The following is a 57,671-nucleotide window of genomic DNA, read 5'->3' as shown; positions in this document are numbered from 1 at the left end:
GCCGAGACAGCGAGCAGGCCGGCATCATCCGCAGCGGCGCCAAGCTCGTCAACGCCATGAGCAACTGCGTGGTGCCCAAGATCGTCCTCATCACCGGAAGCAGCTACGGCGCCGGCAACTATGCCATGTGCGGCCGCGCCTTCGAGCCCTTCCTCACCCTCGCGTGGCCCGCCGCCAAGTGCGCCGTCATGGGGGCCGCCCAGTCCACCGGCGTGCTGGCCACCATCGAAGAACGCAGCCGCGAGCGCAAGGGCGAGACCATCGACGAGGAAACCCACAAGCAGATCCTCGAGGCCGTCCGCGCCAGCTATAACGAGCAGCAAGACATCCACTACGGCGCCGCCCGGGGCTGGGTCGACCGCCTCATCCAGCCCCACAACACCCGGGCCGAGCTCACCGACGCCCTCGCGAGCGCGAACCAGGGCTGGGACTACAAGCGGGAGTTCAAGACCGGGGTGCTGCAGACCTGAGGCTTAGCGCTCGCTTGCCGCGTTCACGTGTTCGGCCAGCCGTGCTACCTGGAGCTCGACGCGCTTCAGTTCCCGCGTCGTCGCCACCCGGCTCAGCTCCATCCAGTAGCCGATCTTCATGAGCATCACGCCCAGGAAGCCCACGAAGAACGCGCCCATCCACGGCATCCGCGACATCGCGTCGTCGGCCAGGAAGAACCGGACAGCCGAGAATACCGCGATGCCCATGAACACGATCGAGATCGTGAACGACATCACCAGGTAGGTCTTCGACAGCGAGGTAAAGCTGTCGACGACCTGCGCGATGGGCGACTGCTCGCCCAGCGAGTCGAACCACGCCCGATCCTCCTCGCTCAGCGCCGAGCGGATCGTTTCATCTACGTTCTTCATCGTCGTTCCTTTCGATGATCAGCTTGAGCTCTGCCCGTGCGTGGAACAGTCGGCTCTTGATGGTGCCCGTCGGGACGGCGAACACCTCGGCGAGCTGGCCCACGCTGAGGCCCTCCAGGTAATGCAGCGCCAGCAGCACGCGGCGCTCGGCCGGCATTACCGCCAGCGACCGCCGCAGCTCCGTGCTCGCGCCGTCGTCTTCCGCGTCGACCGAGCAGTTCCGGCCCCCGGCCATGGCCGCCCGCCGCTGCGCCGCCTCCGACCGCACGTAGTCGGCACACTTGTTGGTGGCGATGCGGTACGCCCAGGGCCCGAACCGCGCCGGGTCGTCCAGCCGCCGCATGCCGCGAGCGATCGCGATCCACGCCTCCTGCACCACGTCCTCGGCGGCCGCCGCATCGCGCAGGTACCGCGCCGCGTGCCGCAGCAGTCGCGCGTGCCACCGATCGGTCAGCTTCGAGAACGACCGCACGCACCCGCCCGCGGCCCGCATCACCAGCAGCTCTTCGGCGATGTCGACGCTGCCGCGTGCCATGGACGATCCCTCCGCTGGTATACAGTCGCACCGCGGCCCCGATCGGTTCAACGATCCGCACGCTCCCCGGGCCTCCATCGACGAGGGACGACCATGAAGATGATCCTCCGCACCTCCCTGCTGGCCCTCTTGCCGGCCCTCCTGCTCGCACTGGCCGCCTGCGCAGCCCAGCAAGATGGTCCGGCCGGCCCCGGGGACGCAGCGGATGCCGCATCTCCCATCGGCTCGTGGAGCCTGACCAAGATCGAGGACGAGCGCTACGACCTGCCGAGCAGTGCCCGCACGCCCACGCTCGTCATCAGCGAACGCGGCGGCCTCTCGGGCCAGGCCGGCGTCAATCGATTCACCGGCAAGGCTGACTCGGACGCTCTCAAGGGCGGAAGCTGGGAGCCCGGCGGCATCGCCATGACCCGCATGGGCGGCGAGCCCGACGCCATGCGCTTCGAGCAGCGGTACGTTGCTTTCATCCAGCGTGCCGACACGATCGCCGTCGGCCCGCAATGGCTCGAGCTGCGCGTCGGCAACCGCCCGCTGCTCCGCTTCGCCCGCGCCGGCCGATGACGGTCGCACCCAGCACCAGCCAGCGGCCCGCGCCCCGGATCGCGCTGCTGACCTGTCGACACCACGACCACATCGACCACGCCTCCGAGGGCAAGTTGATGCAGGAACTGGTCCGCCAAGGCGGGGTCGTCACGCTGATCGCGTGGACGGACCTGATCGATCTTGTCGCCAGAGAATCTGGTGAAGAGGTCCAGTACATCGACGCTACCCAGAGCCGGTTCGACGTTCTGGTGCTGCGGACAACATGGGACTATTGGGATCGACTTGAAGAATTCCGCGCTCTTCTTGAGGGATGCGTCGTCGAAGACGAGGCACAGCTGTTCAACAAGGCGAAGTCAGTCCTCGCCAACCTTGACAAGAGCTACCTCCTGGAACTCCAATCCGTCGGCGTCCCCATCGTCCCAACGATCATCGTGGAGGAGGGCCGCGAAGAAGCCGCCATCAACGACGCCGTCGCGAAAGGCTGGTCGGCCCTCGTCATCAAGCCAACGGTCGCCGCCGCCGCCGTCGGGCTGAAGAAGTTTGAGGCGCCCGATGGCGAGGCTCTCGCGTACCTGCGCGAACTCACCGAGGCCGGCGGCGCGCTCGTGCAGCCCTTCCTGCCGCGCGTCGTGAGCGAGGGCGAGACGTCGCTCGTCTACTTCAACAACGTCTTCTCTCACGCCGTCACCAAGGTGCCCGCCGCGGGCGACTTCCGCTCCCAGGTCGACTTCGGCGGCGCCTACACGCTCGTCGAGCCAACCGCGGCCCAGCAAGACGCCGCTCAGCGTGTCTTGGCCGCTTGGGAGCGGCGCTACGGCGAGCAACCGCTCTACGCCCGCGTCGACCTCGTCCCCGGCAACGACGGAACGCCCCTGCTCGGCGAGCTCGAACTCATCGAGCCCGAGCTCTTCCTCGACATGGCAGAGGATGCGGCGGCTACGTTCGCCAGCGCCATCCTCGCCCGCGTCGTCGACCACGAGCAACCGCCCGACCCGTGGTGGAAGACCGCGCTCGCCGGCATCGGCTGCCTGGTCGCGTCGGTTGCGGCGGCGATCATCGTCGTCACGGGCGTCATCACGCTGCTCGGCTGGCTCTTCGGCGGACCATGACCGACTGATCTCTGGCTCCAACACACCATCTTCGCGCATCGCTCACGCGGCCGAAACACCCGGTTTCAGCTCGATTCTTACCTTTGGTCACTGATCCTCTCATGGGCCGCTCGGCCCGTCGCACCACGAGATCAAAGGGACGGAAACCAGATGACCAAGCGATTCGCCTCCGCGTCGATGCTCCTGGCCGTGGCCGCCGGCACCGCGACCGCCCAGACCGACTTCTACCTCCACCTGCTCCACCACAACGACGGCGAGAGCCAGCTCATCGACGCCGGCAGCGGCCTCGAAGACTTCGGCGGCGTCGCCCGCTTCGCCACCGTCGTCAGCGACCTGCGCGCCGAGGCCACGACCTTCCCCGCCGGCAGCTTCGCTCGCGGCAGCCTGCTCATCACCAGCGGCGACAACTTCCTGCCCGGCCCCGAGTTCTCCGTCAGCCTCGACCGCGGCGTGCCCTTCTTCGACACCGTCGCGCTCGACCTGATCGGCTACGACGCGTTCATCATCGGCAACCATGAGTTCGACTTTGGCCCCGACATCCTCGAAGACTTCATCGCCGGCTTCAGCACCAACCCCGCCCCTTTCCTCTCGGCCAACCTCGACTTCAGCGCCGAGCCCGGCCTGCAGGCGTTGGTCGACGGCGGCCGCATCGCCCCGAGCACCGTCGTCGACGTCATGACCGACGCCGGCGTCCGTCGCGTGGGCATCGTCGGCGCCACCACGCCCAGCCTGCCGTTCATCTCCAGCCCGCGCGGCGTTACCGTCAGCGACGACCTGGTGAACATCATCCAGGCCGAGGTCGACGCCCTGACCTCGGGCGGCGTGGACATCATCGTCCTCTCCAGCCACCTCCAGGGCCTCACCGAAGAGCTCGACCTGATCCAGAACCTGCGAAACGTCGACGCCATCGTCGGCGGCGGCGGCGGCGAGCTCCTGGCCAACCCCTCCGACCTGCTCGTCCCCGGCGACACGCCCGACGAGGTCGCCGGCCAGAGCGGCTACCCCATCTTCGGCACCGACGCCGACGGCAACGACGTCCCGATCGTCACCACCAGCGGCGACTACCGCTACGTCGGCCGCCTCATCCTGGGCTTCGACGCCGACGGCAACCTGACCGAGATCCTCGACGCGTCCGGCCCCGTCCGCGTCTCGGGCATTAGCCCCGACGCCGTCGCCGCCGACCCGGTCATCCAGGCCGAGGTCGTCGACCCCGTGGCCGCGGGCGTTGCGGCGCTCGCCGCCAACGTCATCGGCTTCAGCGAGGTCGACCTCGACGGCCGCCGCTCGAGCGTGCGCAACGTCGAGACCAACCTGGGCAACCTGATCGCCGACTCGTTCCTGCAGACCGGCCTCGACCTGGCCGCCACCTTCGGCGTCGATGCGCCCGACGTGGCGCTGGCCAACGGCGGCGGCATCCGCAACGACAGCATCATCGCCTCGGGCGAGATCACCGAGCTGGACAGCTTCGACATCCTGCCCTTCAGCAACTTCATCACCATGGTGCCCGACGTGCCCGCCGAGCAGTTCAAGGAGATCCTGGAGAACGCCGTCAGCCGCCAGGGGCAGTCCAGCGGGCGCTTCGCCCAGATCGCCGGCTTCACGCTCGAGTTCGACTGGCGCCAGCAGGCCCAGGTCATCGACGGCGACGTCATCACCACGCCCGGCGAGCGCGTCCGCAGCGTCACCCTCAGCGACGGCACCATCATCGTTGAGAATGGCATGGTCCTTCCGGGCGCGCAAGACATCGACGTCGCCATCGTCGACTTCCTCGCCCGCGGCGGCGACCAGTATCCGTTCCGCGGCCTGCCCTTCACCACGCTGGGCGTCAGCTACCAGCAGAGCCTCGCCAGCATGATCGAGGACACCCTCATGGGCACCATCAGCATGACGGACTACCCCGAGGGCGGCACGGACCGCATCATCCAAAGCTGCTACGCCGACTTCGACCTCGACGGCGAGCTGACGCTGTTCGACTTCCTCGCCTTCCAGAACGCCTTCGACGCCGGCGAGACCAGTGCCGACTGCAACCGCGACGGCACGCTCGACCTCTTCGACTTCCTCTGCTTCCAGAACGGCTTCGCCGCCGGCTGCGACTGATTGGTCGCTTCGCCAGCGGGGCCGGATTCGTCTTGACGCCTCGCCGGCGGGGCCGTGCGCGGGCTGCGCCCGACGCGGGGCGGCGGCTGGCGGGGCACCCGCGGGCAGCCAATACCCAGGCGGCCCGGGCTCGCACCCTTCGTTCGCTCGAGCCCGGGCACGCCTGCTTTGCAAATCACCTTCCCATTGCGCGACGCCGGCCGGTCAACCTCCGAAGACCGGCCGGCGTTCTACTTTTGCTCGCGGATTCGCTTTCGGGCTTTGCACCCGATTGGCCGCGGGCCGCTCCAAAGCGAAGCGCAACTCCGTCCCGCTTCGCCTTCTCCGACGCCTGTTTGCCTTGCGATGGGGCCAGCCTCCCAGTACCCTTTTCGCAGAGAGGAGCCTCAAGATGTCCGTGACCCGCATCGTGCACCAACGAACGGTGGCTGTGCTCGCCGCCATCATGCCCCTGGTTGCGGTGGCCCAGCCGTGCGACCCGACTGCGATCTTCGAGCCAGAGCGACGCTCGGGTGCCGGTCTGGCCCCGAGCACCGTGGCGCTCGCGGACCTGGATGGCGACGGCGATCAGGACATGGTCATCACGAACAGCTTTACCAACGAAGTGGGCGTGTGGCCCAACAACGGCGATGGCACGTTCGCTCCCCGAGTCGGTCTTTCCGTCGGGGGATTCCCGCTTTACGTGGCGCTCGGCGATCTGAGCGGCGATGGCGTCATGGACATCGCCACAGCGAATCTCAACACCAATGACATCAGCGTGTTGCTCGGCCGGGGCGATGGTTCATTCGAGCCGCAGCAACGTTTTGGCGCCTGGATCCGCCCCAGCAGCCTCGCGCTGGGCGATCTGGACGGCGATGGCAATGCCGACGTCGTTGTTGCGAACGAGAACGGCAACAACGTCAGCGTGCTGCTCGGCCGCGGCGGCGGCACCTTCGATCCGCAGCAGCGCTTCGACGTCGGCCAGCGGCCCCTGAACGTCGCCGTGGGCGACCTGGATGGCGATGGCGTGCCGGACGTCATCGTCGCCAATGCGACGGACGACAACGTCAGCGTCTTGCTCGGCGTTGGTGACGGATCGCTCGCGAACCAGCAGCGCTTCGCGGCCGGCGACGGCCCCATTGGGCTTGCCGTGGGCGACCTCGACAACGACGGTAACGCCGATGTGGCCGTGGCCAACGAGCGCAGCGAGGACGTGAGCGTGCTCCTGGGGCGGGGCGATGGAACGTTCGAGCCCCAGCAACACTTGCATGTCGGTCCCGGACCGCTCCGCGTTGCCATGGCCGATCTTGATGGCGACGGCAACCACGACCTGGTCGTGCCCAACAACCTGACCGACGACGTGAGCCTGCTGTTGGGACGGGGTGATGGAACGTTTGCACCGGAGATCCGCTTCGGTGTGGGCGACGGGCCGCGTTTCGCGGCGCTGGGTGATCTCGATGGCGACGGCGACACGGACGCCGCGGTGGTGAACTTCAACCGCGACACCCTGAGCGTCCTCATCAATCGCTGCGGCCCGAGCACCTGCGCCGCCGACCTCGACGGCGACGATGTGCTCACCATCTTCGACTTCCTCGCCTTCGGCAACCTCTTCGACCTCATGGACCCCCGCGCCGATTTCGACGGCGACGGCGAGTTCACGATCTTCGACTTCCTCGCCTTCCAGAACGCCTTCGACGCCGGCTGCCCGTAGCGATTCGTCCTATCGTGGCGGATGAACGCGTGCCGCCTCCTCCCTCTCCTCTTCTCCCTCCTCCTGGCAGCCTGCGCCGGCCGCCCCCAGGACTACCTCACGCCCCCCGGCGACCGCGTCGACATGCCCGCACCGCCCGCGCTCGAGTCCGCCGCGACCCAGCTCGGCGCCAGCCGCCAGGGCCGCCCGATCTTCGTGCGCACCCACGGCGCCGGGCCAACGGGCGTGCTCGTCATCGGGCTGATCCACGGCGACGAACCCGAGGTCTACCAGCGCTTCGACGACCTGTGGCTGCGCCTGCGCACCGCCGGCTACGAGGGCCGCCTCACGCTCCACGCGATCGCGAACATGAACCCAGACGGCCTGGAGCGCCAGCGCCGCGGCAACGCGCGCGGCGTCGACCTCAACCGCAACTGGCCCGCACGAAACTTCCGCCCCTCGACCGCCCACGGCCCGAACCCCCTCAGCGAGCCCGAGGCCGCCGCCGTGCACCGCTTCATCCAGCAGGCACGGCCCGCGGTCATCGTCGTCTTCCACTCGACCGGCGGCGGCCCCTTCGTCGATCCCGACGGCCCGATGGAAACCGCCGGCCCGCTCGCCGAGGCCTTCGTCCGCGCCGCGGCGCGCGTCGATCCGTCGTGGCGCATGAACGCCGACTTCACCAATCCCGCTGGCTCGCTCGGTTCGTGGTACGGGCTCGACGAGCAGCAGGTCGTGCTCACGGTCGAGCTGCGCCCCGGCACGCCGCCCGAGGATGCGCTCGCCGCCGCGACCGCCGGCACCCTCGCCGTGCTGCGCACGCTGTCGGGCCCGTAAGGCCTAGACGCGCTGGCCCTCGCCGCCCTGGTCCCCCGGACTCCCGCCTTCGGGCGCCGGCGGCTGGTCGTCGTCGTCGAAGGATCGTTCGAGCATGACGCCGCATCGCGCGTGCACGCGCACGCGCTCCAGCCGCTCGATGCCCGGCGCCTGCGCGCCCGCCAGCGCCCGCAGCTCGCCCTCGAGCGCGCCCAGCCGCGGGTCCTCGCGCGGGTCGTGGTGGCCGCTGGGCAACGCGAGGAGCACCGTCATCACCCCGCCTGGCGACAGCAACCGCCAGCACTCACGGAGCTGCGCGTCGCGTTGCGGCCCATCGCCCGGCAGCCGCCGGTGCACGATGCCATCGAACGCGCCGTCCAGTTCGCCGGCGAGCGCGGGCGGCGCATTCGTCGGGGAATGCAGGTCGCAGACCTCCAGCGACGTATTGGCCGGGTGATACCGGTGCCGCGCATAGCGCACGCTCGTCGCATCGGGCTCGAGGGCCACGAGCGCGCCGGTCGGCCCCAGCCGCTCGCTCAGCCACGCCGCCCCGTGCCCCGTGCCCGCGTGCAACAGCAGGACGCGATCGCCCGGCCGCATCAGCGGATCGATCAGCGTGAACTCGCCCAGGTCGGTCTCGCCCAGCAGGTCGGCGATCGGCCGCGCGCCGCTCACCTCCAGAACCATCTTCGCGCGATCGGGGAACCGCACGCGGTACCGCTTGCCCATGCCCCGGGCCAGCGCCCGGCGCAGCGGCACGGCATCGAGCTCCTCGTACCGGACGCCCTCGACCGTGACGACCTTTCTCGTCCTCAGCAGCCCGCCGAACCAACGCGCCAGCCGCGACGCACCGACCTCCGCCGCCGAGCCCTCTCGGCCGCCCACGCGCTGCCCGCTCGTGTTGCGATACCCCAGCGCCGGATCGCCCGACCTCGGCTCGCTCACCGCATCGGCCCGAACAGCGTCATGGGCGCCGCCGGAACGACCGGAGCCGGCGCCGCGCGCCCGCCCGAGATCGGCACCCACCGCGTCGGCGCCTCGGCCGACGCGATCGTGCGCGCATAGTCCGCGCCCTCGTGCAACTCGCCGACGATCTCCGGCCGGTTGCACTCCCTCGAGAGATGCAGGAACACCGCGTGCTCGCGCGGCCCGATGGCCTCGGTTGCCCCGAGGCACTGCTCGTTGCTCAGGTGCCCCGCGCCGCCCATGATCCGCCGCTTGAGGAAGTCCGGCCGCTCCGAACGTGCCTGGAGGCGCGGGCAGTAGTTGCTCTCGATCGCCAGCACGCCCACGTCGGCATGGAACTCGACCAGCCGATCCGTCACCTCGCCCAGGTCGGTCAGGAAGCCCAGCTCGCCCTGCGGCGTCTCGATCCGGAACGTCGCCACGCCCTCGGCGTCGTGGCTCGCCAGCCGACTCGTGAACGTCGCCGATCGCATCGGCTCGAACGCGTCGCGCTCGAACGTCCGCAGGCGCCCGGCGTCGTGAAGCGGGTCCAGCCGCCGCTCTCGGGCGTGCGACGCGTGCACCCACACGCACGCGCCCCTTCCGAGCTTTCGCGGCGCCACGCTCGCCCACGACGAGTAGAAGTGATCGCTGTCCAGGTGCGTCAGCACGATCGCGTCGACGTCCTCGAGCCCGTGCCCGAGCTCGCCCAGCGCCGCCGCCGTACGCCGGGGGCTCAGCCCCGCGTCGATCAAGACCAGCCGCCCGTCGGCGCTCCGCAGCACCGAGCAGTTGCCGCTCGAGCCGCTGGCCAGCACGCACAGCGCCGGCCAATCGTCGGGTGATGTGTTCGTCCGCCGCACCATCCGCCCCTCCCTGGGCCCGAAGGTCGCTCAGCCAGACCGCCGCGTGTTCCGCCCCGCGCCGCGTCCGACGCCCCGCTTGCTCGTTGCGATGAAGTCGGCCATCTCCTGTACGTACGGATCATCGCCGCCGAGCTCACGTAGCGTCGCCAGCGCTTCCTCTCGCGGGAGGCTCTTGGAAATCACCGTGCGGAACGCGAAACGCAAGGCGTCGATCGACGGTTTGGGTACGCCCGCGCGTCGCAGCCCCACCAAGTTGAGCCCGTTCGTTGCGTTGATCTGATCGCACAGGCAGAAGGGCGGCACGTCCATGGCCGTCGCAACGCCGCCCGAGATGAACGCCATCCGGCCCACCCGGCAGTGCTGGTGCACGGCCGTGTTCCCGCTCATCGTCGCGTTGTCGTACACCGTGACGTGGCCGGCCAGCAACGCATTGTTCACGAGGATCACGCCGTTGCCGACCATGCAGTCGTGCCCAACGTGGCTGGCCGCCATCAAGTAGCACTTGTTGCCAACGCTGGTGGGGTGTGCATCGGTCGTCGCCGCGTGCACCGTCACGTGCTCGCGGATCACGCACCCAGAGCCGATGACGACTCCCGGCGTCGGATCGCCCGGCGAGAACTTGAAGTCCTGCCCGGGCATGCCGATCACCGCGAACGGATAGATCGTCGTGCCCGTGCCGATCGTCGCGGGCCCTTCCAGGTGCACCGACGCGATGAGTCGCACGCCCGCATCGAGCCGCACGCCGGCGCCCACGTGGCACCGCGGCCCGACGACCACCCCCTCGCCGAGATGCGCCTCGGGGTCGACATACGCGGAAGCGTGAATCTCGGCAGTCTCGTGATGGCTCGAAGAGGCGGTGGACATCGACCCATCGTAGAGCCTCCGGAGCTACCGTCGAGCGTGGCAGACTCGCATCCGGGCCTCGACATCATCGACCTGGGCCGCATGGGCTACGCCCAGGCCCTGGAGATCCAGCGGGCGCGACAGGCCGAGCTCATCGACGCGCGGGGCGTCCCCGGCGGCCCCATCGGCACGATCTACCTCGTCGAGCACGAACCGGTCATCACCGTCACCAGCCGCCCGGGTGCCGCCGAACACGTGCTCGCCTCGATCGACCACCTCGCGTCGCTCGGCGTGGAGCTCCACCAGACCGATCGGGGCGGCGACGTCACCTACCACGGCCCGGGCCAGATCGTCGCCTACCCCATCCTCGATCTCGAGCGCCTTTCCGCACCCAGCGGCAAGCCCCTCGGGTTGCACGGCTACATGCGCCTGCTCGAACAGGCCGTCATCGACACCCTCGCGACGTACGACATCTCGGGCGAGCGCGACGAAACCGCCACCGGCGTCTGGGTATCGCCGGGCATGGGGCCACCAGCCAAGATCGCCGCCATGGGCGTCCGCGTCCGCAAGTGGGTCACCATGCACGGCCTGGCCCTCAACGTCTCGCCCGACCTTGCCCACTTCAACCTCATCGTCCCGTGCGGCCTCGCGGGCCGCCCGGTGACGAGCATGCACGCGATCCTGGGCGAGTCGTGCCCCGGCTTCAGCGCCGCACGCACCACCCTGGCCGGCCATCTGGCCCGCCTCGTGACCGAGCACGCGGCCAGCCCGATTTCCCGTTGATCGGTCCCGCCGTTTCGGGTATAAGGGAACGGTCGCCACCCGCACGAAACTCGATTGGGGGTATCGAAATGCAGGCTCGAATCACCATCGTCCCGGCCGCCTCGCTCCTCGCCTTCACCCACGCTGCCCACGCTCAGGACTGGGAACGCTTCACCTTCGGCCCGGTCGGCGACCTCATCATCATCAGCATCTTCATCACCGACGACAACCCGCAACTCCAAGTCACCGACGCGTTCGCGTCGGGTGACCGGTTCTCCGTCCGCCTGGTCGATCGTGCCGGCACCGTTGATGAGTTCGTGTGCTCCGAGCCGACCACCATCGGCGACGAGATCGGCGCCGACTACGACGCCGCCTTTGCCGACGACCGCTGGTCGAGCGGCGAGGTCTACCTCTCGCACCGCGGCCCGCTCTCGATGGAGATCAGCGTCACCGCGAGTCCCTTCGGCGTTGGCGGCGCCGCCTATCGCCTCACGTTCGGCGAGCCACCGTGCCGCGCCGACCTCGACGGCGACGGACAGCTCACCATCTTCGCCTTCCTTGCGTTCCAGAACCTGTTCGACGCCGGCGACCCGCTCGCCGACTTCGACGGCGACGGCGAGCTCACCATCTTCGACTTCCTCGCCTTTCAGAACGAGTTCGACGCGGGCTGCGAGTAGCGATTATCGAAGCGGCTCCAGCCACGCCGATTCGACGCCCGCGAACGCACGTGCCGAGCCATCGAACCGCACGGCGTGGCACCGCGCACTGGCGCGGCCTCCGTGCCACAGGCCGAGCCGCTGCGCCACGTGCGAATCCTGCCGGAAGTCGATGACGCTGGCTGTTCGCGTGCGCGGCGGCTGCCCGGGCCCCGGCGGCGTCGGCGCCGCGTCGACGAGTAAGGGCGTCTCGGCCGGCCGCGACACCAGGTTGAACCGGATCGACGTCGGCCGCGCGTCGTAGTCGCCCGCGTCCCCCGGCTGGCCCGCCAGCCCCGTCGCGTTCATGGCGTACGTCCGCGTCATCCGCTCGCCAGTCTGCGCCTGGCACGCCGGACACACGAGGATGCCCGATTCCTCGAACACCTCGCCCGGCCCCGTCCCCGCGCGCCCTGCCCCGCCCTTGGCCTCGGTCTGCACGACCAACGCCCAGTTCGGCAGCGCCGCATACGGCTGCCCGATCGCCGGTCCGAACCCGTCGTATTCGTCTGCATACTGGGCACAGATCAGGTGCGCCTGCCGCAGGTTCGAGAGGCACACCGCAGCCCGGCCAGCGTCCCGCGCGCCGGCGAGCACCGGCAACAACACGCCGAGCAGCACCGCGATGATCGCGATGACGACGAGAATCTCGATCAGCGTGAACCCGCGGCGCATCGCGTAGCGTACGGCACCGAGTCGACCGATCCCGGTCGGCCACGCACTCCGGGGGTTTCCAACATGATCCGCATCCAGCGCCTCGCCCTGCTCGCCCTGACGCTCGCAGCCTGCGTGGCCGGCGCAGCCCGCGCTCAACAGGCCCCCGGCCCGGGCGACGCCGCTCCGCCCATCACCCTCGATGCCCTGACCAACGCCCCCGAGGGCGCCAACGCGAGCTGGGAAGCCTGGTCGAACGGCACCACCGTCATCGAGTTCTGGGGCACCTGGTGCGGCCCGTGCGTGGCAGCCATCCCGCACATCAACGAGCTCCACGACGAATTCGCTCCCAAGGGCGTCAACTTCCTCAGCGTCACCTACGAAGAGCCCGCCATCACCGACAGCTTCCAGGAGCGCATGAAGCTCCACACCTGGATCGGCCACGACATGGATCGATCTATGGTCAAGGACTACGCCGTCCGCGGCTGGCCAACGACCTTCATCGTCCGCGACGGAACCATCGTCTCGCGAACGCATCCCACCGCGCTTACGAAGGAACGACTCGCCACGATCGTCGAAGGCAAGCCAGACCCGTACGCCGCACGCGAACACCAAGACATCAAGGCTCCCGGCCAGGTCGGCCCCGACGGCCGCCCCGTCCTCTCCGGCGGAATGACCGCTGGAATCGATCCCTATTCGCCCATCGAAGACCAGCCGGCCATCCAGGTCATTGTCCGCCCCGCGGGCAACTACAGCATGACCTCCGCCAGCGGCACCGCCCTCACCGCGCTCGGCCGCACGGCCGGCAGTGTCGTTACTTCGCTCTACAACCTGCGTGGCTACGCCGTCGAGGTCGACCCCGCCGTCACCGACCAAAAGTTCGACGTCATCTACCGCGTTCCGCGTGATCAGTACAACACGCTCATGCCCGCCGTCCGCGAACTCATCACGGCCGGCCTGGGCGTCCGCCTCGAAACCGAGATGCGCGAGGTCGACGCCTACAAGCTGCGCATCGCCGACACCGGCCTCAAGCTCAAAGATTCCGGCGTTGATCGCCACCTGGGTACCAGCTCGATGATGAATGGCCGCACCATCACCCTGACCAGTGCGAGCGCGTCCATGGCCACGATCGTCGGCAACGTGGCCGGCATCATGAGCGCCCCCGTCCTCGACCGCACCGATCACGAGGGTTACCTGTTCCTCGATCTCGATCTCACGGCCGACAAGACCACGCTCCCCGCAGAACTGCTGGAACAGGCAGGCCTCGTCCTCGTGCCCACCAGACACGAGATCGAGTTCACCATCATCAAGCCCGCAAACTAACCTCTCGAAAGAGCTACGACCGCCGTTTGCGCCGCAACGCCCGGATCTCCGCCAGCCGCGCCGCCATCGCGGCCTCCTCCCCGGCGTCGCCGGGCTCGTAGTACCGCTTCGGTACGCCCAGGTAGTCCTGCCCCGTCACGCCGCCTTCGGCCGCATGGCTGTACTCGTACTTTTCGCCGCCGGCCTCCTTGGTGCGCACGCCGGTCGCGTCCTCGGTCGTCAACGGCGATGAATTGGGATCGCGCAGGTATACCGGCACCGGCACGGTCCGCCCCTCCTTCACGTCTGCGATCGCCGCATCAATCGCCCGGTACGCCGCGTTGCTCTTGGGCGCGAGCGCGAGGTAGCACGCGCAATGCCCCAGCGTGATCCGCGCCTCGGGCAGCCCAATCCGCTCGACGAGCTCCCACGTTGCCGCGGCCACCATCACAGCCCGCGGGTCGGCGTTGCCGACGTCCTCGCTGGCCAGGATCGCCAGCCGCCGGGCGATGAATCGCGGATCCTCGCCGCCCTCGAGCATCCGCGCGATCCAGTAGCACGCCGCGTCCGGGTCGCTCCCGCGGATGCTCTTGATCATCGCCGACGCCGAGTCGTAGTGCTCGTCGTCACCGTATACCGCCGCCTTCTGCTGGATCGAATCCTCGGCGACTTGCCTGTCGATGACGATCCGCGCGCCGTCCCTGCCCGAACTCAGAACCGCAACTTCGAGCGCCGTGAGCGCGCGTCGCGCATCGCCATCGCTCTTGATCGCCCAGACGCGCAGCGCCTCATCGTGCGCCTCGATGTTCAGCGTGCCGTAGCCGCGCTGTTCATTCACGAGCGCACGCCGCAGCACCTCGACGATCTCGTCTTCGGTGAGCGGCTCCAGCCGGAACAGCGTGCTCCGGCTCACGAGCGCCGCGTTGCACGCGAACAGCGGATTCTCCGTGGTCGCGCCGATCAGCGTCAGCACCCCCTGCTCCACGTCCTCGAGCAGCACGTCCTGCTGGCTGCGGCTGAACCGGTGCACTTCGTCCAGGAACAGCACCGTCCGCGGTCCTCCGTCCTCCAGCCGCGCCCGCGCGACCTCCGAGATCTCGCGCACCCGCTTCACCCCGATCGACGCCGCGTTGGCCGCCTCGAAGTGCCGCCCCGAGTGCTCGGCGATCAGCCCCGCCAGCGTCGTCTTGCCCGTCCCCGGCGGCCCGTGGAGGATGAGGCTGGTGAGCGCGTCGGCCTCCAGCATTCGTCGAAGGAGCTTCCCCGGGCCCAGGATGTGCTGCTGCCCGACGACCTCGTCGATGGAACGCGGCCGCATCCTCGCCGCCAACGGCTCGGCCTTCCGCCGTCGCTTGGCCCGTTCTGCTCCGAAGAGATCGCTCACGGGCCATGGTACTGCGTTCGATCTGACCTCCCACATGACTGGCTCGCAACCGAACCTAACGGGTGCTAACCTGTTGCCCTCATGCCCGATTGGCTCTTCTGGTTCATCCCGGCGGTGGTGCTTTGGCTGCTTGCCGTGGTGGTGGCCGGGCGGGTGCTGGAGGGGCCCCGGGGCGACGAGGTCATCGGGAACGCGGCGTACCAGGTCATCCGGCTGTACGTCCGGCTTCGGCACCCCCCGAATGTGGAAGGCCGCGAGCGCGTCGAGGGCCTCGTCGGCGGTGAAGGCGACGTCGGGCCGCTGATCGTGGTGGCCAACCACGCGTCTGGGGTCGACCCGCTCTTGATTCAGTCGGTGCTGCCGTTCGAGCCGCGGTGGATGATGGCCGCCGACATGCGCCACCCGACCGGCGAGTGGCTGTGGCGGTTCGGTCGCATCATCTTCGTCGACCGCGCCAGCAGCGATCCGACCGGCGTCCGCGAGGCGCTGCGTCACCTCTCGGACGGCGGCGTGCTGGGCCTGTTCCCCGAGGGTGGCATCGAGCGGCAGCCCCAGACGCTGCGGCCCTTCCAGCCGGGCGTTGGGCTCTTGATCCGGCGGAGCGGCGCCCGCGTCCTGCCGATCGTGATCGAGGGCGCAGCGATGGCTCCGACGGCCTGGGGCGCGTTGGTCCGGACAAGCCGGCCGACCATCCGAATCATGGAGCCGATCGACTACGGGCGAGAGACGAGCCCCGCGGAGGTCGCAGCCGACCTGCAGTCCCGCTTCGAAGCGTGGACCGGCTGGGGCGTCGGAATCTGAATGGCTGCAGTTCCTTGAATCCGCGCGGCCCGACCTATGCGTCTGCGGTGCGTGGATGGCTGCCGGCCACGCGCTGGTACACCTTTGCGGCGCTCTGGTGGAAGCCGCCGGGCTGTCCGGCGGACTCGAACGTCGAGGCGATCTCGAGCATCTCGCCGACGTAGCGCCAGGCCTTGGGCACGACGGCGCCGCTGGTACGCTCGTACCGCGCGGCGAGGTCGGGGACCGAGTGCTCCCATTCGGACGTCAGGGCGTCGAGCACGCCGAGGCTCTCGGCGGTGCTGGCCGTTGCCAGCAGCATGGCGGCGCTCCCCTTGGTCCACGCGGCGTAGACCATCTTCAGCGCACTCGCGGCGAACTCGCCCATGCCCTCGAGAACGGGCGCTTCGAAGGTCGAGCCCTCGAAGAGTGCGGCGACGTCGCGGGCACGCTCGCCCGCAAGGTACAGCCGGCTGCCCGCGGGTTCGGTGGGGGGTGGGCCGATGATGCCGCCATCGACGTAGGTTGCGCCCGACTGCTCCACGGCGGCTCGCACGGTCGCGGCGGTCGCGGGGCTGATGGCGTTGGCGTCGACATAGGTGCCGCGGAAGCCAACGCCCGCGGCGTCTCGCGCCGTTTCGATGGCGGCGTGTGGCGGAACGACGCTGAAGATGGTGGTGGCCCACGTGCACAGGTCGAGCAGCGTCGAGAACTCGCGCAGGCCCGAGGCACGGTGTGCGGTCTCGTCGCTGCGCCCCTCGCGGCACCAGCCGACCTCATGGCCGTTGGATGCGAGCGCGCGGGCAACGGCGGCGCCCATCGCGCCAGGATGGAGCACGCCGATCGTGGACTTGCGTGTGTCGGTCATGACAGCAGCCTAGAGGGGCGCCGGCGCAAGGCAAGAGCCCGGCCGCTCGTGCACACCGGGCTCGTCCAAGGTGAGAATTTTCTTATCCGCCGTTGGGTGGCTGACCCCGTTTATTGAGGCAGCATCTGCTTGACGACGTTCTCCACCCGGTTGCGGATGAGCGGCATGGCCTCGTTCTCGCGCATGTTCATCTGGTTGGCCCAGGCGCTAAGACGCACGCCGTGGGGGAAGTAGTTGCTGGTGCGCGTCATGGTCGCGGTCGAGCCGGTTCGCTGGCTGGTGGCGCCGCCGTCGGCGGCCCGTCCCGAACCGACGCCTGCAGTGGTCGTGCCGGAGCTGTCGCTATCAGCAAGAAGCTCGAACTCGATGGGGTTGGGGCTGTACTCCTCGAGCACGAAGTCGGTGATGAGCGCCCACTCGCGGACCTTCGAAGCGTTCGAGATGCCGAGTCCGACCAGCCCGCCTGCGGCGGCGCCGGACGCCGCGCCGGCGGCCCAGCTATCGGTCGCGCTCTCGACGAGCGCATAGGTGCCCACGCCGACGGCGGCACCGCTGATCCAGCCCATGGCGCGGGCGGCGCTGGCCCCGCCCGACTCGGGCTCGACCTCGCCGAAGAACCGCGTCCGGGCGCGGAGGCGGTACGTGGCCTCCTGGGGGTTGGCCACGAGCTGCCAGCCCTGGGCCGAGGCGGCGTCTCGCAGGAGCTGGGTCAGGTCGACGTCGGCGTCGGAGATGTTCTGGTACGAGACGTAGACGGTCTTGTCTTCGGGTGCGGGGGGTTCGAGTTGCGGCGGGGGGACGACCCACACCGTGCCCGACTGGGGGTTGGCGTACTTGTTCGCGGTCGCCTTGCCGAGCAGGCGGGCGCTGGCGGTGCAGCCAGACGTGGCGCTGATCGCCAGCAGCCCGGCGATCGTGGCCGCGGCGAGCAGCGTGGTGCGGAAGGTGCGTTGCATCTCGAACTCCTTAGCAGCGAAAATGATCCCGTACCCCAACGAGACGGGGACGCGTGGACCGTTGCAGGGTACCCCTATCGGCCGGGCCGGCCCGTCTCCCTCGGCGGGCCGGCATGCCTCTGTGTGCGCAGGGCGGGGCCGCCGCACGCAGGAGTGGCCCAACGGATGTCGGCTACGCTGGGTCGTGATCGGGGCGGTGACCAACGCGGTGTACCTTGGCGTGGCGGCAGCCACGGCGCCGTGGTGGGCCCGAAAGGCCCGGGGCGGCTGGCGAGAGCGGTTCGGCAGGGTCGAACCGCTGCCAGCAAAGGCCGAGGACGGGCGACCTCGGGTGATGCTGCACACGGTGTCGGTGGGCGAGACCAACGCGGTCCGGGCGCTCGTGCCGCTGCTGACGCCCCATGCGCGGGTGATCGTGACGGCGACGACGGACACGGGGCTGGCGCGGGCGGAGGAGCTCTACGGCGGGACCTGCGACGTGCGGCGGTACCCGCTGGACGCGACCTTCTCGGTGCGGCGGTTCCTCGATGCGGTGCGGCCGGACGTGGTGGGGCTGGCCGAGCTCGAGCTGTGGCCCAACTTCGTGGCGGCGTGCCGGAAGCGGGGCGTGCCGGTGGCGGTGATCAACGGCCGGATCAGCGAACGGTCGTTCGCGGGGTATCGCAAGCTGCGGCCGGTACTGCGCGGGGCGTTCGGGTCTCTGGCGGCGGTCGGGGCGCAGGATGCGGCGTATGCACGGCGGTTCGTGGCAATGGGGGTGCCCGAGGACCGGGTGCAGGTCGCGGGGAGCCTGAAGTGGGACTCCGCCCCGGATCCTCCTGCACAGGGCGTGTCGGACCGAGCGGAGGCGCTGGCGGGGTCGATGGGCATCGACCGCGACCGGCCGGTGCTGGTCGCGGGCAGCACGGGCCCGGGCGAGGAGGCGTTGCTCCATGTGGCGTGCCCGGCCGGCGTGCAACTGGTGTGCGCGCCGCGCAAGCCCGAGCGGTTCGAGGAGGCTGCCCTCGCGATGCCGGGGTGTGTTCGGCGGTCGGCCGGGGTAGCCGGGCCGGGAGACCGATTCCTGCTTGACACGCTGGGCGAACTCGGGGCGGCGTACGAACTGGCCGACGTCGTGGTGGTGGGGCGGAGCTTCGGGCCCGTCGAGGGGCCCGTGCAGGGAAGCGATCCGATGGAGCCGGCGGCGCTGGGCAAGCCGGTGGTGACCGGCCCGGCGCACGCGAACTTCGCGACGGTGGTGAGAACCCTCGCGGAGGCCGGCGCGTTGCGGGTGGTCCAGTCGGCGGCGCTCGCCGGGGCGATTGAGGGTTTGTTCGGTGATGCGCCGACGCGGGCGGCACTGTCGGTCGCGGCGCGGCGGTGCGTCGAAGCGCAGCGGGGCGCGAGCGGTCGGCAGGCGGAGATGCTGCTCGGGCTGGCCGGCGTGCGGCCCGGGGATTGATGGCAACCGGGTTGGCGTTGGCGGCTACACTAGCGGCGGATTGAGCAACAGCGCGACCCGGAAGGTCGTATGCCTGTGTGGGAGTGGCGCTTGGCGACGATGCCGGCGCGGTCTTCGGCCGGGCAGCCCCGTCCGGCGGAGCGCTCCGTGCGGCTGCTGGACGAGCGTCCGGCGGGCCGCACACCGTGGGTCGGCGCCGCCGATCCCTGCCCACCGACCCACCCGCATGTCCCGGCCGACCCCGGCGGGACGGGCCCGCACCGAAGCGTCCATCCCGCGAATCCGTCACGCCCCCGAGCGTCGCCGTTGGAGATTCCGATGTCTACGAGCACATCCGTCCGCCGTCGCCTGACCGACCTGTTCCGCCTGGCCGGGGCCGCTGCGCCGGGACGCGTGGACGCCCCGACACGCGTCGAGGCCCTGGAACCGCGCGTGCTGCTTTCGTCGGCTGTTGAGCTGCCGGCTGGCGTTGAGATGCGGCCCTGGGGCGACGGTGAGGTCGCGGCGATCGAAGACTCGTGGATCGCGACCTTCGATCGCTCGGTGAACAAGGAAACGCTGACGGCCGAGTTCAGCAAGCTCGTGCACGAGCTGGGCATCGCGATCGATGGCTACATGCACCGAGGCAGCCGGTACGTCGAGTTCCTGACGCCCGACCCGCTGCACGAGGGCGCGATCGAGGTGATCCGCGATCGCATCGGCAACCTGATCAACATCGAGCCCAACGTCGCGTATGCGCCGCAGCGCGTGGCCAACGACCCGCTGAACGGCGAGGCGTGGTGGATCGACAACGTGGGCCAGCCCATCCCGGGCCAGCCCGCCGGCACGCCAGGCGCCGACATCAAGCTCGAAGAGGCGTGGGAGATTACAACCGGCTCGAGCGGCGTGGTCATCGCCGTGGTGGACACCGGCGTGGAGTGGTACCACGAGGACCTGGCCGACAACATCTGGGCCAACGCGGGCGAGGTGCCGGGCAACGGCATCGACGACGACGGCAACGGCTTCATCGACGACGTGCGCGGGTGGGACTTCGGCACCGCGACGTTCGGCCCGGGCGGCACGGGCCAGTTCGGCGGCGACAACGACCCGGACGATACGGCGATCGGTGGCGGCCACGGCACGGCGGTGGCGGGCACGATCGGCGCCGTCGGCAACAACGGCATCGGCATCGCGGGCGTGAACTGGGACGTGTCGATCCTGCCGATCAAGATCGCCAACGAGCAGGGCGCCCTGGTCGGTGGTGCGATCATCGCGGCGCACGACTACCTGACGGGCCTGATCAATGCCGGCACGAACATCGTGGCGAGCAACAACAGCTACGGCGCATTCGCCCCGAGCTTCTTCGAGGAGTTCGAGGAGTTCGACTTCGAGCGCCAGGCCATCGAGGACTTCATCGCGGCGGGCGCAACGTTCGTCGCCTCGGCGGGCAACGACAGCAACGACAACGACGACGCGTTCACGGCCTTCCCGGCGGCGTACAACCTGCCGGGGATCGTGGCGGTGGCGGCGACGAACAACCGCGACGAGCTGGCGGGCTTCTCGAACTTCGGCGAGACGACCGTGGACGTCGCGGCGCCGGGCGAGGCCATCCTGACCACGGCGGTGAACGGCGCGTACACGTTCATCGACGGCACGAGCTTCTCGGGCCCGATCGTGGCGGGCGTGGTCGGCCTGATGAAGACCGTGCGGCCCGACCTGACGCCCGAGCAGGTCACCGACGCGCTCATCGACTCGTCGGATCCGATCGCGGCGCTGCAGGACCGCGTGGTGGCCGACGGCCGGATCAACGCGGCGCGTGCACTGCAGATCATCACGACCGACGGTCCGCTGGTGCTGCAGGTCAGCCCGGGCGAGATCGCCGGCTCGCCGGTGAACCAGGTGCAGGTGTCCTTCAGCGAGCCCGTGCAGGCGCTGCCGGTCGACATCCTGAGCCGCATCTCGCTCATCCGCGCCAACGGCGACGGCAGCTTCTTCGACGGCAACGAGATCGCGGTGAACCTGTCGACGGCCGCGCTCGACGCGTCGCGCACGGTGCTCACCATTACGCCGGTCGGCTCGCTGAGCGCCATCGACGACTACCGGCTGACCCTCGACAACACGGCCATCCGCGACGACGAGGGCAACTTCCTCAACGGCGACTCGTCGAGCGGCGAGGACGAAGTCTACGAGTTCGAGCTCATCCTCGCCCCTGGCATCGGCGAACCCAACGACCGGCTCGCGACGGCGACGCCCGCCATTATCCCGGGCGGCGGCGACGGCACGGTCACCTTCGCCGGCCGGACGATCGGCGACGGCGTGCAGGGCGGCCTGGACGTGGACATCTACCGCCTGGATCTGCCGCGTGGCGGCCTGATCTCGGCTCGCGTGTTTGCGCAGCAGCTGCCCACGCCGAGCACGCTGGACGGCGTGCTGCGGCTGTTCGACGCGGCGGGCCAGGAACTGGCGATCAACGACCAGTTCTTCGGCAACGATCCGTTCATCGACTTCTTCGTGCCCAGCGCGGGCGTGTACTACGTGGGCGTGAGCGGCTTCGGCAACGAGCAGTACCTGCCGCTGGTGCCCGCGAGCGGCCAGACCCAGTCGCTCGGAAACTACGACCTACGGCTCGACGTGGCGCTGATCGGTGATTCGGAGCTGAACATCGGCAACAGCTTCGCGGCCCCGGGCGTGACGATTCCCGACCAGAGCGTGCTGATCGATTCGATCTTCATCAGCGACTCGCGCCAGGTGCGCGACGTCAACGTGTCGCTGGACATCAACCACGACTTCATCAGCGACCTGACAGTGAGCCTGGTGGGTCCGCAGGGACAAGAGATCCGCCTGTTCGGCGGCATCGGCGCCGACGCGGACGACATCCTGGGGGCGGTGTTCGACAGCGACGCGACCGAGAGCATTACGAGCGTGACGGCCGCCGACGCGCCCTTCACCGGCACCTGGCGCCCGCAGGAGTCGCTGGACGTCTACGACAACAACTCGGCCCAGGGCGTGTGGCAGCTCGTGATCCGCGACACGAAGGGCAACGACGTGGGCAGCCTGCTGGGCTGGTCGCTCGACTTCGTGCTGGAGAACGACATCTTCGGGCCGTTCGAGCTGAACGACACGCTGACCACGGCCCGGTTGATCGAGCCGTCGCAGGGCACGGTGAGCTTCAACGCCTTCCTGGGCGACGGCGGGTTCGGCGTCCGCGACGTGGACCTCTACCAGTTCGAGGCGGCGGCGGGCAGCACGTTCACGGTCGACGCGACCTCGGGCGGCGTGGCCGACCTGGCCATCCGCCTGTTCGACGCGGCGGGCAACGAGTTGCAATCCTCGAACCCCGCGAGCGAGCGGGACGCGGCGATCGACGGCTTCGTGTTCGTCGACGGCGGCACCTACTTCATCGGCATTAGCGACGCGAGCCGCGCGGTAGCGCCGGGCGCCTACGACCCGACGGTGGTCGGCTCGGGCGAGGACGGCGCGTCGGTCGGCTCGTACGACCTCGTGGTGCGTCTCAACTCGGGCGTGAGCGATCCGGGCGTGATCCTCGATGGCGACCGCTTGTCCGTCGGCCTGTCGCCCAGCGGCGCCTGGGGCCTGGACGGGCAGGGCATCGTGTTCGGCGGGGCCGAGTTCCTGGCGGGCGCCTTCGATGGCCGACCCGCGTTCTTCGGGCTGGGCACCGACATGGGCGCGTTCGTCAACGACGGCGCGGGCAGCAGCCAGGACGTGCCGTTCAACGTCACGAGCCAGTCGACGGCCACCGTCAACCGCGTGGCGGTCAGCGGCGTGTCGAACGGCTTCCTGGTAAACCGGGCCATCAGCTACGGCTCGGGCGACAACTTCATCGCCATCGACGTGACGCTGACCAACACGACCGAGCGCCGCATCAGCGACGTGCTGTGGACCGAGGGCTTCAATCCCGACCAGAACCTGGGCACGACCGGAAGCCAGTTCACCATCAACGACGTGATCGACGGCCAGGCAGTGGCGGTGGCGACCGGCAGCAACGGCCTGGCGATCGGCCTGGCCGCCGACCCGAGCGACACGCGTGCGAGTGCGCTCTTTGCCTCGCTCTCGGCCGACGTTCGCAACCCGCAGAGCGTGCTCGACCGCATGGTCGCCGATCCGGACGGTCTCTCGAGCGACCTGACGATGGCGCTCAGCTACGACATCGGCGCGGTCGACCCTGGCCAGACGGCAACGCTGCGGTACTTCGTGTTCCTCAGCGAGCAGGGCCAGGAAGGCATCGCGGGCGCCAACGGCCTGCAGGCGACGGCGACGAACACCCGGGCCGACATGCAGCGGCTCGATCGCGGCCTGCTGACCTACGACCCGACAGCTCCGGCCGACGACACCGAGGGCCTGGCCGATCTCGCGTACCGCCAGTACTACCCCGAGGGCTTCGCGAACGATCGCTCGAGCACGTTCGTGCCGCTGACAAACTTCACCAACACCGACGCCCGCGTCGTGGTGATCGTGCGGTACGAAGACCCGAGCATCCCGATCCGCGACCAGGTCATCTTCGACGGCACGGTGGAAGCCAACACCCGCAGCCCCGATGCGTTGACGGTGACGACGCCCGACCTGTACGCCATGGGCAGCGAGACCAACGTGTTCAACCCGGTGTCGGGTTCGGCCGACGGCGTCTTCAAGGACACGCCCTACGCGCTCGAGGTTCGCTCGTCGGTGCCCATCGCGGCGACGATGAGCCACTTCGACTTCGGTTCGTCCACGGGCGAGGCGTTCAGCGGCGTCACCAGCGAGACGTGGAGCTTCGCGAGCGTGTCGATCGGCGAGGGCCAGAGCGACTTCGTGACGTTCCTGAACACCACCGGCAACACGACCAAGGTCAGCCTGTTCCTCTTCCCGCTCAGCGGAGAGGGCGGGCAGGCCGTCGAGCTGGTGTACACGCTGGAGGGCTACCGCCGCGGCGGCTGGAACTTCAACAACGAGCTGGCCAACGGGCAGCTGGCCGGACGGATCACGCCGGGCGAGTACGGCGTGTCAATCATCGCCAGCGAGCCGATCGTCGCGGCGGCGAGCAGCTTCGGCGGCGGCGCCGGCTCGGCCCAGCTCGGTACGGCAAACCTGGGCGCGACCCAGGGCGCGATCGCCGAGGGCCAGGTCGGCCAGTCGAGCGAGAGCGAGACGATCAGCGTCTTCAACCCCTCGTCGTCCGAGGCGACCGTGACGCTGCAGTTCATCTTCCAGGACGGCGGCGCGATCCGCCAGACGGTGGAAGTTGCCCCGGGCCGCGTGAGCCTCGTGAGCGTCGAAGACATCGCGCTGTTCCCGACGGGCACGCCCTACGGCGTGTTCTACGAGAGCGACCAGGCGGTCGTCGTCGCGAGCAGCACACGCGGGCTGGGCGAGGCGTTGTCGACCTCGACCGCCAACGAGGCCCACACGCTGTGGGGCTTCAGCGAGGGCTTCGCGCCGCTGCAGGGCGGCCAGGTACGCGAGTACCTGCGGGTGTATAACCCCGGCCTGAACGACAGCCTGCTCGAAATCACCTTCCGCTTTACCGACGGCAGCACCGAGACGTTCCGCCGTGTGGCGGGCGCGTCGACGGTCAGCGAGTTCAACCTCCGCACCTTCCTCAGCCAGTCGCGATTCGACGCGGCGGCCGCCGACGGGGCGGCGGGCATCTTCTACGGCTTCACCGTCAAGAGCTCGACGGGCATCGTGGCCTATCAGGGCCGCACCGACAGCTTCTTCGATGGCTCCTTCGGTACGCTGGGCGTGCCGCTGGGCATCGAGAGCGCCATCGCGTAAGACACACCGCTTCGCCATCGTCCTGCCACGCCCGCGGCCCCTCGGTCGCGGGCGTTTTTCTTTCAGGGGCGCGTTAGAGGTTGCCGTGCGGGCGAGCGCGGCGTTGGATGGAGCATGAAGGCACTGGTTTACAGCACGCGGGCGTTCGATCGTCGGGCCCTCGAAGAGTCCAACGGCGGGCGGCACGAGCTGGCGTACGTCGAGGCGTCGCTCCGGGAGGTCACGGCCGAGCTGGCCCGCGGCTATGAGGCGGCGGTCATCTTCAGCCAGGACGACGCGTCGGCGCCGGTGCTCGAGAAACTGGCCGAGTGCGGCGTCCGGCTTGTCGCGCTACGGGCGGCGGGGTTCAACCAAGTCGATCTCGAAGCGGCCGAACGGCTAGGCATCGTGATCGCCCGCGTGCCGGCATACTCGCCCGAGGCAGTGGCCGAACACGCGATCGGGCTGATGCTGTGCCTGAATCGCAAGATCCACCGCGCGTACAACCGGGTCAGAGAGCGGAACTTCGCGCTCGAGGGCCTGATGGGCTTCGACATGAAGGGCAAGACGGCGGGCTTCGTCGGGGCGGGACGGATCGGCCTGGCCGCCTGCCGGATCCTGCTGGGCTTCGGCTGTCGCGTGCTGGCCTTCGACGTCGAGCCGAGCGACGAGGGCCGATCGCTGGGCGTCGAGTTCGTGGACATGGATCGGCTGCTGCGCGAGAGCGACATCGTCTCGCTGCACTGCCCGCTGACGCCCGGCACGCGACACCTGATCGATGACGACGCGCTGGCGAAGATGAAGGACGGGGCGATGCTGATCAACACCAGCCGTGGCGCCGTGGTCGATACCCGCGCGGTGATCGCAGCGCTCAAGACGCGGCGGCTCGGGTCGCTGGGCATCGACGTGTACGAGGAAGAAGGCGACCTGTTCTTCAAGGACCTCTCGAGCGAGATCCTCGACGATGAGGTCTTCGCTCGATTGCTGACGTTCCCCAACGTGCTGATCACCGGCCACCAGGGCTTCTTCACGCGCGAGGCGCTGGCGAACATCGCCGACACGACGATCGCCAACCTGACGGGCTTCGAGGGCGACGGCGTGCCGCCGGAGAACCTCGTGACGACGGCGATGATCGCCTAGCGATCAAGAAGGCGGCAGCGACCGATCGAGGGTCCGGCGGGCCGTGCGATATCGGTCGTGCGGCAGGGGGATGCCAACACGCCGCGCAAAGCGGGCGCTAAATCTGGCTCGTACAATCCCCAGAGCGCGCCCACCGCGGCGAAGGCACCGGTATCTTTCCCTGATGACCGTCGAACGCACTAACGTCGATCCGACACGCCGGCAGTTCCTGCAGTCGGCCGCCGCCGTGACGCTCGGGTTCGGGGGCCTTCAGGCCCTGTTCGCTCGCAACGCGTTCGCGACGCCGGCCAGCGACGCAATCGGTCTCGGGTTCGGGCCGCTGCGTCCCGATCCGAACAAGATCCTCGATCTTCCAGACGGATTCCGTTACCAGGTCATCAGCCGCATCGGCCAGACCATGAGCGATGGGCTGCTCGTGCCGGGCTTGCCAGACGCGATGGGCACGTTCGAGGGGCCCGGCGGTACGACCATCATCGTCCGCAACCACGAGCTCGACCCGAGCAAGAAGAACGGCAGCCCGTACGGCGATGGGCAGCGGCTTGCGGGCCGGCTACCACGCGCGAAGTTCTACGACGCGGGATTCGGCGAGTACCACAGCTACGGCGGCACGACGACGATCGTGTACGACACCCGGACGGGGACGGTCGAGAAGGAGTACCTGTCGCTGGCGGGGACGATCCGGAATTGCGCGGGCGGGCCGACGCCGTGGGGCACCTGGATCACGTGCGAAGAAACGGCCGAGCGGGCAAGCGACCGATACGGCGACGCGCGGATCTACGAGAAGGACCACGGGTACAACTTCGAGGTACCCGCCAGCGCGACGCCGGGGCTGGCCGATCCGGTGCCGTTGAAGGCGATGGGTCGGTTCATGCACGAGGCGGTGTGCGTCGACCCGTCGACGGGCATCGTGTACCAGACCGAAGACCGGCACGACGGGCTGCTCTACCGGTTCGTGCCGAACACGCCCGGCAAGCTGCGCGACGGCGGAAGGTTGCAGGCCCTGAGCATCAAGGGCAAGCTGAGCCTCGACACACGCAACTGGAAGACGCAGAAGGTCGGCGTGGGCGAATGCCTCGAGACCGTATGGATCGATGTCGACGACGTCGAGAGCCCCAACGACGAACTACGCAAGCGCGGGTTCGCGAAGGGTGCGGCCCGGTTCGCGCGGGGCGAGGGCATGTGGTGGGGAGCACTCGCCGATGACTCGCCCGCCTCGGCGTACTTCGCCTGCACCAGCGGCGGACGAATCAACAAGGGCCAGATCTGGCGGTACACGCCCTCGCCGGCCGAGGGAACGGCTGGCGAAGCGAGCGAGCCGGGCGTGCTGGAGCTGTTCATCGAGCCCAACGACGCCGGGCTGGTGGACAACGCCGACAACATCACGGTGGCGCCCTTCGGTGATCTGGTGATCTGCGAAGACGGGGCCGACGAGCAATTCCTCGTTGGCGTGACTCCCGAGGGTCGCATCTACAAGCTCGGGCGAAACGCGCGCAGCCATAGCGAGTTCGCGGGCGCCTGCTTCAGCCCCGACGGCACGACGCTCTTCGTGAACATCCAAACGGCAGGCCTCACGCTGGCGATCACCGGTCCTTGGGAGAGCCGGCGGACGGGCTGACCCAGGCGGGTGAAACGCCGCCGATGGCACCTAACATGGGCGATGCTGCGCCTCGCCTTGGTGTGTGTCGTGTTCGCGTTTTCGCAGGCCGCTCGTGGCCAGGGGCCGGAAACCGTCCCGCAGGGCGAGCCCGTGGCCTCGCAGTCCGCGACCGAGGCGGCAGCCGACGTGCTGTACGACAGCCCGCGCTCGACGATGATGACGTTCCTGCGCGCGGTCGAGCGATACCGATCGAGCCAGGGATTCAGCCGCGAGCGAGCGCTGGCCGAGGACGAACTCGCCAAAGCACTCGGCCTCTCAGGACCCGAAGCGGTCACGGCGGTCAACGCGGCGATCCGCTTGCACGAGTCGCTCAAGCGCATGGGGCCGGTGTCGCGATACGCACTGCCCGGAGCCGAGGAACTCGATGCGGCGATCCAGCGCGGCGCACCGATCGACCGATTCACGTACTTCCCGTACGACGGTTCGGGCACCGTCTCGCTTGGCCAACGCGGGGCGCGCGAGGTCGCCGGCGAGCACGAAATCTCGCTGACGCGCACGGCGGAGGGCACTTGGGTGTTCTCGACCGCGACGGTCGAGGGCTCGGAAGAGCTCTTCCGCAAGATCAGCCGGCTGCCGGTGCGCTGGGGCGAGGAAAGCGGCGAGCTCACGCTGCCGCTGCGGATCGAGCAGTGGGTGGCCCAGCGGCTCGACGGCGTGCTGCCCGAGCGCGTGCTCTGGGGCAAGCTGGCGGGCATCGCCGCGTGGAAGTGGCTGCTGATCGTCCTGATCGTGTTCACGGGTTTCCTGGCGGACCTGCTCGCCGGGCTGCTCGTGCGTTTCCTGTGGTGGGCGTTCTTTGCCAGGCGGGGCATCGAGGCCGATCCGAAGGTGGTCCGCCGCGCGTCGCGGCCCTTCGCGCTGCTGGCCGGCGCCGCGGTGTGGTATGCGGGGCAATTCATGCTCGGGCTGCCGCCGGTGCCCGAGGCGATCATCCGGGTGGCCGTGCTCTCGGTCCTGACGCTGGCGGCGATCTGGGCGGCGTATCGACTCGTGGATCTGGCGTGCGACGTGCTGGCCAAGAAGGCCAAGGCCACCGCAACGAAGATCGACGACCTCCTGCTACCGCTGGCACGCAAGACGGCCAAGGTCCTAGTGACAGTGTTCGGCGTCATCTACGTGGCAAGTGCGCTCGACTACGAGATCCTGCCGCTGCTCACGGGCCTTGGCATCGGCGGCCTCGCGGTCGCGTTCGCCGCGAAGGACACGATCGAGAACTTCTTCGGCTCGATCGCGGTCATCGCCGACCGGCCGTTCGAAGTGGGCGACTGGGTCGTGGTCGACGACGTCGAGGGCACGGTCGAGGAGCTGGGCATCCGATCGACGCGGATCCGCACGTTCTACGACTCGGTCGTGACCGTCCCCAACGCGACGCTGGTGCGTGCGACGGTCGACAACTATGGTCGGCGCCGCTACCGGCGTTTCACCACGCACATCGGGCTGACGTACGGCACGCCGCCGGAGGCCGTCGAGGCGTTCTGCGAGGGCGTGCGCGAGCTCATCCGGCGGCATCCGTACACGCGGAAGGACACCTACCACGTGTACCTCAACCGCTTCGGCCCGCACAGCATCGACGTGCTCGTGTACATGTTCCACGCGTGCCCCGACTGGGCCGTCGAGCTCCGCGAGCGCGAGCGGTTCCTGCTCGACGTCATGCGCGTGGCGCAGCGGCTCGGCGTGCAGTTCGCCTTCCCCACGCAGACGCTGCACCTGCTGCGCGACGAGGCGCCCGCGCCGCCCGAGGTCGATGGCCACGCCGGACGGCAGGGCGTGCAGGCGGCCCGCGGGGTGATCGAGGGCGCGCCGTGGAAGGACGAGCGCCCGGGCCGGGTCAGCTTCGGCGATCCTGAGTGGTCGAAGGACTGACCGACGCTACTTCTTGTCCCGGCGGTAATCCTTCTTGTTGCGGTCGCGGGCCTTGCTCTTGCGGCTTCGCCGGGTGCCGCCGGGCATCTTCTTGAAGCCGGCGCCCTCGGTCGATTCGAGCCCGCCGCCTCCGCTGCCCAGCGTGAGGCCCTCGACGCCCTTCGTGACGGCCTTGCCCGCGGCCCGGCTCTCGGCGTCGGCGACGAGCAGCTCGAGGCGTCGCTTGGGCAGGTCGACGGCGCCGATCTGGACGCGGACGCGGTCGCCGAAGTTGAAAGAGCGTCCCGAGTTCTTGTCGACGAGCGCACCAGTATCGCGCACGGTGATCCACTTGGGGGCCTTGCCGCCGCGGGTGACGTCGCCGGGCAGGTCCTCGACCCTGATGAACCCGTCCGCGAGGTACTTGTCGATCTGGATGAAGATGCCGCGGGTGTTGAGGCCCGTGACGACGCCGTCGAAGACCTCGCCAACCTTGTTGGCCAGCAGCTGGAGCACGAGGAAGCTGCGCAGCTCGCGCTCGGCGTCCGCGGCGTTGGCCTCGGTGTCGCTGATGTGGCGGCCGATGGTGACCAGCTCTTCCTGCGGGATGAACGACTCCGCGTCGCCCAGCTTCCGGCCCAGCAGCTTCATCTCCTTCTCGCCCTTGGGGGGCTTCTGGCCGTTGTCGGTCAGGGCGAGGTAGTCCTGCAGTAGGCGATGGGTGAGCAGGTCGGCGTAGCGGCGGATCGGGCTGGTGAAGTGCGAGTAGGCATCGCTCGCCAGCGCGAAGTGGCCGATGGGGGCGGGCGAGTACTCGGCCTTGCTGAGCGTGCGCAGGACGGCCATGTGCACGGCCCGGCCAGAGGGCTTGCCTCGTGTCGCGTCGAGGATGCTCTGGAGCTGCTCACGCGTCGGGTTCTTCGGGATCGAATAGCCGGCGACCTTGGCGACCTTCTGGGCCTCTTCCATGCCCGCGGGCGTGGGGGCGGGGTGGACGCGCCGCATCACCGGGACGTTCATGCGCTCGAAGAGGCGGGCCACGGCCTCGTTGGCCTCGACCATGAACATCTCGATGATCGTGTGGGTAAAGGCGTCGTCCTCGGGCTCGGCGTCGACCACATGGCCGTTGTCGTCGTAGATGAGCTCGGCGTCGGGCAGGTCAAGGTGGATCATGCCCGAAGCCCGGCGGCGCTCGCGGATGGTGCGCGCCAGCTCGTCCATCAGCTTGACGGTGTTCTTGAGCTTGGGCGTGTACTCGGGCTCGGTGCGGGCGTGCTTGCGAGCTTCTTCCTCGTTGCCCTCGATGAGTGCCTGGGCTTCGAGGTAGGTCATGCGCTTGGCGCTGTTGATGATGGTCTGGGCGGCACCCGTGCGCGTCACGCGGCCCGACAGGTCGTAGTGGATGAAGATGCTCTTGGCGAAGCGCGGCACCTGGGGCTGGAGCGAGCAGATGCCGTTGGAGAGGATCTCGGGCAGCATCGGGATGACGTGCCGCGGCAGGTACACGCTGTTGCCGCGCTCGCGGGCTTCAACATCGAGCGCTGAGCCGGGCGCGATGAAGTGGGCGACGTCGGCGATGTGGATGCCCAGTTCCCAGCCGCTGTCGGTTCGCTTGACGCTGATGGCGTCGTCGTAGTCCTTGGCATCGGGCGGGTCGATCGTCGTGATGTAGTCCTCGGTGAGGTCGAGGCGGTCGGGCAGGGCGCCCGGCCCATCGCTCAGGAATCGTCCGACGGCGTCATCGAACGCACGGGTCGACTCGCGGGCCTGGTCGAGGCAGGCGTCGGGGAACTCGTCGGGCGGCAGCGCGTAGGCGGCGATGATGGCCTGCGTCTCGACGTCGGGCCGGCCGGCCTCGCCCAGCACGCGGGTGATCACGCCCTCGGCCAGCGCGTTGCCCTCGGGGTACTCGGTGAGATCGATGACGACCTTGTCGCCCTCGCCCACGTGCTTGCTGTCGGCGTCGGCGATGACGACCGGGCCGATGGAGGTGTCGCCGTCGGGCATGGCCAGCCAGGTCGTGCCGCGCTTCTGCATGGTGGCGGCGTAGCTGGACCTCTTGCGCTCGAGCACCTCGACGATCGTCGCGACGTACTGAGGCCCGAAGCCGCCGCGGCCGGAGGACTCACGCTTGCGGTCGCGGCGGATCCTGGCGCGCACGCGGTCTCCCGAGAGCGCCCCCATGGTGTCCTCGGGCGAGACGAAGACGTGGCCCTCGCGCACGCGGACGTCCGGGCGGAGGAAGCCGAAGCCCTTGGGGTTGCGGTTGAAGGTGCCCTCGACCTCACCGTCGGCGTCGCCGAAGCTGGGCAGCATGACCTGGCCGGCGTTGCTCATCGAGAGCAGGCCCTGATCGACGAGCGCATCAACGGCGGACTGGAACTGCTCCGCGTCCTCGGCGCGCAGGTCTTCGGCGAGCTGGTTGACCGTCGAGGGCGCGTACTGGTCGTGCCCGACGTGGCGGAGGATGGCCTCGCGATACTTGAGGACGGCCTCGGTAGATGTCGACATGGCGGGCCCTCCTGGCCTTTGGGCAACGTGAAGGGCCGCGCGATCGCGCCCCGTCAGGCCCCAACCATATCGACCCGCGGCTGGTTTCTCTGGGAAAGTGCGGCGGCGTGAACGCCGACTCAGGCGGCCTTGCGGTCGTCGGTGCCGGTGGCCTCGAGCGCTCGGACCACCGACCACAGCTCGTGGCCCAGGCTCTCCTTACCCGACTTCTTGAGCGCCGGGCCGAGGGCCTTGCAGATCGAGCCGAAGTACCAGACGGCGAAGTCCCGGCCGCCCTTGAAGAGGCTCCACGCCTGGTCGCCCGAGCTCTGGTAGCGGGCAAGGACGGCCCGGGCTGCCGCCACGGCGCCGCACGTGGCGACGAGCAGGGCCGAGGCGTCGGCTACCTCGACCAGCTTGGCGTGGACGTTCGAGGGCTTTCCGCTGGGGCTCATGGGCACGGTGAGCAGGAGCTCGGCGCGCTCGAGCAGGTCGACGGCGGGCTCGCCAAAGCGCACGGTGGCGTCGTTGCGGTCCACGCAGGGCGCGCTGGGATCGATGGTGTCGAGCAGGCCGCTGGCGACGGCCTCGTCCTCGCCGCCGCCGTGCTGGATGATGAGGGCCGCGGCGGCGAGCCGCTGCGCAGCGGCCGAGGACGCCTCCATCGACGCAAAGGCGCCGCCGTCCAGGCTGAGCACCGCTTGCATCGCGGTTGCCAGGCCGACCTGTCCGCTGGTGGGCTTGGGCGTTGGGGGCGGCGTGGGCTTGGGTTGATTGCTGGCCTTAGGGTCGCGGCCTTGATCCTTGTCGCCCTGCTGGTCCATCGAGTCATCCTCCTGCGCGTCGGATTGGTCGGCATTTTGAGTGGTCGGCTGGTCGCCCGCTTCTTCGTTGCCGGACGCCCCGCTCTCGGCGACCTGCTTGGCCTCGTCGATGAGGACTTCGGCGTCGTCGAAGCTGTCGAGCTGGTACGCGACCTCGTCGAACGACGCGGCGAGCAACTCACCGACGGTCGTGATGCCCTTGCGGTTGAGGGTCATCACCACGGCGGGCGTTGCCGCACGAAGTTGCGAGAGGGGGGTGTCACACACCACGTTGGCTCCTGAAGGCATCCGGGTCTCCTATGGGCATCGGTCGCTGCCAGGGACAACTTGCGATTGAGCCGAGGCGGTGGCATGCGTGGCCGCGCGGCATTTCGATAACGCGCGTGCATGACCGGCACGCGTGGCTCGACCAGCGCACCTTGCCAGGGTTGGCGGACGTGAGAATCGCCCGGGTTTCTGGAGCTTTCTCAGGGTTTTCGAGTGCTAGAGCTTGCCCGCGTAGACCGAGAACGACTCGCGGAACGGCTTCGGCTGGCGATCGAAGTAGGCCTCGACGCGTTCGAGCGAGGAGGTCGAGTCGTCGGCGCCCATGGTGGCCATGCCCTCATCGAATGGAAGCAGCCCGCCCAAGCCCACGAAGTGCGCGGCCTTGGCCTGCAGGGCAGCGATGTCGGCGGGCGCCCACAGCGGTGCAACGCCCTCCTTCGCATGGGGCACGTGCTCGTGGACGTACTCAAGCATGGCCGGCCACGTGAGCCGCTCGGAACCGACGAGGTTGAAGATCTCGCCGATGGTCTCCTGGCGCTCCAGGGCGTCGACGAAGAAGCCCGCCACGTCGGTCACGATGACGGGCTGGACCTCGGGGTCGACATAGGTGACGCCGCCCAGCGGCACGCGCTGCTCGGTCTCGGGACGCCGGAAGTAGGGCATGCCGATCCAGGGTGCGATCTCGCCGCGGCTCCACTGGGCCATCATCTCCGTAAACTCGCCGCCCGGGCCGTGGATGAGCGAGGGCCGGAAGATGGTCCAATCGAGGCCCGACGCGCGGACCTCTTGCTCGGCCTTGAACTTGGTCTTCTGATACTCGGTCTTGGACTCGTCGCTGACGCCGAGCGCGGACATGTGCACGTAGCGTTCGATGCCATTCCGCTGGCACGCCTTGACGATGCTGCGCGTGCCCTCGACGTGCAGCGTCTCGAAGCGCTTGTTCTTGGCCTCGCGGATGATGCCGACCAGATGGATCACCGCAGTGCAGCCGCGGACCAGCTCGTTGAGCACGCCCGCGTCGTTGATGTCGCCCACGGTGACGGCGACGGCGTTGCGATCGCGAAGGTCGGCGATGTCCTTATGCGAGTGGCTCAGGGCCCGGACCTCGTACCCGCGGTCGAGCAGGGCGCGCACCACGTGGCCGCCGACGAAGCCCGTCGCGCCCGTCACGGCGATGGTGCCCTTGGGCTGGGTGGTGCTGCCGTTGCGCTGCTGGTCCATGGCCGGCCTCCGAGGCGGGATCGAGCGGCGACCCCGCTGAACAAGTGCTGAAAACCCATCCCCGGCTTGCCGAGGGCCACTAGCGTAGGAGCGTGGCGAGCGAAAGTGCCAGCGTGAAGACCCCAGAGAGCCCGCGAGCCAGCCTGCGGGCCCGCGGGCTGACGCACCGGTATCCCCGGCAAGCACGGGTGCTCGGCCCGGTCGACGCGGAGCTCTTGCCCGGCCGGATCGTCGCGCTCGTCGGCCCCAACGGCTCGGGCAAATCGACGCTGTTGCGCTTGCTGGCGGGCGTCCTGATACCGGCTTCGGGTTCGGTGGAGGTCGGCGGGACGGCCATCGGCAGGCTGGGCGAGCGGCCGCGGGCCCAGCGGCTGGCGCTGGCGCCCCAACGGACGAGCCTGGCCTTCGCCTTCACGGTCTGCGAGTACGTGGGCTTCGGGGCGTACGCGGCGGGGCGGCGGAGCTCGGGCCAGCCCGTGGAGCACGCCATCGAGGCGATGGACCTCGCGGGGCACGCGGAAGCGGCGATGCCCAGGCTGAGCGTGGGCCAGCAGCAGCGCGCCACCATCGCCCGAGCGCTCGCGCAGCTCGGGACCGGCGACCTGCGCGGCAAGGTGCTGCTGGCCGACGAGCCGGCGAGCTCGCTCGACACCCGGCACGCCGGCCGGCTGATCGAGACGCTTCGAGAGCTGGCCGGGCGCGGGCTGGCGGTGCTGGTGGCGGCCCACGACCTGCCGTGGGCGGCGGCCGTGGCGGACTCTGGGCTCGCGATCGCCGATGATGGGAGCGTGACGCCGCTGGCCGCCGAAGGCCTGAGCGATCCGGAGGCGTTGCAGGGCGTGTTCGGGGCCGCCTTCGAGCGCTTCTCGAGCGTCGACGGCGGGCGAACGGTGGCTCTCCCGCGCCTGGCATCATCGGTGCGGGCTTCTGACTAGGGTTCGGTCATGTGGCAGTGGATCCAGAACAACTTCGGCATCATCATCATCGCGCTCTCGTTCGGGATCTCGGGCCTGGGCTGGCTGCTGCAGCAGCTCAAGTCGGCCCAGGAGAAGAAGCAGGCCGACTCGGCCCGCCAGAAGGCCAAGCTCGAGGCGCTGCGGACCGGGCGCGTCGAGACGCCGCAGCCCCAGCCGGTGCCCGGCGCGACGCAGCCACGCGTCCCCCAGCAGGAGACGCCCAGGGAGCGGCTCGAAGAACTCGCCCGTCGTCGCCAGCAAGAACAGCAACAGCGCGCCGCCTCCAAGCGTCAAGACCTGGAAGAGCAGCTCCGCCGCCGACGCGAGGCCATCGAGGCCCAGCGACGCCGCCAGCAGGAACAGCAACAACAGCGTCAGCAACGCTCGCGTCCCCAGCCGCAGCAACCGCAGCGGTCTCAGCAGCAGCGGACGCCGGCGCAGCGGCCGTCCAACCGCGGCGCCCAGCGTGATCGGCCGCGACCGATCCCCGCGACGCGGCCCGCCGACCCGACGCAGGCACCCGTGCAGCAGACCGTCATCACCGACGTCATCGCGGCCAAGCGCCGGGCCGAGAACCGACCGGTCGAGGCTCCGATCGCCGTTGGCGGGCGCAACCGCTCGGCACCGCTGACCGCACGCGGCATCGACCTGAAGCAGGCCATCATCATGCGCGAGATCTTCGATCGCCCCGTGGGCTTCCGGACGCCCGGCGACCAGCTCTTCTAGGGCACTGAGCGCTCCTCGACGAAGCTCGTGATCTCGAAGGTCTCGGTCCGGCCGTCGACGCGGACGCCGAGGAACGTCACTCGCTCGATCATCTCCTGCCGGACGATGCCGCGTCCCTCTACGGCGAGGCTGTCGTAACGCTGACGCACCTTGGCGGCGCCGAAGTCGAGCAAGAGTTCGTGGGCCATGCGCTGGGCCGGCACTTCGCGTCCCTCGAACACCCAGGTCGCAGGCTCGACGGCAAAGAACGTTCGCGTCGCGGTGCCCGTTCGGGTCGGCCGCTGGCCCTCCTGCACGATGAGCCCGCGGTAGAGCGTGACGTCGACGGACTCGGCGGCCGGCGTGGGCTGCTCCGGTGCGGGGACGAGCGCAAGGGGCGGGTCGAACACCACCGTCTCGTTGCGCTCGGGGTTGGCGATGCTGGCGGTCGCGGGCCGGCCGTCGGGCAGGCGTTCGACCTCGATGGTGGTGGGGGGATCTCCGATGGCGACGGTCCAGGCGCCGTCGCGCTCGGCGGAAACCGTGGCCCGCTCCGAGCCGTCGTCGGTCGACCGCACGGAGCTGTATGGGCCCGGCAGATAGAACCAGTCGGCCTCCAGTCCCGCCAGCGTGCCCGTGGGCCTCGGCATCGACGTGCATCCCGTGGCGAACACGACGGCGGCCAGGCCGATAGCATGAGCGATGGATCGCGTCCTGGGAGCCTTGGTTGTCTCGATCTGCACGCTCGCGCTCACGGGCTGCGGCGGCATCCAGGTGGGCGAAGAGAGCATCGTGAATCGATTCCTGAACACGCCACAGGCTAATCCGGCCGAGCTGGCCCGGGATCCGTACGACCCCGACGCCCGGTATCGTGGCACGGTTCGGCTGACGATGGAATTGCTCGAGCCGGACGACCGCATCCTGGAGATCTTCCGGGACAACCTCGACGACGAGTACGCCGCAGTCCGGGCGGCCGCGGCGCGCGGGCTGGGCGTCCACGGCGTGGCGGCCGACGGGGCGCTGCTGGCCGCGGCGCTGAACGACCCGGAGCCGATCGTGCGCCGGTCGGCGGCCACGGGGCTGCAACGCATCCATGAGCCCGAGGCGACCGATCGCCTGCTCGAGTTGATCGAGCCGACGACCGAGCCCGACCAGAACGTGCGCGTCGAGGCGGCGCTGGCGCTGGGCCAGTACCCCCAGAGCGACGTGGTCGTGGGGCTGGTCGCGTCGCTGCGGTCCGAGACCGAGCAGAGCCTGGCCGTGCACGCCTCGGTCGTGCGCTCGCTCGAGCTGTTGACGGGACAAGACTTCGGGCTCGACTTCATCGCGTGGCAGAGCTGGATCGACGAAAACGGCTCTTGGTTCGCGGACCAGCAAGACTACGTCTATCCGGTGTTTAGCAGGTCGCGCGCCTGGTGGGAGTACCTGCCCTGGATGCCCTTGCCGCCCAACGAGACGAGTTCGACGCCCATTGGCTTGACCCGAACGCCCCAGTAGGCCGATGACACGGGCGTAGCCCCGGAGCCCTCCTTGGACGCGATCGTCGCCCGCCAGAACCAACCCGTGTTGTCCGATCTCGGGCAGCCCTCGTGCGGCGCGGGCGAGGCGCTCGTGCGCGTTCGGCTGGCCGGCGACGTGCCGGCTTCGGTGCGTTCGGCCTCGGCCGATGCGCCCGACGGCTCGGTGCTCGGGCGTGATCTCGTCGGGGTCGTCTCCGAGGTCGCCGATGATGCGCCCGAAGGCGTCCGCGAGCGATTGCTCAAATCGCGGGTCGTGTGTTCGCCCGCCGTGGCGTGCGGCACCTGCGACATGTGCCGGGCGGGTGTGAGCCAGCACTGCAGAGAAGGTGGTACGCTGGGCATGCGCGGCGTGCCCGGCAGCATGGCCCAGACCGTCGCCGTGCCGTGGCGAAACCTCGCGCTCGCGCCCGAAGGACTCGAGGACGATGCAGCGCTGCTGGCCGGCCCGCTGGCACGAGCGCTGCATGCGGCCCGGATGATCCGCATGGAGGGCAAGGTCTACGTCACGGTGCTGGGCGACAACCTCGCGGCGCTGCTGGCCGTGCAGACCATCGCCAAGCTCAACGCGACGGTTCGGTTGCTGGGCTGGCGGCCCGAGGCGTTCGGACGCGCCGAGAAGTGGGGCGTGCGGCACCGCCATGCCGACGAGGTCGGCCGGCGCCGCGATCAGACCGTGGTGGTCGATTGCGTGGGCAGCGCGGCGTCGATGGACCTCGCCCTGGGCATGCTGCGGCCGCGTGGCACGTTCATCCTGGCGGCCGAGCCCGTCAGCGGAGCGCTGGTCGATCTCACGCCGGTGGTGCGCGGGGAGCTGGAGCTGATCGGGGCGAGCTTCGGGTCGGTGGCCGACGCGCTGCCGCTGCTGGCCTCGGGCGCCGTGGAGACGGCGGGGCTGGTGGAGGTCCGGACCAGGCCCAGCGAGGCCCCGCGGCTGCTTTCCCGCCCCGAGCTGCTGTACGTGGCGGTCGAGTTCTAAGCGGCGCAGGCGCTGGGGAGAGCATCGATGGACCCAATGCTCTACGAAGATTATGGGACTTAATTGCTACTTCTGAGCGGTGGTACGGCAATCTGGCTTGACAGAGCGTCGATTTTGTGCGATACTCATGGCGCGGGTTCGGCCGAGGAGTTGCTACGGCAGCTTCGAGGGCATTACCCGCTTTTTTTCTAGGTACGCTGACGCAGATGTGTTCGGAAGCCCTTCGCTCGACCTAGAGGCGGGGGGTGTAGAGATCTGGTACGAAACACGTGCCATGAGTCGCAAAGGTGCGCCCGTCCCTGTAACCGTCTCCATGCCAGATGAACTTCTCGATGAGCCATACGAATGGCTCGATCTCCGGACGGGTTGCTTCAGTCATGCGTCCCTTGAGACGCCAGCCCCAATTGAGGCAGTAGATGCACAAGTCTGCGGCTTGGACCCCGTATGCCATGTCCGACTCGACGAACAAGGGGACGGGTACGATCCATTGGGTTCGCTGTCTACCTGTCAAGGTAAGCGTGAAGTATCGCTCCATGGATCGAACAATCTTGTGATCCGCCTGCTTCTCGCTTCCATCCATGACCAACAAGCCCGTCTCGCGAGTGTGCTCTAAGAAGTAGAAGTATCGCTCTAGCAAGAACACCATGTCCTTGCGTAGGTGATCCGGCGGAACTCCGTCGGGCCTCGTATGCCTCGGGACGAACGACGCAAACGCCTTGGCGTCGTGACTCTTAAGCAATTGAATGATCCCCTCCGCTAGCGAGATACAAGCCTGGCCATACGCACAAAACTCGTGGCGACGAGGCTGACGCTTTTGCTTTCCATTGTTCAAGAAGTTCAACGCATGCTTGCGGCGTTCGGCGTGGTCCATCGGTTCTGCCTGGGCAGCCCAACTGAAGCAGCGTGACCGAAGCAGCTTGCTTCCCTTTATCTCCAGTCCAAAATCTCTCAGGTCAATACCAAAAATTGACTCTTCCAGTGTTCGAACTGCCGAGATGAAAGGCCAGAGCTTTGAGGCATGAATTGCGAAGCCGCCGTGCACTTCGTATGGCGTGGTCTTGTGGTCGTGACCACTCTCGTCTAAGAAGAAAAGCCAGCTCATCGATCGGAATTCCTAGGAGCAAGTCGAGAGTTGCAATTGCGCCCCTCCTATCATGCTAGCATGTCGCCCACAGTCGAACCGCTGAAGCAATACGACGCCGTGCCGACGACGCCCGGGCGGATCGCCTTGCTGTTCGCGTGTGCGGGGCTGATCACGTTCGGCCTGCTGAGCCCGGTCGCGCTGATCGTTTCGATGATCGCGGTGATCAAGAAGCCTGATTGGTTCGGCTTCTTCGCGCTGGTGCTGAGCATCGTGCCCGTGGCCGTGCTGGTGGACGTGATCTTCTTCGGCGGCGTCCTGCTGCTGGTGGCGACGAGCATCTTCTCGTAGGCCGATTCACCCGCCTTCGGGCACGAAGGCGATGACGCCGGCGAGCGTGGCGACGAGCAGCACGCCCGCGAGCGCGATGCGGTACCAGCCGAAGAGCGCGAGTCCGTGCCTGTTGAGGAAGCCCACGAGCCACTTGACGGCAAGCATGGCCGAGACCATCGAGACGAGGATGCCAACGACGAGCGCGGGCCAGCCGATGGTCTCGATCATGGTGGGCGTGCCGTCGTCGCGGGTCAGGTCCTTGAAGAGCGTGAGCACGCACGCGCCCCCGAGCGTGGGCAGGCCCAGCAGGAAGCTGAACTCGGCGGCATCCTTGGGCTTGAGGCCCACGAGCACGCCGCCGGTGATGGTCATCATGGAGCGGCTGGTGCCGGGCACCATGGCAACGCACTGGAGCAGGCCGATCACGAGGGCGCGCGTTGGACGCAGCTCGTCGAGAGTGTTTCCGGCCTGTTCCTTCCGGCGCGGTGCGATAACGGCCTTGTCGAGCGCGATCATGTAGACGCCGCCGATGGCCAGCATCGTGAGCACGACGCTCGCGGTGAAGAGATGCTGCTCGATCAGGTCGTTGAATCGCAGCCCGAGAACGGCCGCGGGTAGGAAGGCGACAAAGATGTTGACGGCGAGCCGAAGCCCGTCGCGGTCCTTGCCAACGAGCCCCTTGAGCATCTGCCACACGCGCTCGCGGTACAGGCCCAGGACGGCCAGGATCGCCCCGCCCTGGATGACGATGTTGAACGCGTTGGCTGCCTGCCGGCCCTCGGGCGTGTCGTTGAGGCCCATGAGCCCCGACGCGAGGATGAGGTGCCCCGTCGAGCTCACCGGCAGGTACTCGGTGATGCCCTCGACGATGCCGAGCACGATGGCTTGCCAGAGTTCCACGTGCGCGGGTCCCTCAAGAGCGTTGGTGAACGTCCGATACGCCCCGGCGGCTCATTCGTTCGCGGGGCGGGCAGATTAGCCATCGGGCCTTCGGCGGCCCAGAATGAGCCCGTGACGACCAAGGCCGGGCCGCACATCATCGCCGTCGAGGACCTCTCGCGTCCAGACCTGGAGCCCTATCGCGACCAGAAGGATGCGTGGCTGCGGGTGCAGCGCGATGGCGGCACGGGGCTCGGCGGGCTCTTCATCGCCGAGGGCGAGATCGTGGCCCGGGAGCTCTTCGCATCGAAGTTTGTTGTTCGTTCGGTCTTGGTCACGCCCACGCGGCTGCTGTCGATGCAGGACGCGATCGAGGCGCTCCCCAACGGCACGCCCGTGTACGTGGCCGAGCGGACCGTGGCCGAGCAGATCGTCGGGTTCGACATGCACCGCGGCGTGCTGGCACTGGGCGATCGCGGGGCGAGGCCGTCGCTCGAGGCAGTGGTGTCCGGCGCCCGTTGCGTGCTGCTGCTCGAGGGGCTGAGCAACCACGACAACGTCGGGTCGCTGTACCGGAGCCTGTCTGCCCTCGGGCCGGCCGACGCTGCCGTGGTCCTCGGTCCGGGGTGTGCCGATCCCTTCTATCGCAAGAGCCTGCGGGTCTCGATGGGACACGTGTTGCGAATCCCCACGGCATGGGTGGACGCGTGGCCGGCCGATCTGGGCGTGCTGGAGCGGGCCGGCTTTCGAACCGTGGCGCTGACGCCCGACCCTCGAGCGATTCCGCTGTCGGACGCAGGCCTTCGGTGCCCGCCCGATCGAATCGCCCTGATGCTGGGGGCCGAGGGCCCCGGCCTGACCCAGGCGGCGATGGCGGCGGCAGACCTGCGGGTGCGCATCCCCATGAACGAGGGCGTCGATTCGCTGAATGTTGGGGTGTCGGCGGCCATCGCGCTCGCCGGCCTGTGCACGCCCGGACGCGGATGAATCGGAACATCTCGGCGTCTGGAGCGTCATAGTGAGTGGGCCGCGGATGCGTTCGCAACGGGGCCCGGCCGAGCGTGGTATCCTGCCAGAGGGCCCGCAGGGGCCCTTGTCGAAGGCGGCATCGCTCGGGCAACGGAAAGACTCGAACAGATTCGCGCCCGCGGGGCGCAGAGGGCAGTACGCATGCGAGGGATTCTGACGGCGACGATCGTGGCGCTGGCGGCGAGCGCCGGCCTGGCCCAGAGCGACCAGATCATCCGCGAGGGCTCGGGCGAGCGACGCGAGGCTCTGAACGCGATTGAGCTCAGCGCCTTCGACCGGTCGCTCCTGGGCGGCCTGACGGACTGGATCGGTGAGCCGGTGACGGCAGGCGACCTCGACGGCAAGCCCGTGCTGATCCTGACGTGGGCGAGCTGGCACTCGGGCTCGACGGCCTCGGCCCGCGCGGCCGAGCTGGTCGCCAAGCGGTATGCCGACCAGGGCATCGTCGTCATCGGCGTGCACTCGGACGACGGGTACGACACGGCCGCCCAGACGGCCGAACGTCTGCGTCTGAGCTTCCCGATTGCGCGGGATGCGGGGTCAAAGTTCCGCGAGGCCATCAAGGCCGACATGGATCCGAACTTCTACGTCGTCGATCGCGCGGGCCAGTTGCGGTTCGCCGACATCGAGCGCGGCAGCGTGCGCGATGCGGTGGCCATGGTGGCGCGCGAGACGACCGAGATGGCGAGCAACGCCTCGACGCGGCGCGCGGGGCCGGCAACGCCCAAGACGCGCGTGATCGGCAGCGTGGCGCAGCACGATGCGGCCAACATTCCCAACTGGACCATCCCGCCGCAGGATGCGCTGCTGTACCAGGATGCGAACTGGCCGGCCCGGTGGCGCGCTGCTGAAGAGGCCCAGAACGCCGACTTCGAAAGCCGCGGCCAGACCCAGCTTCCCATCGTCGACTTCAACTCCGACCTGGTGACCTGGGTGACGCCCAAGCCGAGCCTGGACGGACGCATCCGCGTGGTGTACTACTGGGCCCACACGGTGCCCAGCAGCTACGAGCGGGTGCAGCCCCTGATGGACGAACTGCAACGCCGGCACGGGCGCGACATCGCGGTGATCGGAATGTCGATCCCGTTCGTCAGGGTCGATCCGGACGAGCTCCGCCGCGACAGCACCAAACTCGATGAAGCGATCGAGCAGTATGGTCAAACGCTTGCGAGCATTACCAACCGCACGCAGGTGAAGCACACCATCGCGTTCGACAAGGACATCGACATGCTGCTGTCGTCGCTGGGCAAGGACGCGTTCGGACGCAGCGATCGCATCATGCGGACCGTCGAGCGTCTGAACTTCCCGTTCGTGGTGCTCTACAGCACCGACAACTCGGTGCGCTGGATGGGTCACCCGCTCGACGACCGTTTTGAGCTGGCCTTGAACCGTCTCGTGGAAGTTGACCCCGCGGTCCAGCTCCGCCGCGAGCGCGACGAGGCGTACCTGGCTCGCCAGGGCCGCCGCTAAGCACGATGGGTGTCGGCCCGGGCCAGCCGCGCCTGCACGTGGTCCTGCACGAGCCGGAGATCCCAAACAACACGGGCAACATCGGCCGCACCTGTCTTGCGATGGGTGCGGCCTTGCACTTGATCGAGCCGCTCGGATTCGACCTCGACGAGAAGGCCTTGCGGCGTGCCGGGCTGGATTACTGGCCCAGGCTGGCGCCAACGGTCCATCCAGACTGGGCGGCGTATGTGGAGTCATTCCCGGAGGCCCGGCGGTGGTTCTTCACGTCTCGCCGGGGCCAGCCGCACTTCGCCGCGGCGTTCGAGCTCGGCGATCACCTGGTTTTCGGCAAGGAGACGCGCGGACTGCCCGACGAGGTGCTGGCTGGCCAAGCAGACCGGCAACTGGGCATTCCGCTCCGCGAGGGCGAGCGCAGCCTGAATCTCTCGACGGCCGTGGCGATCGGGCTCAGCGAAGCCGTTCGGCAAATGGTCGATGACGGCCGCGTAGAACTCGTTGCCGGCCTGAGTCTGCCGGCGTAATCGGGCTTTCCCTAGGGGCTCTTGGCTTGTGCCAGCCCCGAGTGTTGCATTTCTGCAACAATTCTCGGAGCCAGAATCGAACAAACAAGTAGCCTTCGCGTATAGCTTTACGTGGACCGCCCCGGCTTGGAACGCAATGCCGGGGAGCGCTCCGGAAGGGCCGGTTCCACACGCATCTCTCTCTCCTCCTCCGGTGTACCACGCGTCCGTCGACGCGTGGTACACTGTTTCATGGGCCAGCGATTTCGGCGATGGGCGATGGCAGGCGCGGCGGGTCGGGGTGGCGCAACGCTGCTCGCCGTCGGGGGCGCGGTGGTGCTTGGTGGCTGCCGAGACCCGCTGATCACCGAGAACCAGATCCGCAGCCCGTTCCATCGGTACGACCGAGTCCGCAACCAGGACGCGGACACGTTTGTTCGCGATGAGTTTGGACGGGCCCGCCCGAACGTTGCAGCACGCCTCGCGCCGCGATAGGCCCATAACGAGCGGCGCAGACTGCGCAGTTGTTGCGACCGTCACGGCGAGTTCATAATCGGACGCAAATAAGCGAAGTGGAGCTTCGATCTTTTCCGATGCTCTCGTGCGGCGCGCTGCGCTACGCTGATCGGACTCGATTCCCGGATGGACCCGGCAATGACGATGGATGGCAGGCTGCCACGCAATTCGAGTCGCTCGATGGGACAGGCCGTCTTGGGCGCGCTGCTGCGATCGCGTCGAGGCATGGTGCTGACGAGCTTCGCCGGCTCGATGGTCGTGCTCGCGTCGCTGCTGGTGCTGGTCGAGGGCCAGCGCTCCCCGGGCGTCGGTGGGCGGAGCATCGCGCCGCTGGCGGCGTCTGCGGCGAGCGTGCCGCTCGAAGCGATTACGGTGCCGCCGGTCGGCCTCGACGAGCAGCGTTGGACGCGGATCGTGATCCACCACAGCCGGTCGCGGCACGGCAACGCCGCCGAGCTTGCGCGGACGCACCAGTCGATGGGGCTCGCAGGGCTCGGTTACCACTTCGTGATCGGCAACGGCCGAGGCATGGCCGATGGCGAGCTCCACGTGGCCGAGCGCTGGCTCCGCCAGCAGCCGGGCGCCCACGTCGCTGGTCCCGACAGCCTCGCGTACAACCGCGATTCGATCGGCGTGTGCCTGATCGGCGACGGACGCCAGGAGGCGTTCGGTCGTGCCCAGATGGATCGGCTCGTGGCGGCGGTGGCGACGCTGGCGCGCGAGCTGGACATCCCCAGCGACCGCATCCTGCTCCACGAGGACGTGGCCGGCGTCGATGACCCGGGTCCGTACTTCCCCCGCGAGAGCTTCTACCGGCGGTTGGCCGAAGCTGGCGTCCGCCGGCAGTAAGTCCGTAAGGGTCGTTGCGTACGCAAGTCGCCCAGCGTGCGGCCAGACGGTCGTGGCGTGGGCTGCAACCGAGTAGGCTGGCTTCCGAACAAGGTCATTGACCGCGACGTTCCCCACCGCGGTCGGGCGTGCGTGAGTCCACCGGGCCTTCCACGCTCGCGGGAGCATGGAACAATCGAGCCAGAGAGCCCCACTGGGGCAGGGCGTGAGGGCCGGAAACGCGGCGCTCACGCGTCCGAGAGTTTACGTGTTGGGTGAACCCGCGCCCGGAGGCAGAGTTGGAGCGAATCCGAGGCCACGACGGGCCGATAGAGCGGCTACCGTAGACGCCCGTTCGGACCGCGTTCTGGCGGCCCGCGATGGGGGGCGGCAGAGTCGCCCGAGGATCGGTTCCCGTGATTCGGCGGGACCCAGGAAGGGTCGGGAGGAGCAATCACCGGTGGAGCCGCTTCGAAAGGGTGAGGTCATCGAAGGCCATCGGATACTCGACGAACTCGGCCGCGGGGCCGCGTCGATTATCTACTTGGCGCAGGACGAGAAGACCAAGCAGATCTACGCCCTGAAGCACGTAAAGCGTGAGACGCCCAAGGACCAGCGGTTCCTCGAGCAGGCCGAGTACGAGTACAAGGTCGCCAGCAAGCTTGACCACCCCAACATCCGCAAGATCCGGCGGATGATGAAGCGCAAGCAACTCCTGAAGGTGAAGGACCTGTTCCTAGTCATGGAACTGGTCGACGGCGTGGCGTTGGACCAGAAGCCGCCCAAGACCTTCGACGACGCGCTGGGCGTCTTCCATCAAGTAGCGCTGGCTTTGGCGCACATGCACGAGCGCGGGTTCGTGCACGCGGACATGAAGCCCAACAACGTGGTGGTCTCGCCCGACGGCGTGGTGAAGATCATCGACCTGGGCCAGTCTTGCGCGACGGGGACGGTCAAGCCCCGGATCCAGGGCACGCCCGACTTCATCGCCCCCGAGCAGGTGCACCGCCGGGCCATCACGCCCAAGACGGACATCTACAACCTCGGCGCGACGATGTACGCGATGCTGACCGACAAGCGTGTGCCGACGGCCCTGGCCGACGAGAATTCGCTGCTGGGCTCGCTTGACGACAGCATGATCGAGAAGCCCAAGCCGGCGGTGGAACTCAACGAGCGGATCCACCCAAAGCTCAACGACCTGATCATGCAGTGCGTCGAGGTCGACCCGACCAAGCGTCCCGAGTCGATGACGTACGTCGCCGATCGGCTGAATCTGGTGCACGGCATCCTCCGGGCCGAAGCCGAACGGGGCACGCCGGTGCGCGGCTCGGCCGCGAGCTGAGCCAAGCGCCACCGCCGCTGGCAAAGGACGGCCCCGCATGGACGTATACGCGTTCGACGATCTCGATCTTGGGTCGGTGGACGTGGTGTGCCAGACGCTCGAGGCGGCAGCCGAGGCGAGCCACGACGCGTCATGCCGGCGGGGTTCGGTCGACTGGGTCGAGGCGCCCGGGAGCCTGGTGGCCACGGGCGACATCCACGACAATCCGCTGCACCTGAGCCGGGTGATCGAGGCGGCCGGTCTGCACGGCGACCCGCACGAAACGGCTGAGAGCGAGCGGAGCCACCTGACGCTGCACGAGTTGATCCACGGCGAGCACCTCATGGGCGGCGTCGACTTCAGCTTCCGAGCCCTGACGAGGGTGGCGTCGCTGAAGGCGGCATACCCCGAGCACGTGCACGTGCTCCTGGCCAACCACGAGCTGGCCCAGATCGTGGGCTCGGGCATCGTGAAGGACGGCGTGCGCGTGGTCGAGGCGTTCAACGACGGCGTCGCCCGCGTTTTTGGCGACGAGGCCGACCGCGTGCATGCGGCGATCGAGGCGTTCGTGCGGGCGATGCCGCTGGCCCTTCGGTGCGAGACGCCGCGCGGGGTGATCCAGTGCAGCCACAGCGTGCCGAGCCCGGCGATGATGGGTCGGTTCGACGTCGGCATCCTGGATCGAGAGCTGACCGACGATGACTACCGGCCGCTGACGGGTTCTGCCCACATGATGGTGTGGGGCCGGCACTACGACGCCGAGAGCCTTGAAGATCTCGTCGAGCGGTGGGGCGTGACGATGTTCGTGCTGGGGCACGAGAAGGTGCCCGAGGGAGCGCGGTTCGTGCCGCCGTGCGCAGTGGTCCTGAACAGCGACCACGCCAACGGCGTGTACCTGCCCATCGACCTGACCGAGCCACCCGAGCCCGAGGCGGCTCCGACGCGAGCGCGGCGCCTGGCCGAGCCGGTGTTCGAGTAGCTCGGCGGCCCTCACGGCAGTTCTTGCGCGGAGTTTGAAGATTTTTGCCTGAAGCGGTCGATGGCATCCGCCGGGGCGTGGAGTGCGCCCTGTCTGGAGGTCAGGATGACCCACGGCGAATCGTGCGGCTCGGCGTCTGCCCGGGCATTGCTGCGCGATCGGGTGCTGCCGGCGCTGGAGCGTCAGGCAGCGCTGTACGACCAACTCGCGGGCTTCGGGCCCAGGCAAGACGAGCTCATCGCCGGTGGCGAGGGCGATGACCTGCTGCGCCTCATGGGCGAGCGGCAGGCAGTGGTCGACGAACTCGTTGCCGTGCACCAGGGCCTCGAAGACGTGCGCCGGGATTGGGAAGGATTCGTGGCGGAACTGACCGAGGCCGACCGGGCAGCGCTGAGCGAGCGGCTCGATCGCGTGAAGGTGCTGGCGACGCGCGTCCACGAGCAAGACTCGAAGACACGCCAGCACTTGGACGGCGCGCGTGACCGGGTGCAGTCGACGATGCAGGGCGTCGGTCGAGGCAAGGGGGCCGTGCGTGCGTACGGCGGCTCCACCGCTCGCGTTCCGATCCACCAGGATCGGGAGGCCTGAGCGTGGGCGGTTCGACAGCGATCGACTCCGACGTGCTGGCGAGCGGTCCGGCCGATGGCGGTCCCGTGACGCCCGAGGACCTTGCCGAGCTGATGCGGGCGTTCAACGCGGCCGCGGGCGAGCTGGAGCAGACGCACCAGGCATTGCGGTCCGAGGTCTCGCGCCTGAAGGGCGAGCTGCACGAGGCGAACCGGCGGCTGGAGCGCAGCCGGCGGTTGGCGGCGTTGGGCGAGATGGCGGCGGGCATCGCCCACGAGGTGCGCAACCCGCTGGCGGCGATCGCGCTGCACGCCGAGATGCTGCGCGATGACCTGGGCGAGGGCGAGTGCGGGCAGACGGCCGGCAAGATCTTGCGGGCGGCGCGGGAGCTCGACGGCGTGGTGGGCGACGTGCTGCGATTTGCGCGGGAGCTCGAGCCGACCCTGGCGCTGGTCGATGCCGTCGAGCCGGCGCGGCGCGCGGTTTCGACGTGCCAGATGATGGCCGACGTGGCGGGCGTGGAACTCGATCTCGTGCAATGGGCCGAGAGCGCGGACGTGGAGCTCGACGGCGGGCTGGTGGCCCAGGCGCTGGCGAACCTGATCCGCAACGCGGTCGAGGCGATCGTCGAGTCGAGCGGCGAAGCGCCGGGTCGCGTGCGCGTGACGACGGGCATGCGGGAGTTCGAGGGCTCGTCGCACGTGGCGTACGTCGTGGAGGACACCGGCCCGGGCCTGCCCGCGGGCGCGGTCGAGCGGATGTTCAACCCCTTCTACACGACGCGGCAGACCGGGTGCGGCCTGGGGCTGGCGATGGTGCAACGCATCGTGGATGCGCACGGCGGGCGCGTGGACGCCGGCGATGCCGAGGGCGGCGGGGCCCGGTTCGAATTGACGCTGCCGGCGCGGTCGCCGGCGTTGGTGACGGAGGGCGCAGCTTGAGCACGGTGCTGGTTGTCGACGACAAGGAAATGATGCGCGACAGCGTGTGCTCGGTGCTGCGGCGCGCCGGGCTCACGGCCCTGGCGGCCACGAGCGGCCAGGAGGCGCTGGACCGCGTGGCCTTGCAGCGGCCCGATGCGGTCGTGAGCGACCTGAAGATGCCGGGGATGACGGGCGTGGAGCTGCTGGCACAGGTGCGCAAGATCGACGACGAACTGCCGGTCGTGCTCATGACGGCGTTCGGCTCGGTGCAGACGGCCGTCGAGGCGATGAAGCTCGGCGCGTTCGACTACCTGACCAAGCCATTCGAGGGCGACGAACTCTTGATCTGCGTGAAGCGGGCCATCCAGCACGCGAAGCTGCGGCGCGAGAACGCCGTGCTGCGGGCGCACGGCAGCCAGGCCGAGGTCGAGCCCAGTGGCAAGATCGCCACGGGCGGCGCGGCGTTCGGGCTTGATCGGCTCGTGGGCGCGTCGCCGGCAATGCGGAGCGTGAAGGCGCAGGTGCAGGCGGTGGCCGACAGCCACGGCACGGTGCTGATCGTGGGCGAGAGCGGCACGGGCAAGGAGGTGGTCGCGCGGTCGATCCACGAACTGAGCCCGAGGCGTACCGGGCCGTTCCTGGCGGTGAACTGCGCGGCGCTGAGCGAGACGCTGCTGGAGAGCGAGCTGTTTGGCCACGAGAAGGGGGCGTTTACCGGGGCCGACAAGATGCGCAAGGGCCGCTTCGAGCTTGCGCACGGCGGGACGCTGCTGCTCGACGAGGTGAGCGAGGTGAGTCCGGCGATCCAGGCGAAGCTGCTGCGCGTGCTGCAGGAGCGGGCCTTCGAGCGCGTTGGCAGCAGTCAGTCGATCTCGATCGACGTGCGCGTGCTGGCGACGAGCAACCGCGACCTACCCAAGGCCGTGGCGGCGGGCGACTTCCGCCAGGACCTGTTCTTCAGGCTGAACGTGCTGCCGATCCATCTGCCCGCGCTCTCGGACCGGCTCGAGGACGTACCGATGCTGGCCGAGACGTTCCTCGGGCAGATCGCACGGCGCGAGGGACGCGGGCAGGTGCGGCTCGAGCCCGGGGCCGTCGACCTGCTGTGCGGCTATGACTGGCCCGGCAACGTACGCGAGTTGCAGAACGTCTGCGAGCGGGCGGTCGTGCTGAGCGCGGGCGGGTCTCGCCACGAGGACGCGACGATCCGCCGCGATATGCTCGAGCCGTGGCTGGCCTGGCAGACGACGCCGGTGCAGCGGCCGGCGGTCGCGATCGAGCCCGCGCCGGCGATGGAGCGGCCGGTCGGCGCCGGCGTGGGCGTCGGCGAAGGCATGGAGTCGGCCACGGGCCGGGCCATCGTGTTCGCGCCGGGCGACACCACGCTCGACGACATGGAGCGAGATGCGATCATCCGGACGCTCGAGCGATACGACGGCCACCGCCAGCGGACCGCCGACGCGCTGGGCATCGGCGTGCGGACGCTGGGCATCAAGCTCAAGAAGTGGAAGGACGAGAAGCTGGTGCCGGCCGACCTCTAGGCGCCCCGGCATTCGCGCCCGGAGTGGCCCGGCGTTTGCGGTTGTGATCAATGCGATGCTCGAGAAGACCCTCCAGGCCGGTTCGATCCCCACGCTCGAGGCGATGATGCGCTTCACGGGGCAGCGGCAGCGCCTGCTCGCTCACAACGTGGCGAACCTGACCACGCCGAACTTCCAGGCCGTCGACGTCTCGCCCAAGGCGTTCCAGAAGGTCCTGGGCGAGGCCGTGGCCGAGCGGCGAGATCGGAGCGGCGGCGTGAACGGCCCGCTGCGGATGGAGAGTTCGCGCGAGGTCCGCGTGGGCCGGGATGGAGCGCTGGCGCTCGAGCCCCTGCGCGGCACACGCGGGGTGGGCGGCGTGCTGCTGCACGACCGCAACGATCGCGACGTCGAGCGGCTCATGCAGTCGATGACCGAGAACTACGGGGTGTACCGCGTGGCGTCGGACTTGATGCGCAGCCGCGTGGGCGTGCTGCGGACGGCGATCAGCCAGCGCGTGGCCTGAAGGAGCGAGTAGGGCGTGTTCGGCAGCCTTGACATCTCGACGAGCGGCATGATTGCCCAGCGTGTGCGGCTGACGGCGGCATCGGCCAACATCGCCGGCGCCAACGTCATCGAAGACCAGTGGGGCAACTACGCGCCGTACCTGCGGCGAGAGGTCGTGCTGGCGGCGGGTGACCCGTCCGCCCCGAGCAGCGACGGGCAAGGCCTTGGCGTGCACGTACGCGAGGTCTACAAGAACGAGAACGCATTGCGCGAGCGGTACGACCCCTCGAGCAAGCACGCCGATGCGAACGGCTACGTGGTTGGACCCGACATCAGCACGTTCGCCGAGCAGGTCGACGCGATGGAGGCCTCTCGGGCGTATGAAGCGAACGTGGCGGCGGCCGAGGTGACCAAGGCGATGCTGGCCCAGGCTTTGCGGATGATCGCGTAGGATGTGCGGCCGGCCGGTGATCGACCGGCCAGATTCGGAGGCGGAGCGTCATGAGCGACCCAGTTGGCCTGATCGGCGGCGCGTCCGGACCCTTGCGCGACGGGCAGCCCGGCAAGGTCCAGAACCAGCCTACCGACGGCGAGGCATTCCGCCAGGCGCTCTTTGGGCAGCTGCGCGAGGCCTCGGAGATGCGTCAGGACGCCGACAAGGCGGTCGAGGACCTCATGACGGGCCAGCGGACCGACCTGGAGGGCGTGCTGCTGGCAACGCAGAAGGCCGACACGGCGTTCCAGCTCTTGCAGCAGATGCGCAACAAGGTGATGGAAGCGTACCAGGAAGTCCAGCAGATGCGCGTGTGACGAAAGCGCAGGACTTGCGCATGGATACGCGAGGCGTGCGCCCCGAACCGTGACCCGCCCGGGTGATTCAAGCCAGGGCACCCGACAAGCCGACCACGAATGCACGCTCTGGCATAGCGCCAGCGCGTGATGTGCGCGTGGAACGCGTCAGGGAGCGACGGCGTGGAGACGTCCAGCAAGCAACCCAAGGAACGGCTGCGCCAGGTGGCGGGCTATCTCGGCCGTCTGGGCACCATCGAGAAGCTGCTGGTCGCATCGGTCGTCATCATCGTGGCGATGACGTTCTACCTGGTCTCGCAGTACGCATCCCGAACGGCAGTGGTGCCTGCGGCCGTGGTGGGCGACGCAGCGCAGATGTCTCGGGCGCTGGCGACGCTCGACCAGCAAGGCATCCGCGCCGAGACGAACGGGGCGGGCGAGATTCTCGTGCAGCCCGACTACGTGCCGCGGGTGCAGGGCCTGCTCATGGAGCAGCGGATCGTGCCGCCGCAGACCGCCTCGTTCATCGAGAAGCTGGTCGAGTCTCGCAGCTGGATGAACTCTCGGCAGGACAATCACCAGCAGTTCTGGGCCATCTATTCGCAGCACCTCTCGGACATCCTGTCGTACTTCCAGGGGCTGCGGCACGCACAGGTGACCATCGACATGCCCGAGCAGGCCGGTCTCGGCCGGGCGTCGCGCTCGCCCTCGGCGTCGGTGTACGTGTGGCCGGTTGCGGGTGAGCTCTCCCAAGAGTCGGTCGACGCGATCGCCGAGGGCATCGCCGGCTCGGTCGCGGGCCTTGAGTCCACCGATGTAAGGGTCATCGACGGCGTGAGCAATCGCTGGTACAAGTCGTACGACGACCGCCGGGTGACTCGGCAGCAGGCGCTCGACCAGCAGCTCGTGCTGGAGGGCGTGCTCGAGGAAAAGATCGCAGACTTCCTGAACGATATCCCCGGATTGACCATTGCGGTCTTGACCCGGGTGGACAACGCGCGGCGGACGCGGCAGAGCCAGACCTACGAGAAGCCGCTGTCGGGACTCACGAGCGAGAGCCGGACAGAGCGGATCATGCAGGGGCCGGTCCAGGGCGCCGTCGCGGGTACGCGATCGAACGAGCCGCTCTCTGTGAGCCAGGGCTCGGCGACGGGGACGTCGTCGACGGAAACGACCGAAGACACCGAGCTGGAGAATCGCTTCCCGTCGACGATGGAGAACGTCGAGGATCCGGGTGGCGACCTGCAGAACGTCTCGGTGATGCTCGGCGTGCCGCGTAGCTACGTCGTTCGTCTGCTCGAGCAGGACCAACCGCCCGCGGCCGAGGGCGAAGAACCCACGCCTCCGTCGGCAGAGGCGATCGCAAGCCGGTTTGACCTGGTGAGGAGCGACCTCGAATCTCGCATCCAGCTCGTCCTGGGCAACGTCGTGGCCGGCGATCCGGCGGACGTGGCGGTGACCGTCTCGATGCGCAGCGACGTGAGGCTGGCCGGCATGCAGACCGGTGGCGGGGGCTTCGGGCTCGGCGGTGCGGGCGGCGGCGGCGCGGGCGGGTTCATGGGTCTGGCGGGCGGTGGATTGATCGACAAGGCCGTTCTCGGCGTTCTGGCGCTGGTGAGCGTGGCCATGATGGCTTTGCTGGTGCGCAAGGCGACGAAGAAGACCGAGCTGCCGACGGCCGAGGAACTGGTCGGCATCCCGCCCGCGCTGCAGGGCGACAGCGACCTGTACGGCGAGGCCGAAGAGGGCGACGTGCCGATGTCGGGCATCGAACTGGACGAGGAGCAGGTGCGGGCGGGCAAGATGCTCGACCAGGTCGGGGAGTTGGTCTCGTCTTCGCCCGAGACGGCCGCGTCGCTGTTGCAGAGCTGGGTGGCCGCGAGCCACGATTGAGCCCGCCCGGGCCTGGAGTACGCCGTGCCCCGCAAGCCGCACGAAAAACTGCCGACGAACGCGATCGATCTCGACGGCGCGACGAAGTCGGCGATCTTGCTGCTGGCGGTCGGTACCGAGCGTGCAGCGATCGTGCTGAAGGCGATGCCCGCCGAGACGGTCGAGGAGGTAACGCGCGAGCTTGCGAGCCTCGGACGCGTGCCCAGCAAGCTGCAGGAAGCGGTCGTCAAGGAGTTTTACGACCTCACCGTTGCCAACGAGTTCGCGGGCGAGGGCAACCTCGACTTCGCGAAAGACCTGCTGCTGAACTCGCTCGAGCCCGAGCAGGCGAGCAAGGTGCTCGCGCAGATCCAGACGCAGGTCCAGAAGACGCCGTTCAGCTTCCTGCAGCGCGCCGAGAGCGAGAACCTGCTGACCTTCATCCAGGACGAGCACCCGCAGACGATCGCGCTGATCCTGTGCCACCTGAGCCACCACAAGGCGGCGGAGATCCTCGTGGGCCTGCCCATGCAAAAGCAGATCGAGGTCATCAAGCGCATCGCGAACATGGAGCAGACCAACCCCGAGGTCATCCGCGAGGTCGAGAAGGGCCTGGAGAGCCGGCTGAGCAACATGCTCATGCAGAGCATGGAGAAGAGCGGCGGCGTGCCCACGGTGGCCGAGATGCTGAATCTCGCCGATCGCTCGACCGAGAAGGCGATCATGGAGGGCCTCGAATCGGAGGACCCCGACCTGGTCGAGCAGATCCGGCGGTTGATGTTCGTGTTCGAGGACATCCTGCTGGTGAACGACAAGGGCATCCAGGCCGTGCTCAAGGAGGTCGACAACGACGAGCTGGGCCTGGCGCTCAAGACCGCGTCGGAAGAGCTGCAGCAGAAGATCTTCGGCAACATGTCGGCGCGTGCGGCCGAGATGATCAAGGAAGACATGGAGTTCATGGGCCCCGTGCGCATCAGCGACGTGGAGACGGCCCAGCAGCGCATCGTCGACATCGTGCGCAGGCTCGAGGAAGCCGGCGACGTGATGATCCAGGGCCGCGGCGACTCCGAGCTGGTGGTCTGACGGTGACGGAGGCGCTCCCATGCCGATGATCCCGCGTGCCGATGCGGCGACGATCGCGCGCGAGGCGGTCGTGCTCGACCTTGGCGACCTGGCGCGGCAGGGCGAAGCGATGGTGGATCGTGCGCGCCGCGAGGCCGATCGGATCATCGAAGAGGCCAAGGCCGAACGGGAGCGGTTGATCTCCGGCGCCGTCGAGCAGGGACACGCCGAGGGGCTCGAGAGGGGCCTGGAAGAAGGCCGTTCGAAGGGCCACGAGGACGGCCGCGCAGCCGCGCTGACGTCGCAGCAGCCGGTGTTCCAGCGGCTGGAGGCGGCATGGCAAGAAGCGCTTGCAGCCTTTGAGAAACGGCGGGATGCGCTGCACTCCGAGGCGGAGCGCGGCGTGGTGTCGTTGGCCGTGAAGCTTGGCGAACGTGTCGCGAAGCGTGCGATCGAGGTCGACGAGCAGGCCGCGGCGCGGCAACTCGGGGAAGCCATCGGGCTCGCGATGCGACCAGGCCGCCTCCGCGTACGAGTATCGCCGACGGATGCCCGAGCCGTGCGCGAGGCGATGCCGGCGTTCGCCGATCGGCTGGGTGAGTCGGCGAGCGTGGAACTCGTCGAGGACGAGGCGCTGTCGCACGGCTCGGTGATCGTCGAGGCAGACGAGTCGCGCATCGACGGGACCATCGAGACGCAGCTCGAACGCATCGTCGGTGCGCTCCTGCCGGGCGAGTCGTCGTGAGCGTACTGGAACGGGCGGGCGTCGCGCTCGATGCGACGATCCCGATGGGCGTGTCGGGCCGGGTGTCGGCGCTGCGCGGCGCGACGCTGCTGGTAAGCGGGCTGGCGATGCCGGTCGGCTCGGTCGTGCGCGTGCGTACCTCCCTGGCCGGGGGTGGCGAGCAACTCGGCGAGATCGTGGGCCTGGCCGACGAGCGAGCGATCGTGATGCTCATGGGCCGGGGCGAGGGCATCCGCGCAGGCGACGCCGTCGAAGGCTTGCAAGCGTGGGCGAGCGTGGCGGTCGGGCCCGGGTTGCTCGGGCGGGTGATCGACGCGATGGGCCGGCCGCTGGACGGTCGGCCCGCGCCGCGCGAGCAGGGCTGGGCGCCGCTCGATGCGATGCGCGTTGGGCCGATGTCTCGCGAGCCGATCAACGCGCCGCTGAGGACCGGCGTGCGATCGATCGACCTGATGGCGACCATCGGCCGCGGACAGCGGATGGGCATCTTCGCGGGGCCGGGCGTCGGCAAGAGCACGCTGCTCGGACAGATCACGCGGCAGACCGACGCGGACGTCGTAGTCGTGGCGCTCATCGGTGAGCGCGGCCGCGAGGTGCGGGAGTTCATCGAAGATGCGCTCGGCGAGCGCGGCCTGGAGCGCAGCGTCGTCGTGTGCGCAACGGCGGACGAATCGCCGCTGGTGCGCGCGCGAGCGGCGCGTTCGGCATGCGCCGTGGCCGAGCACTTCCGCGATCTGGGCCGAAGCGTTCTGCTGGTGATGGACTCGCTGACGCGGTACGCCCACGCGTTGCGACAGATCGGGCTTGCCGCGGGCGAGCCACCGACAAGCCGTGGCTACACGCCCGGCGTCTTCGCGCAGATGGCGTCGATGCTCGAGCGCGCCGGAGCCGTGGAACTGGACGACGGGCGGGTCGGATCGATCACGGGCATGTATACGGTGCTCGTCGAGGGCGACGACTTCAACGAGCCGGTGTCCGACGCGGTGCGCGGCGTGCTCGATGGCCACGTACTGCTCTCGCGCGAGCTGGCAACGCGCGGGCACTACCCTGCGGTCGACGTGCTCGGTTCGGTCAGCCGGCTCGCGACGCGGCTGATGGACGACGAGCATGCACGGGCCCGCGAGCTGGTGGTCCGGCTGCTGGCGGCGTACGCGAAGTCCGAGGACCTGATCCGGATCGGCGCGTACGCCAAGGGCTCGAGCGTCGAGGTCGACGCGGCGATCGAGCTCATGCCGGCGATCGATGGGCTCTTGCAGCAAACGGTGGACGATGCCGGCGCGTTCGACGAGGCCCGGCAGCGACTGCTTGCCCTGGGCGAGGAAATCTCGAAGAAGCTGGGCACGGGAGGCTAAGGCGTGACGCGGCGGTTCGTGTTCGAGTTGCAGGCGGTGCTGGAGCAGCGGCGACGCGACGAGCGTAACGCTCAGGCGCTGCTGGCGTCGGTGCAGCGCGAGCGCAGCGACATCGAAGCCGAGATCGCCAAACTTCGTGCGACGGTCGAGGCAGAGCGGGAGGTCTCGCGGTCGCTCATGGTCGGACGCGTATCGGCCCGATCGCTGCGGGAGCACGTGGCGGGAGAGCTCGGGGCCGATCGAAGGGCTCGATCGCTGGCGGTAAAGCTGGCGGGCGTGCAGAAGCGCGTCGACCGGGCGCGCGAGTTGCTGCGCGAGGCAGCGGTGCGCCGCGAGGCTATCGAACGGCTGCGCGAGCGGCGGCATCGGGCGTGGGTGGCCGAGCTCGAGAAGGCCGAGCGGCAGGAACTGGACGACCTTGCGGTCATGCGTCGCGGGCACGCGGGCGCGGCGGAGGGCTAGACGATGCGGAACCTGTGGACCATCGCGTCGGTGCTGGCGATCGCGAACCTGATTGCGATCGGGGCGTTCGCCGGCTGGCTGGGCATGACCGGGCGGCTCGACCAGGAGCGATTCGAGTCTCTGAGGCAGGTGCTGGCCGAGACGGGCGAAGAGCGGCAGGCTCGCCTGGCGGCTGAGACCGCGGAAGAGGAAGCGCGCCAGCAGGAGGTCGAAGAGCTCCGCGACCGCGTGAACACGCTGATGACCTCGCCCATGACGGCCGATGAGCTCGTTCGCCTGCAGCAGGAAGCGGCGATGGCGGCCGACCAGCGTATGACGCGGGCCATGCGCGAGCTGGAAGACTTGCGGGACCTGCTCGCCCGCGAGCGGCAGGAGACCGATCGGCTTGCGCAGGCCATCGAGATGCAGCGAGAGGCGTTCGAGGCACGCATCGCCGAGCGGGATCAGTTGCTCGGCCAGGAGCAATTCCGTACCGCCGTT

The 57,671-nt window shown here is 68.9% G+C and carries 54 protein-coding genes (2 of these 54 running past the window's edge); 39 read left to right on the top strand and 15 right to left on the bottom strand.

Annotated features, from left to right (window positions below; genetic code table 11):
- Positions 1-470, top strand: the final stretch of a protein-coding gene (locus RIA68_08570) for an acyl-CoA carboxylase subunit beta (GenBank protein ID MEQ8317494.1). Its footprint begins 1,258 nt before the window's first position; the window shows 470 of its 1,728 coding nt (coding positions 1,259-1,728); the start codon falls outside the window, past its left edge; its stop codon occupies positions 468-470.
- 3 nt (positions 471-473) lie between these two features.
- On the opposite strand, the gene RIA68_08565 is transcribed toward RIA68_08570, so the two are convergent.
- Positions 474-860, bottom strand: coding sequence for a hypothetical protein (locus tag RIA68_08565; protein ID MEQ8317493.1), 387 nt, complete (start codon positions 858-860; stop codon positions 474-476).
- Complete coding sequence (locus tag RIA68_08560) at positions 844-1,395, bottom strand: RNA polymerase sigma factor (GenBank protein MEQ8317492.1); 552 nt, start codon at positions 1,393-1,395, stop codon at positions 844-846. The genes RIA68_08565 and RIA68_08560 overlap by 17 nt, the downstream gene beginning before the upstream one ends.
- A gap of 93 nt (positions 1,396-1,488) precedes the next feature.
- On the opposite strand from RIA68_08560, the gene RIA68_08555 reads away from it, so the two are divergent.
- The 5 genes from RIA68_08555 to RIA68_08535 all read left to right on the top strand — a co-directional run bounded on the left by RIA68_08555 (position 1,489) and on the right by RIA68_08535 (position 7,650).
- Positions 1,489-1,956 carry an META domain-containing protein gene (locus RIA68_08555; protein MEQ8317491.1) on the top strand — a complete coding sequence of 156 codons (468 nt, stop codon included), beginning with the start codon at positions 1,489-1,491 and terminating at the stop codon, positions 1,954-1,956.
- Positions 1,953-3,047 (top strand): hypothetical protein, encoded by a 1,095-nt coding sequence (locus RIA68_08550; GenBank protein MEQ8317490.1) that lies wholly within the window; start codon positions 1,953-1,955, stop codon positions 3,045-3,047. Before RIA68_08555 ends, RIA68_08550 begins: the two co-directional genes overlap by 4 nt.
- A 150-nt stretch (positions 3,048-3,197) precedes the next feature.
- Entirely contained in the window at positions 3,198-5,144 is a 1,947-nt protein-coding gene (locus RIA68_08545; protein MEQ8317489.1) for a 5'-nucleotidase C-terminal domain-containing protein, read from the top strand.
- Between the two features lie 391 nt (positions 5,145-5,535).
- Complete coding sequence (locus RIA68_08540) at positions 5,536-6,834, top strand: VCBS repeat-containing protein (GenBank protein MEQ8317488.1); 1,299 nt, start codon at positions 5,536-5,538, stop codon at positions 6,832-6,834.
- 21 nt (positions 6,835-6,855) lie between these two features.
- A complete protein-coding gene (locus RIA68_08535; GenBank protein ID MEQ8317487.1) occupies positions 6,856-7,650 on the top strand; it encodes a M14 family zinc carboxypeptidase in 795 nt (264 codons plus the stop codon).
- Between the two features lie 3 nt (positions 7,651-7,653).
- Here the strand turns inward: RIA68_08535 and RIA68_08530 are convergent, their stop codons facing one another.
- The 3 genes from RIA68_08530 to lpxA are packed head-to-tail and all read right to left on the bottom strand — an operon-like array spanning position 7,654 to position 10,304.
- Entirely contained in the window at positions 7,654-8,574 is a 921-nt protein-coding gene (locus tag RIA68_08530) for a class I SAM-dependent methyltransferase (GenBank protein ID MEQ8317486.1), read from the bottom strand.
- The gene (locus RIA68_08525; GenBank protein ID MEQ8317485.1) at positions 8,571-9,440 is read right to left on the bottom strand and encodes an MBL fold metallo-hydrolase; all 870 of its coding nucleotides are present in this window, start codon (positions 9,438-9,440) and stop codon (positions 8,571-8,573) included. The genes RIA68_08530 and RIA68_08525 overlap by 4 nt, the downstream gene beginning before the upstream one ends.
- A gap of 27 nt (positions 9,441-9,467) precedes the next feature.
- Positions 9,468-10,304: an acyl-ACP--UDP-N-acetylglucosamine O-acyltransferase gene (gene lpxA, locus RIA68_08520; GenBank protein MEQ8317484.1), complete on the bottom strand. Its 837-nt coding sequence runs from the start codon at positions 10,302-10,304 to the stop codon at positions 9,468-9,470.
- A gap of 36 nt (positions 10,305-10,340) precedes the next feature.
- Between lpxA and lipB the strand changes: the two genes are divergently transcribed.
- Together lipB and RIA68_08510 are read left to right on the top strand one after the other, a co-directional pair.
- Positions 10,341-11,066: a lipoyl(octanoyl) transferase LipB gene (gene lipB, locus RIA68_08515; GenBank protein ID MEQ8317483.1), complete on the top strand. Its 726-nt coding sequence runs from the start codon at positions 10,341-10,343 to the stop codon at positions 11,064-11,066.
- Positions 11,067-11,134: 68 nt separating this feature from the next.
- Positions 11,135-11,722, top strand: a complete 588-nt coding sequence (locus RIA68_08510) for a GC-type dockerin domain-anchored protein (GenBank protein MEQ8317482.1) — start codon at positions 11,135-11,137, stop codon at positions 11,720-11,722.
- A 3-nt stretch (positions 11,723-11,725) separates the two neighbouring features.
- Here RIA68_08510 and RIA68_08505 read toward each other — a convergent pair whose 3' ends face one another.
- A complete protein-coding gene (locus RIA68_08505) occupies positions 11,726-12,415 on the bottom strand; it encodes a prepilin-type N-terminal cleavage/methylation domain-containing protein (protein MEQ8317481.1) in 690 nt (229 codons plus the stop codon).
- A 63-nt stretch (positions 12,416-12,478) separates the two neighbouring features.
- Here RIA68_08505 and RIA68_08500 point away from each other — a divergent pair, with 63 nt between their 5' ends.
- On the top strand, positions 12,479-13,717 hold the full coding sequence (locus tag RIA68_08500) for a TIGR03435 family protein (GenBank protein MEQ8317480.1): 1,239 nt from the start codon (positions 12,479-12,481) through the stop codon (positions 13,715-13,717).
- A 13-nt stretch (positions 13,718-13,730) separates the two neighbouring features.
- Here the strand turns inward: RIA68_08500 and RIA68_08495 are convergent, their stop codons facing one another.
- Positions 13,731-15,080 carry a replication-associated recombination protein A gene (locus RIA68_08495; GenBank protein MEQ8317479.1) on the bottom strand — a complete coding sequence of 450 codons (1,350 nt, stop codon included), beginning with the start codon at positions 15,078-15,080 and terminating at the stop codon, positions 13,731-13,733.
- Positions 15,081-15,161: 81 nt separating this feature from the next.
- Between RIA68_08495 and RIA68_08490 the strand changes: the two genes are divergently transcribed.
- On the top strand, positions 15,162-15,881 hold the full coding sequence (locus RIA68_08490; protein MEQ8317478.1) for a lysophospholipid acyltransferase family protein: 720 nt from the start codon (positions 15,162-15,164) through the stop codon (positions 15,879-15,881).
- A gap of 34 nt (positions 15,882-15,915) precedes the next feature.
- Here the strand turns inward: RIA68_08490 and RIA68_08485 are convergent, their stop codons facing one another.
- Positions 15,916-16,728: a DUF1932 domain-containing protein gene (locus tag RIA68_08485; GenBank protein MEQ8317477.1), complete on the bottom strand. Its 813-nt coding sequence runs from the start codon at positions 16,726-16,728 to the stop codon at positions 15,916-15,918.
- Positions 16,729-16,838: 110 nt separating this feature from the next.
- Positions 16,839-17,684 carry a complement resistance protein TraT gene (gene traT, locus RIA68_08480; GenBank protein MEQ8317476.1) on the bottom strand — a complete coding sequence of 282 codons (846 nt, stop codon included), beginning with the start codon at positions 17,682-17,684 and terminating at the stop codon, positions 16,839-16,841.
- 184 nt (positions 17,685-17,868) lie between these two features.
- Here traT and RIA68_08475 point away from each other — a divergent pair, with 184 nt between their 5' ends.
- The 5 genes from RIA68_08475 (at position 17,869) to RIA68_08455 (ending at position 29,518) form a co-directional block, all read left to right on the top strand.
- Complete coding sequence (locus RIA68_08475; protein MEQ8317475.1) at positions 17,869-19,125, top strand: glycosyltransferase N-terminal domain-containing protein; 1,257 nt, start codon at positions 17,869-17,871, stop codon at positions 19,123-19,125.
- Between the two features lie 318 nt (positions 19,126-19,443).
- On the top strand, positions 19,444-24,879 hold the full coding sequence (locus RIA68_08470; protein MEQ8317474.1) for a sensory rhodopsin transducer: 5,436 nt from the start codon (positions 19,444-19,446) through the stop codon (positions 24,877-24,879).
- A 114-nt stretch (positions 24,880-24,993) separates the two neighbouring features.
- Positions 24,994-25,998: a 2-hydroxyacid dehydrogenase gene (locus tag RIA68_08465; GenBank protein MEQ8317473.1), complete on the top strand. Its 1,005-nt coding sequence runs from the start codon at positions 24,994-24,996 to the stop codon at positions 25,996-25,998.
- Positions 25,999-26,161: 163 nt separating this feature from the next.
- Positions 26,162-27,613: a DUF839 domain-containing protein gene (locus tag RIA68_08460; protein ID MEQ8317472.1), complete on the top strand. Its 1,452-nt coding sequence runs from the start codon at positions 26,162-26,164 to the stop codon at positions 27,611-27,613.
- A gap of 42 nt (positions 27,614-27,655) precedes the next feature.
- Positions 27,656-29,518 carry a mechanosensitive ion channel gene (locus tag RIA68_08455; GenBank protein ID MEQ8317471.1) on the top strand — a complete coding sequence of 621 codons (1,863 nt, stop codon included), beginning with the start codon at positions 27,656-27,658 and terminating at the stop codon, positions 29,516-29,518.
- 6 nt (positions 29,519-29,524) lie between these two features.
- Here the strand turns inward: RIA68_08455 and RIA68_08450 are convergent, their stop codons facing one another.
- The 3 genes from RIA68_08450 to RIA68_08440 form a co-directional block, all read right to left on the bottom strand.
- Positions 29,525-32,008, bottom strand: coding sequence for a VacB/RNase II family 3'-5' exoribonuclease (locus tag RIA68_08450; GenBank protein ID MEQ8317470.1), 2,484 nt, complete (start codon positions 32,006-32,008; stop codon positions 29,525-29,527).
- A 119-nt stretch (positions 32,009-32,127) separates the two neighbouring features.
- Positions 32,128-33,078, bottom strand: a complete 951-nt coding sequence (locus tag RIA68_08445) for a hypothetical protein (GenBank protein ID MEQ8317469.1) — start codon at positions 33,076-33,078, stop codon at positions 32,128-32,130.
- Positions 33,079-33,294: 216 nt separating this feature from the next.
- Positions 33,295-34,299: an NAD(P)H-binding protein gene (locus RIA68_08440; GenBank protein MEQ8317468.1), complete on the bottom strand. Its 1,005-nt coding sequence runs from the start codon at positions 34,297-34,299 to the stop codon at positions 33,295-33,297.
- 113 nt (positions 34,300-34,412) lie between these two features.
- On the opposite strand from RIA68_08440, the gene RIA68_08435 reads away from it, so the two are divergent.
- Complete coding sequence (locus RIA68_08435) at positions 34,413-35,234, top strand: ABC transporter ATP-binding protein (protein MEQ8317467.1); 822 nt, start codon at positions 34,413-34,415, stop codon at positions 35,232-35,234.
- A 9-nt stretch (positions 35,235-35,243) separates the two neighbouring features.
- Positions 35,244-35,981, top strand: coding sequence for a hypothetical protein (locus RIA68_08430; GenBank protein ID MEQ8317466.1), 738 nt, complete (start codon positions 35,244-35,246; stop codon positions 35,979-35,981).
- Here the strand turns inward: RIA68_08430 and RIA68_08425 are convergent.
- On the bottom strand, positions 35,978-36,610 hold the full coding sequence (locus tag RIA68_08425) for a hypothetical protein (protein ID MEQ8317465.1): 633 nt from the start codon (positions 36,608-36,610) through the stop codon (positions 35,978-35,980). The genes RIA68_08430 and RIA68_08425 overlap by 4 nt on opposite strands.
- Positions 36,611-36,662: 52 nt before the next feature.
- On the opposite strand from RIA68_08425, the gene RIA68_08420 reads away from it, so the two are divergent.
- Positions 36,663-37,457 carry a HEAT repeat domain-containing protein gene (locus RIA68_08420; GenBank protein MEQ8317464.1) on the top strand — a complete coding sequence of 265 codons (795 nt, stop codon included), beginning with the start codon at positions 36,663-36,665 and terminating at the stop codon, positions 37,455-37,457.
- Positions 37,458-37,490: 33 nt separating this feature from the next.
- Entirely contained in the window at positions 37,491-38,456 is a 966-nt protein-coding gene (locus RIA68_08415) for an alcohol dehydrogenase catalytic domain-containing protein (protein ID MEQ8317463.1), read from the top strand.
- A 232-nt stretch (positions 38,457-38,688) separates the two neighbouring features.
- Here the strand turns inward: RIA68_08415 and RIA68_08410 are convergent, their stop codons facing one another.
- Positions 38,689-39,558, bottom strand: a complete 870-nt coding sequence (locus RIA68_08410; GenBank protein ID MEQ8317462.1) for a DUF3800 domain-containing protein — start codon at positions 39,556-39,558, stop codon at positions 38,689-38,691.
- Between the two features lie 60 nt (positions 39,559-39,618).
- On the opposite strand from RIA68_08410, the gene RIA68_08405 reads away from it, so the two are divergent.
- On the top strand, positions 39,619-39,888 hold the full coding sequence (locus tag RIA68_08405) for a hypothetical protein (protein ID MEQ8317461.1): 270 nt from the start codon (positions 39,619-39,621) through the stop codon (positions 39,886-39,888).
- 6 nt (positions 39,889-39,894) lie between these two features.
- On the opposite strand, the gene RIA68_08400 is transcribed toward RIA68_08405, so the two are convergent.
- Positions 39,895-40,770: an undecaprenyl-diphosphate phosphatase gene (locus RIA68_08400; GenBank protein ID MEQ8317460.1), complete on the bottom strand. Its 876-nt coding sequence runs from the start codon at positions 40,768-40,770 to the stop codon at positions 39,895-39,897.
- Positions 40,771-40,881: 111 nt separating this feature from the next.
- Here RIA68_08400 and RIA68_08395 point away from each other — a divergent pair, with 111 nt between their 5' ends.
- From RIA68_08395 to RIA68_08305, 19 genes are all read left to right on the top strand, one after another.
- Positions 40,882-41,736 carry an RNA methyltransferase gene (locus RIA68_08395; protein ID MEQ8317459.1) on the top strand — a complete coding sequence of 285 codons (855 nt, stop codon included), beginning with the start codon at positions 40,882-40,884 and terminating at the stop codon, positions 41,734-41,736.
- A 183-nt stretch (positions 41,737-41,919) separates the two neighbouring features.
- Positions 41,920-43,248 (top strand): TlpA disulfide reductase family protein, encoded by a 1,329-nt coding sequence (locus RIA68_08390; GenBank protein ID MEQ8317458.1) that lies wholly within the window; start codon positions 41,920-41,922, stop codon positions 43,246-43,248.
- A 5-nt stretch (positions 43,249-43,253) separates the two neighbouring features.
- Positions 43,254-43,769, top strand: a complete 516-nt coding sequence (locus tag RIA68_08385) for a tRNA (cytidine(34)-2'-O)-methyltransferase (GenBank protein MEQ8317457.1) — start codon at positions 43,254-43,256, stop codon at positions 43,767-43,769.
- A 231-nt stretch (positions 43,770-44,000) separates the two neighbouring features.
- Complete coding sequence (locus RIA68_08380; GenBank protein ID MEQ8317456.1) at positions 44,001-44,243, top strand: hypothetical protein; 243 nt, start codon at positions 44,001-44,003, stop codon at positions 44,241-44,243.
- A 201-nt stretch (positions 44,244-44,444) separates the two neighbouring features.
- Positions 44,445-45,113, top strand: a complete 669-nt coding sequence (locus RIA68_08375; protein ID MEQ8317455.1) for a peptidoglycan recognition family protein — start codon at positions 44,445-44,447, stop codon at positions 45,111-45,113.
- A gap of 439 nt (positions 45,114-45,552) precedes the next feature.
- Complete coding sequence (locus tag RIA68_08370) at positions 45,553-46,434, top strand: serine/threonine-protein kinase (GenBank protein MEQ8317454.1); 882 nt, start codon at positions 45,553-45,555, stop codon at positions 46,432-46,434.
- Between the two features lie 37 nt (positions 46,435-46,471).
- Positions 46,472-47,392, top strand: a complete 921-nt coding sequence (locus RIA68_08365; protein ID MEQ8317453.1) for a hypothetical protein — start codon at positions 46,472-46,474, stop codon at positions 47,390-47,392.
- 105 nt (positions 47,393-47,497) lie between these two features.
- Entirely contained in the window at positions 47,498-47,980 is a 483-nt protein-coding gene (gene fliT, locus RIA68_08360; protein MEQ8317452.1) for a flagellar protein FliT, read from the top strand.
- Positions 47,981-47,982: 2 nt separating this feature from the next.
- A complete protein-coding gene (locus tag RIA68_08355; protein MEQ8317451.1) occupies positions 47,983-48,900 on the top strand; it encodes an ATP-binding protein in 918 nt (305 codons plus the stop codon).
- A 5-nt stretch (positions 48,901-48,905) separates the two neighbouring features.
- Positions 48,906-50,423, top strand: coding sequence for a sigma-54 dependent transcriptional regulator (locus RIA68_08350; GenBank protein ID MEQ8317450.1), 1,518 nt, complete (start codon positions 48,906-48,908; stop codon positions 50,421-50,423).
- Between the two features lie 55 nt (positions 50,424-50,478).
- Positions 50,479-50,928 (top strand): hypothetical protein, encoded by a 450-nt coding sequence (locus tag RIA68_08345; protein ID MEQ8317449.1) that lies wholly within the window; start codon positions 50,479-50,481, stop codon positions 50,926-50,928.
- Between the two features lie 15 nt (positions 50,929-50,943).
- Complete coding sequence (gene flgC / locus RIA68_08340) at positions 50,944-51,360, top strand: flagellar basal body rod protein FlgC (protein ID MEQ8317448.1); 417 nt, start codon at positions 50,944-50,946, stop codon at positions 51,358-51,360.
- Between the two features lie 50 nt (positions 51,361-51,410).
- On the top strand, positions 51,411-51,719 hold the full coding sequence (gene fliE, locus RIA68_08335; GenBank protein MEQ8317447.1) for a flagellar hook-basal body complex protein FliE: 309 nt from the start codon (positions 51,411-51,413) through the stop codon (positions 51,717-51,719).
- Positions 51,720-51,881: 162 nt separating this feature from the next.
- Positions 51,882-53,591, top strand: a complete 1,710-nt coding sequence (locus tag RIA68_08330) for a flagellar M-ring protein FliF C-terminal domain-containing protein (protein MEQ8317446.1) — start codon at positions 51,882-51,884, stop codon at positions 53,589-53,591.
- A 24-nt stretch (positions 53,592-53,615) separates the two neighbouring features.
- A complete protein-coding gene (fliG, locus tag RIA68_08325) occupies positions 53,616-54,653 on the top strand; it encodes a flagellar motor switch protein FliG (protein ID MEQ8317445.1) in 1,038 nt (345 codons plus the stop codon).
- A gap of 19 nt (positions 54,654-54,672) precedes the next feature.
- Positions 54,673-55,377 carry a FliH/SctL family protein gene (locus RIA68_08320; GenBank protein MEQ8317444.1) on the top strand — a complete coding sequence of 235 codons (705 nt, stop codon included), beginning with the start codon at positions 54,673-54,675 and terminating at the stop codon, positions 55,375-55,377.
- Positions 55,374-56,729, top strand: coding sequence for a FliI/YscN family ATPase (locus RIA68_08315; protein MEQ8317443.1), 1,356 nt, complete (start codon positions 55,374-55,376; stop codon positions 56,727-56,729). Before RIA68_08320 ends, RIA68_08315 begins: the two co-directional genes overlap by 4 nt.
- 3 nt (positions 56,730-56,732) lie before the next feature.
- Positions 56,733-57,191, top strand: coding sequence for a flagellar export protein FliJ (gene fliJ, locus RIA68_08310; protein MEQ8317442.1), 459 nt, complete (start codon positions 56,733-56,735; stop codon positions 57,189-57,191).
- 3 nt (positions 57,192-57,194) lie between these two features.
- Positions 57,195-57,671, top strand: the 5' portion of a protein-coding gene (locus RIA68_08305; GenBank protein ID MEQ8317441.1) for a hypothetical protein. 279 nt of this gene lie beyond the right edge of the window; 477 of the gene's 756 nt are visible here — the first part of the coding sequence; the start codon lies at positions 57,195-57,197; its stop codon lies off the right edge, out of view.

This window comes from Phycisphaerales bacterium, from assembly GCA_040217175.1.
Classification (GTDB): Bacteria; Planctomycetota; Phycisphaerae; order Phycisphaerales; family UBA1924; genus JAHCJI01.
This window is presented reverse-complemented; position numbering and strand designations above follow the sequence as displayed.

Coding starts and splice junctions, on each gene's coding strand:
- RIA68_08565 (MEQ8317493.1), bottom strand. CDS start 860: ATGAAGAACGTAGATGAAACGATCCGCTCGGCGCTGAGCGAGGAGGAT.
- RIA68_08560 (MEQ8317492.1), bottom strand. CDS start 1,395: ATGGCACGCGGCAGCGTCGACATCGCCGAAGAGCTGCTGGTGATGCGG.
- RIA68_08555 (MEQ8317491.1), top strand. CDS start 1,489: ATGAAGATGATCCTCCGCACCTCCCTGCTGGCCCTCTTGCCGGCCCTC.
- RIA68_08550 (MEQ8317490.1), top strand. CDS start 1,953: ATGACGGTCGCACCCAGCACCAGCCAGCGGCCCGCGCCCCGGATCGCG.
- RIA68_08545 (MEQ8317489.1), top strand. CDS start 3,198: ATGACCAAGCGATTCGCCTCCGCGTCGATGCTCCTGGCCGTGGCCGCC.
- RIA68_08540 (MEQ8317488.1), top strand. CDS start 5,536: ATGTCCGTGACCCGCATCGTGCACCAACGAACGGTGGCTGTGCTCGCC.
- RIA68_08535 (MEQ8317487.1), top strand. CDS start 6,856: ATGAACGCGTGCCGCCTCCTCCCTCTCCTCTTCTCCCTCCTCCTGGCA.
- RIA68_08525 (MEQ8317485.1), bottom strand. CDS start 9,440: ATGGTGCGGCGGACGAACACATCACCCGACGATTGGCCGGCGCTGTGC.
- lpxA (MEQ8317484.1), bottom strand. CDS start 10,304: ATGTCCACCGCCTCTTCGAGCCATCACGAGACTGCCGAGATTCACGCT.
- RIA68_08510 (MEQ8317482.1), top strand. CDS start 11,135: ATGCAGGCTCGAATCACCATCGTCCCGGCCGCCTCGCTCCTCGCCTTC.
- RIA68_08505 (MEQ8317481.1), bottom strand. CDS start 12,415: ATGCGCCGCGGGTTCACGCTGATCGAGATTCTCGTCGTCATCGCGATC.
- RIA68_08500 (MEQ8317480.1), top strand. CDS start 12,479: ATGATCCGCATCCAGCGCCTCGCCCTGCTCGCCCTGACGCTCGCAGCC.
- RIA68_08490 (MEQ8317478.1), top strand. CDS start 15,162: ATGCCCGATTGGCTCTTCTGGTTCATCCCGGCGGTGGTGCTTTGGCTG.
- RIA68_08485 (MEQ8317477.1), bottom strand. CDS start 16,728: ATGACCGACACACGCAAGTCCACGATCGGCGTGCTCCATCCTGGCGCG.
- traT (MEQ8317476.1), bottom strand. CDS start 17,684: ATGCAACGCACCTTCCGCACCACGCTGCTCGCCGCGGCCACGATCGCC.
- RIA68_08470 (MEQ8317474.1), top strand. CDS start 19,444: ATGTCTACGAGCACATCCGTCCGCCGTCGCCTGACCGACCTGTTCCGC.
- RIA68_08465 (MEQ8317473.1), top strand. CDS start 24,994: ATGAAGGCACTGGTTTACAGCACGCGGGCGTTCGATCGTCGGGCCCTC.
- RIA68_08460 (MEQ8317472.1), top strand. CDS start 26,162: ATGACCGTCGAACGCACTAACGTCGATCCGACACGCCGGCAGTTCCTG.
- RIA68_08455 (MEQ8317471.1), top strand. CDS start 27,656: ATGCTGCGCCTCGCCTTGGTGTGTGTCGTGTTCGCGTTTTCGCAGGCC.
- RIA68_08450 (MEQ8317470.1), bottom strand. CDS start 32,008: ATGTCGACATCTACCGAGGCCGTCCTCAAGTATCGCGAGGCCATCCTC.
- RIA68_08440 (MEQ8317468.1), bottom strand. CDS start 34,299: ATGGACCAGCAGCGCAACGGCAGCACCACCCAGCCCAAGGGCACCATC.
- RIA68_08430 (MEQ8317466.1), top strand. CDS start 35,244: ATGTGGCAGTGGATCCAGAACAACTTCGGCATCATCATCATCGCGCTC.
- RIA68_08425 (MEQ8317465.1), bottom strand. CDS start 36,610: ATGCCGAGGCCCACGGGCACGCTGGCGGGACTGGAGGCCGACTGGTTC.
- RIA68_08420 (MEQ8317464.1), top strand. CDS start 36,663: ATGGATCGCGTCCTGGGAGCCTTGGTTGTCTCGATCTGCACGCTCGCG.
- RIA68_08410 (MEQ8317462.1), bottom strand. CDS start 39,558: ATGAGCTGGCTTTTCTTCTTAGACGAGAGTGGTCACGACCACAAGACC.
- RIA68_08405 (MEQ8317461.1), top strand. CDS start 39,619: ATGTCGCCCACAGTCGAACCGCTGAAGCAATACGACGCCGTGCCGACG.
- RIA68_08390 (MEQ8317458.1), top strand. CDS start 41,920: ATGCGAGGGATTCTGACGGCGACGATCGTGGCGCTGGCGGCGAGCGCC.
- RIA68_08385 (MEQ8317457.1), top strand. CDS start 43,254: ATGGGTGTCGGCCCGGGCCAGCCGCGCCTGCACGTGGTCCTGCACGAG.
- RIA68_08380 (MEQ8317456.1), top strand. CDS start 44,001: ATGGGCCAGCGATTTCGGCGATGGGCGATGGCAGGCGCGGCGGGTCGG.
- RIA68_08375 (MEQ8317455.1), top strand. CDS start 44,445: ATGGGACAGGCCGTCTTGGGCGCGCTGCTGCGATCGCGTCGAGGCATG.
- RIA68_08365 (MEQ8317453.1), top strand. CDS start 46,472: ATGGACGTATACGCGTTCGACGATCTCGATCTTGGGTCGGTGGACGTG.
- fliT (MEQ8317452.1), top strand. CDS start 47,498: ATGACCCACGGCGAATCGTGCGGCTCGGCGTCTGCCCGGGCATTGCTG.
- RIA68_08345 (MEQ8317449.1), top strand. CDS start 50,479: ATGCTCGAGAAGACCCTCCAGGCCGGTTCGATCCCCACGCTCGAGGCG.
- fliE (MEQ8317447.1), top strand. CDS start 51,411: ATGAGCGACCCAGTTGGCCTGATCGGCGGCGCGTCCGGACCCTTGCGC.
- RIA68_08320 (MEQ8317444.1), top strand. CDS start 54,673: ATGCCGATGATCCCGCGTGCCGATGCGGCGACGATCGCGCGCGAGGCG.